At 71.4% G+C, this 45791-nt stretch carries 40 protein-coding genes and 1 pseudogene; 21 read left to right on the forward strand and 20 right to left on the reverse strand.

The genetic code is table 11. The annotated features are described in order from the left end of the window. Positions 1–1829 (reverse strand): condensation domain-containing protein (locus tag ABFX54_RS30125; RefSeq protein WP_346109942.1); only part of this gene is annotated, 1829 nt, incomplete at its 3' end. Between the two features lie 354 nt (positions 1830–2183). Here ABFX54_RS30125 and ABFX54_RS30130 point away from each other — a divergent pair. Continuing rightward, the gene (locus ABFX54_RS30130) at positions 2184–3347 is read left to right on the forward strand and encodes a cytochrome P450 (RefSeq protein WP_346109943.1); all 1164 of its coding nucleotides are present in this window, start codon (positions 2184–2186) and stop codon (positions 3345–3347) included. Between the two features lie 19 nt (positions 3348–3366). On the opposite strand, the gene ABFX54_RS30135 is transcribed toward ABFX54_RS30130, so the two are convergent. Next, entirely contained in the window at positions 3367–4335 is a 969-nt protein-coding gene (locus ABFX54_RS30135) for a TauD/TfdA family dioxygenase (RefSeq protein WP_346109944.1), read from the reverse strand. Between the two features lie 126 nt (positions 4336–4461). On the opposite strand from ABFX54_RS30135, the gene ABFX54_RS30140 reads away from it, so the two are divergent. Beyond that, positions 4462–5265 carry an alpha/beta fold hydrolase gene (locus ABFX54_RS30140; RefSeq protein WP_346109945.1) on the forward strand — a complete coding sequence of 268 codons (804 nt, stop codon included), beginning with the start codon at positions 4462–4464 and terminating at the stop codon, positions 5263–5265. Here the strand turns inward: ABFX54_RS30140 and ABFX54_RS30145 are convergent, their stop codons facing one another. From ABFX54_RS30145 to ABFX54_RS30155, 3 genes are all read right to left on the reverse strand, one after another. Further along, positions 5266–7674: an aminotransferase class I/II-fold pyridoxal phosphate-dependent enzyme gene (locus ABFX54_RS30145; RefSeq protein ID WP_346109946.1), complete on the reverse strand. Its 2409-nt coding sequence runs from the start codon at positions 7672–7674 to the stop codon at positions 5266–5268. Beyond that, the gene (gene hppD / locus ABFX54_RS30150) at positions 7671–8693 is read right to left on the reverse strand and encodes a 4-hydroxyphenylpyruvate dioxygenase (protein WP_346109947.1); all 1023 of its coding nucleotides are present in this window, start codon (positions 8691–8693) and stop codon (positions 7671–7673) included. The genes ABFX54_RS30145 and hppD overlap by 4 nt, the downstream gene beginning before the upstream one ends. Before the next feature lie 62 nt (positions 8694–8755). Beyond that, positions 8756–10339, reverse strand: coding sequence for an MBL fold metallo-hydrolase (locus ABFX54_RS30155; protein WP_346109948.1), 1584 nt, complete (start codon positions 10337–10339; stop codon positions 8756–8758). A gap of 440 nt (positions 10340–10779) precedes the next feature. Between ABFX54_RS30155 and ABFX54_RS30160 the strand changes: the two genes are divergently transcribed. From ABFX54_RS30160 to ABFX54_RS30185, 6 genes are all read left to right on the forward strand, one after another. Next, on the forward strand, positions 10780–11937 hold the full coding sequence (locus ABFX54_RS30160; RefSeq protein ID WP_346109949.1) for a hypothetical protein: 1158 nt from the start codon (positions 10780–10782) through the stop codon (positions 11935–11937). 33 nt (positions 11938–11970) lie between these two features. Next, on the forward strand, positions 11971–13680 hold the full coding sequence (locus ABFX54_RS30165) for a GH3 auxin-responsive promoter family protein (protein WP_346109950.1): 1710 nt from the start codon (positions 11971–11973) through the stop codon (positions 13678–13680). Then, the gene (locus ABFX54_RS30170) at positions 13677–16070 is read left to right on the forward strand and encodes a hypothetical protein (protein ID WP_346109951.1); all 2394 of its coding nucleotides are present in this window, start codon (positions 13677–13679) and stop codon (positions 16068–16070) included. The genes ABFX54_RS30165 and ABFX54_RS30170 overlap by 4 nt, the downstream gene beginning before the upstream one ends. Beyond that, positions 16067–16993: a hypothetical protein gene (locus ABFX54_RS30175; protein ID WP_346109952.1), complete on the forward strand. Its 927-nt coding sequence runs from the start codon at positions 16067–16069 to the stop codon at positions 16991–16993. The genes ABFX54_RS30170 and ABFX54_RS30175 overlap by 4 nt, the downstream gene beginning before the upstream one ends. Then, entirely contained in the window at positions 16990–17679 is a 690-nt protein-coding gene (locus tag ABFX54_RS30180; RefSeq protein ID WP_346109953.1) for a DUF6182 family protein, read from the forward strand. The genes ABFX54_RS30175 and ABFX54_RS30180 overlap by 4 nt, the downstream gene beginning before the upstream one ends. Before the next feature lie 85 nt (positions 17680–17764). After that, positions 17765–19549: a PA14 domain-containing protein gene (locus ABFX54_RS30185; RefSeq protein WP_346109954.1), complete on the forward strand. Its 1785-nt coding sequence runs from the start codon at positions 17765–17767 to the stop codon at positions 19547–19549. 182 nt (positions 19550–19731) lie between these two features. Here ABFX54_RS30185 and ABFX54_RS30190 read toward each other — a convergent pair whose 3' ends face one another. Together ABFX54_RS30190 and ABFX54_RS30195 are read right to left on the reverse strand one after the other, a co-directional pair. After that, positions 19732–19944, reverse strand: a complete 213-nt coding sequence (locus ABFX54_RS30190) for a hypothetical protein (RefSeq protein ID WP_346109955.1) — start codon at positions 19942–19944, stop codon at positions 19732–19734. Between the two features lie 298 nt (positions 19945–20242). After that, complete coding sequence (locus ABFX54_RS30195; protein ID WP_346109956.1) at positions 20243–20878, reverse strand: TetR/AcrR family transcriptional regulator C-terminal domain-containing protein; 636 nt, start codon at positions 20876–20878, stop codon at positions 20243–20245. Between the two features lie 69 nt (positions 20879–20947). On the opposite strand from ABFX54_RS30195, the gene ABFX54_RS30200 reads away from it, so the two are divergent. Both ABFX54_RS30200 and ABFX54_RS30205 read left to right on the forward strand, forming a co-directional pair. Then, positions 20948–21907, forward strand: coding sequence for a hypothetical protein (locus ABFX54_RS30200; protein ID WP_346109957.1), 960 nt, complete (start codon positions 20948–20950; stop codon positions 21905–21907). A 24-nt stretch (positions 21908–21931) separates the two neighbouring features. Next, positions 21932–23128, forward strand: coding sequence for an FAD-dependent monooxygenase (locus ABFX54_RS30205; protein ID WP_346109958.1), 1197 nt, complete (start codon positions 21932–21934; stop codon positions 23126–23128). Positions 23129–23160: 32 nt separating this feature from the next. Here ABFX54_RS30205 and ABFX54_RS30210 read toward each other — a convergent pair whose 3' ends face one another. Continuing rightward, positions 23161–23673 (reverse strand): GNAT family N-acetyltransferase, encoded by a 513-nt coding sequence (locus ABFX54_RS30210; RefSeq protein WP_346109959.1) that lies wholly within the window; start codon positions 23671–23673, stop codon positions 23161–23163. 215 nt (positions 23674–23888) lie between these two features. Here ABFX54_RS30210 and ABFX54_RS30215 point away from each other — a divergent pair, with 215 nt between their 5' ends. Beyond that, a complete protein-coding gene (locus tag ABFX54_RS30215; RefSeq protein ID WP_346109960.1) occupies positions 23889–24248 on the forward strand; it encodes a helix-turn-helix domain-containing protein in 360 nt (119 codons plus the stop codon). Positions 24249–24275: 27 nt separating this feature from the next. On the opposite strand, the gene ABFX54_RS30220 is transcribed toward ABFX54_RS30215, so the two are convergent. The 4 genes from ABFX54_RS30220 to ABFX54_RS30235 are packed head-to-tail and all read right to left on the reverse strand — an operon-like array spanning position 24276 to position 27451. Beyond that, positions 24276–24866, reverse strand: coding sequence for a ClpP family protease (locus ABFX54_RS30220; protein ID WP_346109961.1), 591 nt, complete (start codon positions 24864–24866; stop codon positions 24276–24278). Next, on the reverse strand, positions 24863–25489 hold the full coding sequence (locus tag ABFX54_RS30225) for a ClpP family protease (RefSeq protein WP_346109962.1): 627 nt from the start codon (positions 25487–25489) through the stop codon (positions 24863–24865). The genes ABFX54_RS30220 and ABFX54_RS30225 overlap by 4 nt, the downstream gene beginning before the upstream one ends. Positions 25490–25496: 7 nt before the next feature. Beyond that, positions 25497–26177: a hypothetical protein gene (locus ABFX54_RS30230; RefSeq protein ID WP_346109963.1), complete on the reverse strand. Its 681-nt coding sequence runs from the start codon at positions 26175–26177 to the stop codon at positions 25497–25499. Positions 26178–26179: 2 nt separating this feature from the next. Further along, complete coding sequence (locus ABFX54_RS30235; RefSeq protein WP_346109964.1) at positions 26180–27451, reverse strand: TRAFAC clade GTPase domain-containing protein; 1272 nt, start codon at positions 27449–27451, stop codon at positions 26180–26182. 205 nt (positions 27452–27656) lie between these two features. Here ABFX54_RS30235 and ABFX54_RS30240 point away from each other — a divergent pair, with 205 nt between their 5' ends. The 4 genes from ABFX54_RS30240 (at position 27657) to ABFX54_RS30255 (ending at position 32009) form a co-directional block, all read left to right on the forward strand. Beyond that, on the forward strand, positions 27657–29639 hold the full coding sequence (locus tag ABFX54_RS30240) for an ATP-binding protein (RefSeq protein WP_346109965.1): 1983 nt from the start codon (positions 27657–27659) through the stop codon (positions 29637–29639). After that, positions 29636–30292 carry a response regulator gene (locus ABFX54_RS30245; RefSeq protein WP_346109966.1) on the forward strand — a complete coding sequence of 219 codons (657 nt, stop codon included), beginning with the start codon at positions 29636–29638 and terminating at the stop codon, positions 30290–30292. Before ABFX54_RS30240 ends, ABFX54_RS30245 begins: the two co-directional genes overlap by 4 nt. A gap of 89 nt (positions 30293–30381) precedes the next feature. After that, positions 30382–31647, forward strand: coding sequence for a serine hydrolase domain-containing protein (locus ABFX54_RS30250; RefSeq protein ID WP_346109967.1), 1266 nt, complete (start codon positions 30382–30384; stop codon positions 31645–31647). 191 nt (positions 31648–31838) lie between these two features. Beyond that, a complete protein-coding gene (locus tag ABFX54_RS30255) occupies positions 31839–32009 on the forward strand; it encodes a hypothetical protein (RefSeq protein WP_428834592.1) in 171 nt (56 codons plus the stop codon). Here ABFX54_RS30255 and ABFX54_RS30260 read toward each other — a convergent pair whose 3' ends face one another. From ABFX54_RS30260 to ABFX54_RS30270, 3 genes and pseudogenes are all read right to left on the reverse strand, one after another. Further along, positions 32010–32606: a TetR/AcrR family transcriptional regulator gene (locus ABFX54_RS30260; RefSeq protein ID WP_346109968.1), complete on the reverse strand. Its 597-nt coding sequence runs from the start codon at positions 32604–32606 to the stop codon at positions 32010–32012. Beyond that, complete coding sequence (locus tag ABFX54_RS30265) at positions 32603–32881, reverse strand: hypothetical protein (protein WP_346110005.1); 279 nt, start codon at positions 32879–32881, stop codon at positions 32603–32605. Before ABFX54_RS30265 ends, ABFX54_RS30260 begins: the two co-directional genes overlap by 4 nt. A gap of 13 nt (positions 32882–32894) precedes the next feature. After that, positions 32895–33144: pseudogene (locus ABFX54_RS30270) on the reverse strand (BTAD domain-containing putative transcriptional regulator); the annotation flags it as partial. Between the two features lie 151 nt (positions 33145–33295). Here ABFX54_RS30270 and ABFX54_RS30275 point away from each other — a divergent pair. The 4 genes from ABFX54_RS30275 to ABFX54_RS30290 all read left to right on the forward strand — a co-directional run bounded on the left by ABFX54_RS30275 (position 33296) and on the right by ABFX54_RS30290 (position 37105). Further along, positions 33296–34396, forward strand: coding sequence for a hypothetical protein (locus ABFX54_RS30275; RefSeq protein WP_346109969.1), 1101 nt, complete (start codon positions 33296–33298; stop codon positions 34394–34396). 66 nt (positions 34397–34462) lie between these two features. Continuing rightward, positions 34463–35929 (forward strand): serine/threonine-protein kinase, encoded by a 1467-nt coding sequence (locus ABFX54_RS30280; protein ID WP_346109970.1) that lies wholly within the window; start codon positions 34463–34465, stop codon positions 35927–35929. A gap of 113 nt (positions 35930–36042) precedes the next feature. Next, positions 36043–36819, forward strand: a complete 777-nt coding sequence (locus ABFX54_RS30285; RefSeq protein WP_346109971.1) for a phosphotransferase — start codon at positions 36043–36045, stop codon at positions 36817–36819. Then, complete coding sequence (locus ABFX54_RS30290) at positions 36812–37105, forward strand: DUF4241 domain-containing protein (protein ID WP_346109972.1); 294 nt, start codon at positions 36812–36814, stop codon at positions 37103–37105. The genes ABFX54_RS30285 and ABFX54_RS30290 overlap by 8 nt, the downstream gene beginning before the upstream one ends. 27 nt (positions 37106–37132) lie before the next feature. On the opposite strand, the gene ABFX54_RS30295 is transcribed toward ABFX54_RS30290, so the two are convergent. From ABFX54_RS30295 to ABFX54_RS30315, 5 genes are all read right to left on the reverse strand, one after another. Next, the gene (locus ABFX54_RS30295) at positions 37133–40048 is read right to left on the reverse strand and encodes a golvesin C-terminal-like domain-containing protein (protein WP_346109973.1); all 2916 of its coding nucleotides are present in this window, start codon (positions 40046–40048) and stop codon (positions 37133–37135) included. A 223-nt stretch (positions 40049–40271) separates the two neighbouring features. Further along, positions 40272–41549, reverse strand: coding sequence for an ABC transporter substrate-binding protein (locus ABFX54_RS30300; protein WP_346109974.1), 1278 nt, complete (start codon positions 41547–41549; stop codon positions 40272–40274). Between the two features lie 7 nt (positions 41550–41556). After that, positions 41557–42435: a carbohydrate ABC transporter permease gene (locus ABFX54_RS30305; RefSeq protein ID WP_346109975.1), complete on the reverse strand. Its 879-nt coding sequence runs from the start codon at positions 42433–42435 to the stop codon at positions 41557–41559. Beyond that, positions 42432–43271: a carbohydrate ABC transporter permease gene (locus tag ABFX54_RS30310; protein ID WP_346109976.1), complete on the reverse strand. Its 840-nt coding sequence runs from the start codon at positions 43269–43271 to the stop codon at positions 42432–42434. The genes ABFX54_RS30305 and ABFX54_RS30310 overlap by 4 nt, the downstream gene beginning before the upstream one ends. Next, positions 43268–44062 (reverse strand): IclR family transcriptional regulator, encoded by a 795-nt coding sequence (locus ABFX54_RS30315; protein WP_346109977.1) that lies wholly within the window; start codon positions 44060–44062, stop codon positions 43268–43270. Before ABFX54_RS30315 ends, ABFX54_RS30310 begins: the two co-directional genes overlap by 4 nt. Positions 44063–44109: 47 nt before the next feature. Here ABFX54_RS30315 and ABFX54_RS30320 point away from each other — a divergent pair, with 47 nt between their 5' ends. Together ABFX54_RS30320 and ABFX54_RS30325 are read left to right on the forward strand one after the other, a co-directional pair. Continuing rightward, positions 44110–45246: a mandelate racemase/muconate lactonizing enzyme family protein gene (locus ABFX54_RS30320; RefSeq protein WP_346109978.1), complete on the forward strand. Its 1137-nt coding sequence runs from the start codon at positions 44110–44112 to the stop codon at positions 45244–45246. Further along, positions 45247–45791 (forward strand): dihydrodipicolinate synthase family protein (locus tag ABFX54_RS30325; RefSeq protein WP_346109979.1); only part of this gene is annotated, 545 nt, incomplete at its 3' end.

Raw genomic sequence — 45791 nt, forward strand, 5'->3', positions numbered from 1 at the left:
ACCACACCCTTCGGCCGCCCCGTCGAACCCGACGTGAACATCACATAAGCCGCGTCCAACCCCGAGACAGCCACCCCCAGCCGCTCACCCGACAGACCCACCGCGTCATCGAGCTCCACCACCTCAGCGCCGCCGAAGTCAGCCCCGGCCTCCGCCACCACCCAACACGCCCCGGCGTCCGCCACCATCAACGCCGCCCGATCCGCCGGCACCTCCGGATCCACCGGCAGATAGGCCGCTCCCGCCTTCAACACCCCCAGCAACGCGACGACCAGATCAACCCCACGCTCCAAACACACCCCCACCACCGACCCCACCCCGGCACCCCGACGAGCCAGCAGTCGAGCCACCCGGTTCGCCCGCGCGTCCAGCTCGGCGAACGACATCTCCACCCCGTCGCCCACCACCGCCACCGCCCCAGGCGACCGCGCGACCCGCGCCTCGAACAACCCTGCCAACGACTCCGCAGGCACCTCCGCAGCCGTGTCGTTCCACTCCTCGACCACCAGCCGCCGTTCCTCGGCGTCGAGGATCTCCAGCCCGCCGACGCCGTCCTCGCCGGTGGCCGTGGCCAGCCACCGCAGCACGCTCAGGTACCGGCGGGACACGTCACCGGCCGCGCTCAGGTCGTGCAGGTCCGGGTTCACGTCCACGTTGACCTGCAGCCCCGACCGCTCGTAGAGGTCGATCCGCACCCCGTTGACGCTGCCGGTGGACAGGTTGTGCGCGGTGACGGCGCGGTCGCCGAAGCGCAGGTCGTAGTCGAACGCCATGACGTTCACCAGCAACCCGCACAGCTCGCCCTCGGCGATCCGCAGGTCGGTGTGCAGGTCCTCGTAGCGGTAGCGCTGGTGCCGCAGTCCCTCCCTGATCGCCTGGGAGGTCTGGCGGAGCAGCCCGGCGATCGTGGTGGTGCCGGGGTCGACGGTGAGGCGCAGCGGCAGGATGTTGGAGGTCATGCCGGGGACCGTCATCTCGCGCTTGCCGGTACGGGCGCGTACGGGGATGCCGACGACGACGTCGCGTTCCCCGGTCATCCGGTGCTGATAGAGGGCGGCGGCGGCGATGGCCAGGCCGGCGAGGCTGGTGCGCAGGCGGCGCGCGGCGGCCTTGAGACCGGCGGCCTCCTCCTGGCCGACGGCGTCGGTGTGCCGGAGCGGGGCGTGCTGGGCGCGGCGGAGCCGGTTCGAGCCGCCGGCCGTCACGATCGGGAGGTCGGCGAGCCGGTCGAGCCAGTACCGGCGGTCCTGCTCCAGGTCGGCGGACTCGCGGTAGGCGCGGTCGGCGTCGAACAGCACGGACACCGGTGCGACGGCCCCGTCCTCGACGGAGCGTCCTTCGAGGAGCGCGGTGTAGAGCTCGGCGGCGCGGGCGGCGATGAGCATGCCGCCCTGGCCGTCCATGGCGCAGTGGTGCACCCACGTGTACCAGTAGGTCAGGTCGTCGGCGAGCTTGATGAGCGCGGTGCCGTACAGCGCGCCGCCGTCGAGGTCGACGGCCTGGCGCAGGTCGGCGCGCATCCAGGCGTCGGCGGCGGCGCGCGGGTCGGGTTCGGCGCTGACGTCCACGACGGGCACCGGGTAGTCGGCCGCGTCGTGCACGTACTGCAGGGGGACGCCGTCGACGACGCGGAAGCGCAGGCGGAACGTCTCGACCTCGTCGGCCCGGCGGCGGGCGGCGCGTTCCAGGAGTTCCAGGTCCACCTCGCCGTGGATCTCCATGTACTCGGCGACGCGGAAGCTCCAGTTGCCGGGCGCGAAGCGCTGGGCGTACCACATGGCGAGCTGGCCGGACATCAGTTCGTGGAGTTCGCCGTGAGCTGCAGCCATTCCCGAGCACCCCAATTCGTTCGACACGCCTGCTGGACGGGCGGCGCCGAGTCCAAACCTTCTCCGGCCGGAAATCCGGTCACGGGCGCGAGCGCAAAGCCGGCCTTCAATGCGATTGATGCGGGATTTACGCGCCGACCACTATGTCCCAGGGCCGAGTTCGGGATCAATGGTGGCGTTCAACTGCTCCGCCGCCGCAGTTGCACGCCCGCGAGCAGGGAGAAAGGCGCGCTTGACGGGCCGAGAAAGGCCCTGACACGGTAAGGCGTCCCGCGTTCCGCCGGGCGCGGGAAAGGATGAAGAATGTGAGGCACCGGCATGCCGGAAATGTCAGCGCCGCCGCATATCGACTTGGTGGATCCCGCACTTTACGCACACGGTGACCCGTTCGCGCAATGGCGTTGGCTGCGCGCGAACGCGCCGGTGCACTGGCAGCCGCCGGCCGAGTTGCCCGGATTCTGGTCGCTGACGCGCTACGACGACGTGCGCACGGCGTACCGGGACGCGGAGACGTTCAGCTCCGCGCAGGGCATCCTGCTGCGCCCGGCCGAGCACGGCGCCGACCCGGGAGGCGGGCGGACGCTGGCGCTGACCGATCCGCCGCGGCACCGCCGGCTGCGGGCGCTCGTGGACGAATGGTTCGCGGTCCGCTCGATCCGGGCGCTGGAGCCGGAGCTGCGCGAGATCACCCGCGGCGTGGTGGACCGGGCGCTCGACCGCGGGAACGTCGACTTCGTGGCCGACGTCGCGGCCCGGGTCCCGCTGTACGTGATCTGCCAGATGATGGGCGTCCCCGAGACGGACTGGGAGCGCCTGTACGAGCTGACCAGCCAGGCGTTCGGCGGCGGCGACCCGCTCACCCGCAGGTTCGCCCACCTGGAGATCCTCGGCTACTTCGAGACCCTGCACGCGGCGAAGGCCGCGGACCCCGGCGACGACCTGGTGAGCGTGCTGGCCACGGCGGAGGTGGACGGCGAGCGGCTCAGCCCGGACGACGTGATCCTCAACTGCGACAACCTGCTGGTGGGCGGCACCGAGAACACGCGGATCGCGGCGGCGGGCGGCATGCTGGCCTTCCTTGAGCGCCCCGGCCAGTGGCAGGCGCTCGCGGCGGACCGGGACCTGCTGCCCTCCGCGGTGGAGGAGGTGCTGCGGTGGACGTCCACCGCGACGCACATCATGCGCACCGCGGTCCGGCCGGTCGAGATCCACGGCCGGACCATCGAGGCCGGGGACAAGGTGGTGTTCTGGCTGCCGTCGGCCAACAGGGACGAGCGCGTCTTCGACGACCCGGACGTGTTCGACGTGCGGCGGCAGCCGAACCGGCACCTGGCGCTGGGCTTCGGCGAGCACTTCTGCCTCGGCAGCGTGCTGGCCAGAGTCGAGCTGCGACTGCTGTACGGCGAGCTGCTCGGCCGGGAGGTGCGCGTCGAGGCGGACGGCGAGCCCGAATTGCTGGACTCGATCGTGGTCAACGGGCCCGGGCGGCTCCCCGTGGCGCTCAAGCGGGCCGGCTGAAGCAGGCGGGTGGGATGGCTCAGTCCGACATGGCGACCAGGACGCGGCGGTCGCCCGTGTAGGGGCGGCGGCCGTGCCCGACGGCGACGTTGTCGATGACCATGAGGTCGCCCTGCTTCCAGTCGACGTCCACGGCCAGCTCCAGCCCCCGATCGTGCACGTGCAGGACGTACTCGTCCGGGATGGGGCTGCCGTCGGCGAGCGTCACCGACTGCGGCAGCTCCTCAGGCGGCAGGATCTGGGCCAGCTCGCGGGCGATGTCGTCGCCGAGCGCGGCCGGATGGAAGTGGTCGGCCTGGTTGAACCAGACCTCCTCGCCGGTGACCGGGTGCCTGATCCAGGCGGGCCGGACGGGGCTCACCATGCGCAGGCCACCGTCGGACGTCCAGTTCCAGGTGAATCGTCCCTCGTCGAGGAACGCCTCGACCTGCTTCCTGTCCTCGGTCTCGAACGTCTGCTTCCAGCTGCGGCCCAGGCCGAACCCGTCGTGCAGGTTCTGCGCGTAGCGGATGCCGCCGGCGAAGGCGTCCCGTACCTTCTCGTCGAGCGACGCGAGCCAGAGCGTGCCGTCCACGACGGGCGTGGCACCGCCGGAGCCCGGGGTGGTGGCGCAGTAGAACAGCAGCCGGCTGGGCCACTTGTGGCTGTAGGACAGCTCGTTGTGCATCGCGATGGTCTGCTCGCTCGGGTACTCGGTGGAGGTGTAGACGTTCCCCGCGGCCACCTTGGTCCGCGGCGACGTGCCGTGCGTGTACGCCAGCCGGTTCGGCAGCAGCAGGTCCATGACCTCGTCCAGCTCCTGCTCGCCCACCTGGAAGTCGCGGAAGACCACGACCTTGGCCCTGGTGAGCAGGTCACCGAAGTCCCCCGCCGCCGCCAGTGCGCGGCGCAGCCCCTCCGCGCCCCGCTCGGGGCCGTCGGGCCGGACCTCGGTCGGCTTCCAGTCGTTGTGCGCACTCATGAAGAAGACCTCATCTCCGCGGCTCATGGTCGGCCACATCCCGGGCGAGTATGCGGGTCGTGTCCCCGCCCGGGCGAGGTCGTTCAAGTGCGGCTGGGCGCCAGTTGGACGGGTGTTCGACGGGCCCGCGCGGCGCGTGCCATGGTGGGCGACATGCCGTTCGTGAGCACCAACGGGATCCAGCTCAGCTACCAGCGTTCGGGCAGCGGTGACCCGGTCCTGCTCATCATGGGCTCGAACGCCGCGGGCCACGTGTGGACCATGCACCAGACGCCGGCGCTGAACGCCGCCGGATACGAGACGATCGTGTTCGACAACCGGGGCATCGCGCCGTCGAGCGCGCCTCCCGGTGACTACACGCTGGCGGACCTGGTGGCCGACACCAAGGGGCTGATCCAGGCCCTGGACATCGGGCCGTGCCGCGTGGTCGGCACCTCGATGGGCGCCATGATCGCGCAGGAGCTGGCCCTGGAGTGCCCCGAACTGGTGCGCTCGGCGGTGCTGATCGCGACGCGGTCGCGCTCCGACGTGACCAGGCGGGCGCTGACGCGGGCCGACCGCGCGCTGCGGGAGAGCGGTGTCGAGCTTCCTCCCGGGTACGAGGCCATGCGCACGGTCCTGGAGATGTTGTCCCCCGTGACGCTGAACGACGACGCGGCCGCCTCCGGCTGGCTGGAGATCTTCGAGCTGACCACGGGCGCGGGGCGCGAGTCGGCGGGCCAGCTCGGCGTGGACACCGTCGGCGACCGGCGGGCCGCCCTGCGCGGCGTCACCGTGCCGTGCCGGGCCATCGCCTTCGCCGACGACCTGATCTGCCCGCCGCACCTGGTGGCCGAGGTGGCCGACGCCATCCCCGACTGCGACCTGGTGGAGCTGCCCGGCTGCGGTCACCTGGGCAATCTGGAACGCCCCGACGCGGTGAACGCCGCGATCATCGAGTTCCTGGACAAGAACTGATCATCCGGCCCCCTGGGCCCTGACGAAGCGGCTCAGGCGCGCGCAGCCCTCAGGGATGAGGGAGGCGGGCAGATAGCTGACGGACAGCCGGATGGCGTGGTCCCCGCCGCCCTGCGGGTAGAAGTACGACATCGGCGTCCAGATGACCCCGAACTCCTCCGCCGACCGGACCAGGGCCTCGTTGCCGGCCGCGAACGGGACCCGCAGCGTCAGGAAGAAGCCGCCCGTGGGCTCGTTCCAGCTCACGCCGAGCTCCTCCGCGTCGGGGAAGCAGGCGGCGAGCTCGCGCAGCGTGACCCGCATCGCCTCGCCGTAGTGGGCGGCCGGGCCGGTGTTGAGCTCCGACGTACGTCCCCGCGCGGCGAGCAGCATGCCGGCCACGACCGCCTGGCTCACGGCAGAGGTGTTCACCGTCACCATGCTCTTGATCTTGGACAGCTCGTCGGCCAGCAGCCCGCCGCCCTCGACCGGCTGGTCGGCCACGGCGTAGCCGACGCGCGCGCCGGGGAAGAGCGTCTTGGAGAACGATCCGAGCTGCACCACGCGGCGCTCGCGGTCGAGCGCCTTGAGCGTGGGCAACTGAGGGCCGGGGCTGACCATCCGGTACGGGCTGTCCTCCAGCAGCAGCACGTCGTGCCGGGCGCACACGCGCAGCAGTTCCTCGCGGGTGCCGAGCGGCATGGTGGCGCCGGACGGGTTGGAGTGGTCGGGCACCACGTAGAAGGCACGGGGACGGCGGCCGCGGGCCCGTTCGGCCAGGATGACCGCCTCCACGTCGGCGCAGCGCAGCCCCTCCGTCCCCTCCTCGACCACGGCCGTGGCCACGTCCAGCAGCCGGGCCGCGCCGGTGATGCCGACGTAGCAGGGGCTGGAGACCAGCAGCACGTCCTCGGGGCCCCTGATGAGGGCGCGGAGCGCGAGCAGCATCGCCTCCTGCGCGCCGACGGTCACGACGATGGACGCGGGCGGCACGTCGATGCCCTCGTCCGCGCGCAGCGAGGCCGCGACCAGCTCACGGATCTGGCCGTTGGTGGGGCCGTACTGGTAGAGGGCGGAGCGGACCTCGGCGGGCGTGGCGCCGCCCCGCTCCAGGTGCTCGACGTAGCGGCGCAGGTGGGTGAAGACGTCCTCGGTGTCGAAGAAGCCGTCGTGGGGGCGGCCGGGGGCGAACGAGAGCGCGTCCGGGTAGCGGTGCGTGATCTCGTTGAGGAAGTTCATGGTGTCGAGCAGCGGGTCGTTCAGGCTGCCGTGCAGGTCGCGCCTGCGCAGCGTGACACCGCCCGCCATTTGCTCGGGAGGCGCCGGCGCGGTCGTCGTCACGGCGGCCGGGAGCTCGGACGGCGCCGCGGCCGGGGACGCGGTGGTGAGCAGGGCCGGGCCGGCGTCGCGAGGGGCCGGGACGCCGGTGAGGAGCATGGCCTCCGTCAGCTCGTCCGTGACGATGCCGAGCACCCCGGCCACGCCGTCGCTCCCGCCCGCGGCCAGCCCGTGCAGCACGGGCCGCCCGAGCAGGACGGCGTCCGCGCCCAGGGCCAGGCAGGCCAGGACGTCGGCGCCACGGCGCACCCCGCCGTCGAGAAGCACGGCACAGCCTCCGCCGAGCGCCGCCGCGATCTCCGGCAGCACGTCGAACGTGGCCGGCGCGCGGTCGAGCTGGCGCCCGCCGTGGTTGGACACCACGACGCCGCCAGCCCCCGCCTCCCTGGCCAGGACCGCGTCCGAGGCGGTCAGCACCCCCTTGACCAGCACGGGAAGCGAGCTGATCGAGCGCAGCCAGGCGACGACCGACCAGTCCAGCGCGGCGTCGAACTCGGCCGCCGCGTGCCCGCCGGGCGAGGAGAAACCGGTGCCGGTCAGGTTCGCCGGCGCCACGCCGGACGGCAGCAGGAAGCCGTTGCGCAGGTCGCGGACCCGGCGCCCCAGCCGGGGCGCGTCGGCGGTCAGCACCAGCGCCTCGAAGCCGGCCGCCTCCGCCCGTTCGACCAGCCGCCGCGTCGTCGTACGGTCGCGGAAGCAGTACACCTGCAGCCACAGCGGCGCGGAGGCGGCCGCGGCGATGTCCTCGAACGTGCGCCCGGCGAAGGTGCTCACCACGAGCGGCGCCCCGGCGCGGGCCGTGGCGACCTCCCCCTCGGGGTGGGCGAGCGTGTGGTAGGCCATGGGCGCGATGCCGATCGGCGCGTCCCACACCCGGCCGAGGATCTCGGTCTTGGTGTGGGGCAGGCCGAGGCCGGTCAGGACGCGGGGGCGCAGCCGTACGTGCTCGAAGGCGGCGACGTTGGCGGCGAGGGTGCGCTCGGCGCCGGCGCCGCCCTCCACGAAGTCCCACACGGCCGGGCCGAGCCGCGCCCGCGCCAGCTCCGCGTAGTCGGCGAGGGTGAGCGGCCAAGCCTGGCCGTGGCCGGTCATCCCGCGCTCAGCCGGTCACGCTGGACGGCCTCGTACAGCGCGCGGATGTTGGAGCTGCCGAACCCCCGCGAGCCCAGCCGCTGGATGAGCTCGTAGAACAGCGTGTTGCGCTCGTAGGGCGAGCGGCTGAAGAGCTGCAGGAGCTGCCCCCACTCGTCGTGGTCGGCCAGCACGTGCGCCTGCCTGAGGTCGCCGAGCGTGAAGGGGCCCTCCTGGAGGCGGTCGGCGAGCGCGTCGTAGTAGGAGGCGGGCGTGGTCAGGAACTCCACGCCGCGCTCGCGGCAGTCGCGCACGGCCGTGATGATGTCGCGGACGAGGAAGGCCAGGTGCTGCACGCCGGGGCCGCCGTTGCGTTCGAGGAACGCGTCGAGCTGCCCGCCGTCCTTGCCCGGGTCCGGCGCGACCAGCGTGAACGTGACCCGCTCCGACGCGCTGCGCACGACGATGGAGTCCATCGCCTGGCCGCCAGTGTCGACGTACTCGGAGGAGTAGCGGGAGAAGCCGAAGGCGTCGCGGTAGTAGTCGGCGTACTCGCCGAGCCTGCCCCCCTCGACGCAGACGGCCACGTGGTCGAGCAGCTCGATGTGGCCTTCCGCGCCGGCGGGGCCGTCCGGGGTGGGCACCCAGTTGCGGCCGGGGGGCGGCACGGCCGAGGGCTCGTCCGCCTGCCTGTGCAGGGTGTGGGTGACGCCGCCGAAGCCGGGGACGACCGTGTTGCCGCGTACGGTCATGACGGGCCCGGCGCCGGCCGCGACCGCGGCGGCTTCGGTGGCGGCGACGTCGTCACAGGTCATGCCGATGTCGGCGATGCCGTCACCATAAGTGTCGAGGAACCTCCAGATCCCGCGGCCGGAGGTGACGACCAGTTGCACGCCGCCCTGCCGCAGCAGCACGGAGCTCCGGTCGACCTCCACGGAATCGGCGACCCGGGTGAAGCCCATGGCTGTGACGAAATAGTCGACGGCTGAGATCTTGTCCTGCGTGAACAGCTCGACGTACGAGATGTCTTGCACAGCCATGGCATACCTCCTGGAGAACCGATGGCCACGTCGTCAATGGGGGTGGGCCGGCAGCCTGCTGGCTACCAGCGCCATTCCTGCTGCTTGAACAGGTGGCCGGCCTTGATGCCACGGTCGGAGCACCATGCGAGGAACTCGTTGATCTGCTTGATCTGGTAGGTGTCCTCGTTGTACGTGGTGGCCATGACGTGGCCGAGCCAGGCCTCCTCGCCCATGGCGTAGATGTAGCCCTCCTTGGCCCCCAGCTCGGTCATGATCGCCCCGGCCTGCTCGGCGTTCGAGCCCGACAGCTTGCGCGAGTCGCTCATCTTCTTGGGGATCGGGATGGTCAGCAGCGCCTGGTAGAGCCAGGTCAGCGGGGCGCCGTCGCACTCCATGCCGAGGAAGGCGTAGTCGGCCGTGCCCAGGTGACCCTTGATGTAGCGGTACAGGGCGGGGTCGATGCCGGAGGAGTCGGCGCCGATGAAGACGTTCCTGCCCGCCAGCTCGGCCCAGTAGGTCGACTTGGCGCGAATGTCCAGGTCGCAGTGCTCGCCGAGGAACGGCGTGGCCGTCACCTTGCCGCCGGGGAAGGGGATCTCGTCGAAGTCGTCCACCTCAAGCACGGGGAAGCCCTGGTGGCTGAGCATCAGCGCCATCGACGGGTCGCACAGGTTGCCGCGCGAGGAGCGCGGGACGACCACGGCGCCGACCCGGCCGCGGAGCTGCAGCAGCGTCTCCAGGACGATGTGGTCCTGGTGGCCGTGCGTGATGAGCACGAGGTCGATGTAGTCGGGCAGGTCGTCCAGGGTGTAGCGGTCGCCGGCGGTGCTGTCCGCGCTGATGAACGGGTCCGTCACGATGGCGGCCTCGGGCGTCTGGAGCACCAGGCAGGCGTGGCCGAAGTAGCGGATCCGGCCGCCGGACTCGATGTGCCGGTCGGGCGACAGGCTGGGCCGGTCGCTGAGCATGCCGGCCAGCCGGGCCGCCTGGGCGTCGTCCAGCTCCAGCGCCTCGCGCAGGTGGCTCAGGGTCGTCGGCCGCACCCGGGCCTTGAACAGCTCCTCCAGGCCGGGGTGGCGGAAGGGGATGGCCAGTTCGAGGACGTCCGGGGACGGCAGTCGCGGGGTGCTGAGGATGAAGGGACGCTCGATGCCGGTCTCGAACGACAGCTGCACCGACTGGCGCGCCTCGGTGTAGGCGTCGCTCTTGTAGACGAGCGGCTCCATGAAGCGCAGTTGCGCCTGGTTGTCGGTGTCGTAGGCCAGCTCGACCAGGCCGGCGAGCTCGGCGGGCAGCTTCGGGTAGAGCGGGGTCAGGTCGAACCCGGTGGCGCTCGCGCGCAGGATCTCCTGCCCGGCCATGACGGCGTCGGCGAAGCGCAGCATGTCGGCGCGGTCGCGCTTGATGCTGTCGAGCAGGTCGCGTACCTCGTCGACGCGGCTCTCCGGGATGTTGATGAAGTAGCCGCCGCGCAGCTCGGGGTTGTTGCTGGCCGCCACGTGCACCTGCGGCGACTGCAGGTACGACTCCAGCAGCGGCACCTGGAGCCGGGCCAGGTTCAGCGCCGCCTGCACCGGCGCGATCGTGTGCGGCCAGGCGAAGAACCTGTCCACCAGCGGTTCGACAATGACCTTGGACTTCAGGAACAGCTGCTCTTCAGCCATCAACGCGCTCCCTCCGAGAGAACCGACATCGTGAACCGGCCCGGGGCGCACGGGTGTGCTGCGCATGTCTCGCGCATGACACAGCGGCGGACCGTGAGAATCGGACGAGTTACCGGGTGATCGGGGTCCCGCACTTCAGGCGCCGGCGATGAAAGAATGACGGGACGGCGCTTTCCGCGGCAAGGTGCGGGCTTGTTGAACACCTGCCCGCCGTTCAACTGAGGCGGCGCGGCAGTTGAACGGCGGAAAAGCATCACGGTAATGCGGTGGTTGAACACACGAAAAACGCGGGCGTATTGACAGAAACGTCATTACGTCCGGACCGCTGTTTTCGCAATGGGGCGCTCGCGCGGTGGCTCATGGCGGCGCCGAACGTCTATGGTCCGGGATCGACCGGGCGCTCCCGAAGCCCGCCGCGTCGTAGTCGTAGAGGAGCGCGCGTGCGTGGTCCTTCCCGGCGGCTGCTGCTCGCACCCGTCACCATCACCGCCACCAAGCCCCTGCTGCCCACGCACGTCAAGGGCTTCCTCTGGGTGGACACGCTCTTCCGGAGCACCCGGCTGGTCCGCGACCTCGAGTACTACTGGAACCCGCGCGCCGCGAACCTGACCGGCCAGACCATCCAGTTCTGGGACCATCTCGACCGCCGGCATCCGGACCTCGACCACGACACGCTGTCCGTCGAGGACCTAGGTCACCTCTACGTACGCTTCCACGCCTCGGGCGACGCCCGCCCGATGGACCGCCTGCGCCACTACACCGAGCGCGTCGAGCGGGAGGGCTGGGTGCACCCGTCCACACGCGCGGCCACCCGCGACTGGCAGCGGCAGCTCGGTCTGCTCGGCGTGCACGACCCCGGCCTGACCGCCGACCGGCCCGCCGCCGCCTCGATCGACGAGACGGTCGAGCTGCTGGTACGGCGGCACCTGTGCGTGGACCACCGCGGGCACGGCGGCCCCGCCTACCTGGACGGCACCCGCTGGGGCATGCCACTGCGCCCGGTGATCGGCGCCGACGGGCACGCCAACTACCTCCTGGTCATCCTGCGGGACCTGCTCCCCCGCCTGACCGAGGGTGACCAGGTGCTGCTCGTCTACGACGACGACCTGGCCCACGACTACGCGCTGCTCGCGCGGGTGCTGGGCGAGCTGGGGGCGCGGCCGTCACGGCTGCCGCTGGGACGGGTGCCGATCGGGCGCGCCGCCCGCTCCAGCCGGTACGGCGGATGGGACGGGCACTCCCTCGGCCAGTTGGCGGAGCTGTGCCTGCGGGAGTTCGACCCGGCCGGGTACCGCCTGGGGATGCGCCTGTACTTCATCGCGATGCTCAAACGCACCGCCACCGAGCCGTTCCGCGCCGACCTGCTGCGTCGCGCCATGAGACGGGCCGCCCGAATGCTGGACGAGACCGGCGGGGCCGGCGTGCCGGGCGGCGACGGCGAGGCGAGCGAGACCGACAAGGCGGGCGACGGGGACGATCTGCCGTCGTACCTGAGTGGATTCGCCGCTCCGGCGGGCTGGATCGACCCGTACCGCCTCACCGACGGCCTGTTCGCCCGGCGACCCTCATCAGCCCTGCTCAGGCAGGTCTACCTGTGACGCATCGACCGACCACCGACCACCGGGAGGGCCATGACCACCGAACGTTCCTTCGCCTCCACCGGGACCGCCACGGGGGACGCCGGAGCTGCGGCCGTGCGCGCGGAAGCGTACCGGCGGCGGGTCCTGCTGGAGAGCGGCAAGGCCCTGGCCTCGCTGGACGACCCGCGCGCCGCCCAGGCATCGGTGCTGGCCGAGCTGCTCGCCACGAACGGCGGCACCGCCTTCGGCCGCGAGCACGGCCTGCCCGCCGTGCGCGACACGGCCGGTTACCGGCGGGCGACGCCGATCCGCGGGCACGAGGAGTTCCGGCCGTGGCTGGAGCGCGTGCACGCCGGTGAGCGGCGGGTGCTGACCAGCGAGGAGCCCACGGCCTTCTTCGCCAGCAGCGGCACGACCGGCGGGGAGAAGAGCATCCCGGTGACGGCCGGGTTCCTGCGCCGCTGCTTCCTGCCGTTCTACTTCGCGGGCTTCGCGCAGCTCGTACGGCATCATCCGGATCTGCCCGCCCGCGACGACGCGGTGCTCAACCTGTGGCAGGACCCCCACTCGCCCACAGGCCGGACCAGCGACGGCCGCCCGCACCTCGGCCCGAGCCAGCTCGACTTCGCCAAGGCGGGCGAGGACCTCGCCGTCGGCCTCGGCAACCGGGCGCCCTGGAGCCGGCTCCCGGCCGAGCTGGGCGACGCCGGCCCGTGGGAACGCGCCTACCTGCGGTTGCGGATGGCGGCCGAGCACGACGTACGGGGGATCATCGCCGTCAACCCGGCCATCGCGGCGGCGCTCCCCCACCAGCTCCGCGAGTGGTGGCCCCGCATGGTCGAGGAGATCAGGAACGGAACGGTCGGCGGCATACCGCTGCGCCCGCCCGCGCCCGGCCGGGCGGCCGACCTCGAACGCGTCGCCGCCCGCCGCGGCACGCTGCGCCCCGCCGATCTCTGGCCCAGGCTGGAGCTCCTCCTGACCTGGAACACCTACGTGTCCCGGCTCTACCTGCCGGCGCTGCGCGAGGAGTACGGTGCGGGGCTGCGGATCCGTCCCGCGCCGATCGGCTCGTCGGAGGGACCGCTGGCCGTCCCCCTGGCCGGACGCCCGTCGGGCGGGGCGCTGATGGTCTCCGGTTGTTTGTACGAGTTCATCCCGGCCGGCGACCGGATCGAGCCGTGGAGCGACACCCTGGAGGCGCACGAGCTCCAGGAGGGCGAGGAGTACCACGTCGTGGTCTCGCACGTCGGCGGCCTGTACCGGTGCGCGGTGCGCGACATCGTGCGGGTGGTCGGGTTCGCCGGGGCGACGCCGATCGTCGAGTACTCCTGCCGCGACGGCCGGGTCTCCGAGGCGGGCGAGCGCGTCCGCGAGTCACACGTGCTGCGCGCGGTCGCGGCGGCCGGCGAGACGACCGGCCTGCCCGTCCACCAGGTGATGTACCGGGCGCACCCGAACGCCGGCCCGCCCCGGCACGAAGCGGCCGTGGCCTTCGCCGCCCCGCCGGCGGACCTCACTCCGTTCCGCGACGCCCTCGACCAGGCCCTGTGCCGTGAGGAGGCCGGCTACGCCACCGCCCGCCGCTCGGGAGCCCTGGCCGCGCCGCTGGTGCACGCGGTGCCGGTGGAGGCGTTCTGGCGGGAGTGGCGGCGCCGGGTCGAGGAGGGCGAAAGGCCCACCAGGGTCAAGGACCGGGTGTTCAGGGACGATCCGGCCGCGTGGCAGCGCGTGCTCTCGTTCGCGGGAGAACGGCGTTGACCGCCGAGCCCCAGGCCGGGCTGCTGCGCGAGACGCCGTACCCGACCCTGCCGGGGCGCGGCCAGTACACCGAACGCGCCCGCAGGGACCTGCTGGCCTGGTTACGAACCACCACGAAGGCCGCGCTGCCGGCCTTGGAGCACGCGACCATCGACCCGCGCACACTCCCGGGCAACCTGGAGAACTACGTCGGCGTGGTCGAGGTCCCCGTCGGCCTGGCGGGGCCGCTGCTGTTCACCGGCCGCCACGCCCAGGGCATGGTGACGGCGCCGCTGGCCACCACCGAGGGCGCCCTGGTCGCCTCGGTCGCGCGCGGCGCCAAGGCGATCACGCTGGCCGGCGGGGTGACCAGCCAGGTCATCTCCCAGCGGATGACCAGGGCGCCGGTGTTCGAGTTCGCCGGGCTGGGTGCGGCGGCCGAGTTCGCCCGCTGGATCGTCACCCGCAAGGCCGACCTGGACCGGCGGGTGGCCGAGGTGTCGGCCCACTCGCGGCTGACGGCGGTCGATCCCGTGCAGCTCGGCCGGGCCGTACACGTGCGCTTCGTGTACGAGACCGCCGACGCGGGCGGCCAGAACATGACCACGGCGGCCACCTGGCGGGCCTGCCAGTGGATCAACGACCGGCTGGCCGTCATGCCGGGGCTCGCGCCGACCTGGTTCGCGATCGAGGCGAACCTGAGCGGCGACAAGAAGTTCACCCATCTGAACATGATCTCAGGGCGCGGCACCCGGGTCGCCGCCGAGTGCGTACTGGACCGTGCGACCCTGCGGCGCGTGCTGAAGAGCACGCCGGAGGCGGTGGACCGGCTCTACCGGCACAGCGTGCTGGCCGGCCAGCAGGCCGGCATGGCGGGTCACGACATCGACGCGGCGAACGTCATCGCGGCCATCTTCGTCGCCACCGGCCAGGACATCGCCAGCGTGTACGAGTCCGGCACCGGCCTGTTCTCCGTGGACGTGTCGGAAGGCGACCTGCGCGCCACGCTCGTCCTGCCCAGCCTGGTCACCGGCGTGGTCGGGGGCGGCACCAGGCTCGTGCGCCAGAGCGACTACCTGGACGTGCTCGGCTGCCGCGGCGAAGGCCACGCCGGCCGGTTCGCGGAGATCATCTGCGGGTTCGCGCTCGCGCTCAACCTGTCCACGATGGCGGCGGTGGCCGGCGGCCAGTTCGCCGACGCGCACGAGCGGCTCGGCCGGAGCCGGCGGGTGAACTGGCTCGGCCGCGACGACCTCGGCGCCCCCATGCTGGGCCCGATGCTGGCCCACGCCCTGGAGGCGCCCGGCCTGGAGGTCACCGACGTCGTCTGGCTCGACCAGGACCCGGGATCGAGCCTCATCACGGAGCTCACCTCCCGATCGGAACGCCGCAAGGTCACGGGAATCCTCCCGGTCCGCGCGGCCTGGAAGTGGGACGGCGGCGACGGCGAGACCGACCTGGTGCTCAAGGTCAAGCCGCTCGACCAGGAGGTCGTCATCGAGGCCGCCAAGCTCGCCTCGCTGTGCGGGGGCCGGGTGGCCGACCTGTATCCGCGCTGGCGCGACTGGACCGGCTTCACCGGCCTGCACACGCGTGAGCTCGCCGTCTACCGTCATCCCGAGCCGGCGTTGCGGGCGGTGCTGCCGCGGGCGTACGGGGTGCACGAGGACGCCGGGCGCGAGGCGTACGTCATCGCCATGGAACGCCTCGGCCCTGACGTGCTGCACCTGGACAGCGCGGACCACCCCGAGCGCTGGCGACCCGCCGACCTCAAGGCGGCCGTACGCGGGATCGCCGCCGTGCACGCCGCCTTCCTCGGCCGCGACGACGAGCTGCGCTCCTGGCTTGCGCCGGTGCAGAGCGCCGAGCGCATGACGTCCATGCGTGAGCTGTGGTCGGCGCTGCTGGAGCACGCCGCGTCCGAACATCCCGAGCTCCTGCCCGCCGCCGCGGCGGACCGGCTCGGCCGGATCATCGAGGAGATCCCGCGGTGGTGGCGCCGGCTGGAGCAGTTGCCCCGCACCCTCGTCCACCACGACTTCAACCCCCGCAACCTGGCCCTGCGCCGCACGGGGTCGGCCCTCTCCCTGGTGGCCTACGACTGGGAGCTCGCCACGCTGCACGTGCCCCAGCGGGACCTGGCGGAGCTGCTGGCCTTCGTCCTTCCCCCCGACGCCGGCGAATCGCAGGTCACCGCCCTCCTCGACCTGCACCGCGAGGCCGTGGGCCACGGAGAGGAGCGTCGGGTCTGGCGCGAGGGTCATCGGCTCGCGCTGTGGGACTTCGCCGTGACCCGGCTGCTGCTGTACGCGATGGTGCACACGCAGCGGGAGCTGCCGTTCCTGCCCCGCGTCGCGGCCACGACCCTACGCCTGATCGCCATCGAGGACGCCGCCGCGGAGCATCCATGACCCCTGACCCTTCCCCAACGCGTACCGTCACCCCCACCCTGACGCCTGCCGCGGGCCCGGTCCGGGTCGCGCTGCTCGGCGTCGACGGCTCCGGCAAGAGCACCTGCGCCCGTCTGCTCGCCCAGCGCTCCTCAGCCGACGGCCCCCACGTCGTCCTGTCCTGCCTGCGCCCGCACGAGAATCCCGGCGGCCCGCTGCACGAGCTGTCCCGGCACCTCGACACCCTGTCCTCCGCCGCCGACCGCCTCGGCAGCCCCGACCTCAAGCTCGCCGTCCTCTACCTGCAGATGTGCACGTACGGAGTGGCCGAGCGCTTCTTCACCGCCCGCCCGGCAGCCGCGATCATCACCGAACGCCACCCCCTCATCGACACGCTCGTCTACCTCCCGCTCTACCGAAACGCCATCACCACGACAATCAAGCCGAATCCCCAGGCCCCCACCCCGAACGGCACGCCCGCCCGGCACGACCGGTCCCCCACCCCAGACCGCGCCGCCACCCTGCGCGAGCAACTCACCCGGCTGCCCGCCCCGGCCGTCCAGGCCGCCCTGGGCTGGTGCCGTACCCTCGCCCCGCGCCACCACGGCCGCGTCCCCCGCCTCGACACCCTGGCCACCGAACTGATCGCCCTCGTGGACCTGCCCCCAGCAGCTTTGATGACCGAACTCACCACCCGATACGCCGTGTCACCCCCCGACGTGGCGATCCTGCTCGACCTCGACCCCGCCGAGGCCGCCCGCCGCGTCAAGGCCCGCGACCGCCGCCCGGAACCCCACGAACGCGCGGACCTGCTCCCCCTCATCCGCGCCGGCTACGACGAGGCACTCAGGACGTTCACCTCGACCAGGATCCACCGCATCGTCGTCGGCCACCGCCCCGCCCACGAGGTGGCCGCCGAGATCGCCAGGACAGCCGGCCTATGACAGCGCCCGAACAGCACCTGCTGCGCACCCACCTGGACGCGAGACTCGCCCGCGTCCGCCACGCCAGATCCCTCCGCGCCACGCTCGACGACCATCCGGCCCCGGCCCAGGACACCGGCGTGATCGCGGTCCTGCGCGCGTTCGACCCCGCCACTTTCGTCACCTCCGCGCACGCCTTCGCCTCCGCCCTCCCCCGGCCGCGGAGCGCCCCTTGGTACGCCGCCTTCACCAGAACGATCTTCCTGGCCGGCGACCCGGCCAACCTGGCCACCCGCCACCCCTTCGACCACCTCTCCCCCGACGGCTCCATCGCCTGGTACGCCCCCGCTCCCCTCTCGTCCCGCGAAGGACTCCGCCGCCTGCTCCGCCCGTTCCGCGGCCCGCACGCCCTCCCCGCCCCGCGAACCCAGCAGATCCTCTTACCGAACCATCCCGCCACACCGACGACGGCCCACCTGGACGTCCCCGTGACGGCGCTCCCGATCGAGGCGTACCTGATCCACGTCAACCACCTGATCGCGGAGGCCACCCTGGACGGCCTCCTCGCCAAGGTCACCCACCTGCGCCTGAACCACGTACCCCACCCCCAGAACCCTGCCACCTCCCACACCCGCATCCGCGTCGCCCCGGACCCCACCGCACCGGACCACCTCCGCCCCCACGCCTACCTGACCATCCCCACCTGACCCCGCCGTCCACGCTCAGGTAACCGCCCCGTAACGATCTCTATGCCATGATCATCCAACAGCTCGGATCTGCGATGGGAGCACGATGATCGCTTTAGCCGGCCGCCTGCTGCGCGCCGTCCTCGCAAGCGGTTTGGCCGCCGCCGTCGCGACCTCCCCGGTCTACGCACAGGAGCGGGCCGCCGCACCCGCAGCCGTCTCGGTCGACTTCACCAAACCGATCCGTACCCTGTCCGCCACCGACTACGGCATCGGCATCACGGGGTACGGCAACCAGTCGTACATCACCAACGACGCCCGGCACCGCGAGCTCATCCGCAGGCTCGGCCCCGGCCGGATGCGCATCGAGCTGCACTACGAGGTGCCCGGCGACCACGACAGCCCGATCGTCTGCGGCGGCTTCTTCTGCGACACCAAGATCACCGGCGACGCCTGGATCACCGCCATCCGCGACCTGGGCGCCGAGCCGGTCATCATCCTGCCGGTGGACGCCCGCCAGAGCGCCGAGGTCAACCGGGACGACGCGGTCGCGCTCTACGAGCACTTCGCGGCCACGGGCAACCCGGTGCGCCGCTTCATCGTGGGGAACGAGACCGACTGCAGCTGCGTGCCGGGCAAGCCGGAGATCCCGGCCGCCGAGTACAGCAGGCGCTTCAACCTGATCGCCGACGCCCTGCGCGCGAAGGACCCGGGCGTGCGGCTCGGTGGCCCCGCCACGTCGTCGAACAAGCTCGACTACCTGCGTACGTTCCTCACCGCGTCGGGCGCCCGCGTCGACTTCCTCGACTACCACGACTACGGCAGCGGCGACGACGCCGTCACCGACGAGCAGCTGCTCGGCCCGGTCATCCGCCAGTACGAGACCGACCTGAAGGAGGTGGCCGCGCTCGCCAGGTCGATCCTCGGCCACGAGATCGACCTGCAGATCGGCGAGTTCAACTCCGACTGGCAGGACGACGACGGGCACCGTACGCTGACGCACTTCAACACGCTGTGGGGCGCCGCGGCGCTCGGCCAGATCCTGCACGCGGGGGCGGCCGCCTACCAGTACGGCGACAAGAACGGCCGGCTCGGCCTGACCAGCACCGACGGCGAGGGCGGAGTGCCGCGCAACGAGCCGCTGCCCATCTACCACGGCATCGGCATGTTCACCGGCGAAGAACTGTTCCGGCCGTTCGGCGCCACGATGGTGACCGCGACGTCCGACGACGACTCCCTGCACGTGTTCGCCTCCGACGGGGCCAAGAACATCGTTCTGGTCAACGTCGGCGACGAGCCGCTGCCCGCCACGCTGTCGTTCACCGGCCTGACCGCCGCCACGGCCGCGGTCTGGCGCAGCACTTCTGACGCGTGGGCCCCGCACCGCGCCGGCTCCGCCACCGTCGCGGGCGGCGCCACCACGCTCACCCTTCCGGCCGCCTCGGTCACGACCCTGGTCGTCGAGGAGGAGGGCCTGAACGCCACCTACTTCGACAACGCCGACCTGACCAACCCCAAGGTGACCCGCGTCGACCCCAACGTCGACTTCGACTGGGGCTCCGCCCCTCCTGACCCGGCCCTGGAGCCGGACACGTTCAGCGTGCGGTGGACGGGCAAGGTGATCGCCGACCGCGCCGAGACGTACACCTTCATCACCACCAGCGACGACGGCGTCCGCCTCTGGGTGGACGGGACGCTGCTCGTGGACAACTGGACCGACCACTCCAAACGGGAGGACACCGGGCAGATCGCCCTGACGGCCGGGGCGCACGACATCAGGATGGAGTTCTACGACGGCGGCTTCGACGCCATCGCCCAGCTCCACTGGTCGAGCCCCAGCATCGTGCGCCAGGTCGTCCCGAAGGAGAAGCTCCGCACCGGAGCGTCCTGACGATCCGGTACGTGAACGGGCCCCGGCGTGAGCTGTTCAGCCGCTCGCGCCGGGGTCACACTGTTGCCGATGACAGACCGCTCCCCCGAGACCACCACCTCGTCGCCGCTTTCGACTCAGCAAAATCCGTGCGGGCGTTCACCCCGAATCCCGCTCTCCTGAGCTCAGCCGCGCAGAGGCCATCAGAGGGAGTCGAGCCGCTTGCTGCCCTTGTCCGTCAGCGACGCCAGATGCACCGCCACGCCGAAGGTGGTGAACCCCTCCCTGGCCGCCCGCGTGAACTCCGTGATCACCGCGTCGGACGGGTATTGCTTGACCAGGACGTCGTAGGCGGCGAATCCGTTGTCGCGGATGGCGGCGAGGACCACGTCCGTGTTCAGCTCAGCGTGTGCCACGATCTCCTCCAGCAGGTCACCTTGCCTTTCACAGTCCCACCAACTCCGGCGGCTGTCACCACCGAGAATCTTCGGCCTTCCCGCGCCCGCAAGTGATCGTCAAGCGCTTCTTAATCCGGCCTCCCTATGGTGCGGACATGCCCAACATCGGTATCCCGGAACTGGTCTTCGCCTTCATCATCCCCGTGGCTGTGCTCTGGATCGTCATCTACACCGCCGTACGCGCGGCGCTCCGCCACAGCAAGTGACGCAAAGGCCGGGCCGTCACCACGGCCCGGCCACCAGTACGGACGAACCGTCAGGGCAGCCGGGCCGCCAGCCCGTCGAGGACGACGCCGAGTTGCCGTTCGAATCTCTGGTCCCCGTCGTCGCGCAGATGCCCCGCCGCCTTGACCAGCTCGGCGCCTTCCCCCAGCCACGCGTCCCGCTCGGCGAGCGAGTAGCGGTCCGGGTCGCCGCCGCCTGACTGGCCGCGTTCCTGCTCCTCGATCACGAAGCCGACCACGAACGCGGTGACCAGGTCGAGGGTGTCGTCCGCCTCGGCCAGCGAGAACCCGGCCCCCGTCAGTCGTTCGAGCCAGCGTTCCTTGGCCTTCACCACGTCGGGGTCGGAGAAGCGGGTGCCGCTGAAGATGCGCGCCCCGTCGCGGTGCCGCAGGTATTCGGAGCGCAGGACGCGGCCGTACGCGGCCACGTCGTCACGCCAGCCCGCGCTGGGCGCGATCTCGGAGAGGGCGTCGGTGACGCGGCGCATGACGAACGTGCTCATCTCGTCGAGCAGTTCCTGCTTGTTGCGGACGTGCCAGTAGAGCGCCGGGGCTCCCACGCCGAGCCGGGACGCGAGCGCGCGGACGGTGAGTGCGTCCATGCCCTTGTCGTTCAGCAGGTCGAGGGCCGCCGCCACGATCCGCTCCCGAGTGATGCCCTTCGCCACGGTTGACACCTTAACAAAGTTCAGGCACGGTTGGTGACGTCCGAATTGAACTTAGTTCAGGAGCGTGTCATGCGTGCTGCCGTCGTCAACTCCGCCGATGCGACCCCCGTCTGCGCGGACTTCCCCGCCCCGGAACCACAGCCGGGCCGCCCCCCGCTGAGCCTCGTGGGCGCGGGGCTGCACCACGTCGTCCGAGGCATGGCCACCGGCCGCCACTACCGCAGCGGCAAGAGATTCCCCCTGGTCCCCGGCGTGGACGCCGTGGCCAGGACCGAGGACGGGCGGCTGGTCTACACGGGGCTGGCCCGGTCGCCCTGGGGCACGATGGCCGAAACGATGGTCACCCCGTTCGAGGTGGACCTGCCCGCCGGCGCCGACCCGCTCGCGATCGCCGCCGGCATGAACCCCGCCTCGGCGGGCTGGATGCCGCTGGTCGCCCATCGCAGGGAAGCGGGCGAGCTCGGCACCGTGCTGGTGCTCGGCGCGACCGGCATGTCGGGCAGCCTGGCCGTACGGGCGGCACTGGCTCTCGGCGCGAAGCAGGTCGTCGCGGCCGGACGCGACCGCGAGGCGCTGGAACGACTGAGCGGCCTCGGCGCCGTCACCGTCCCGCTCGCGGATCCGGCGCCCGGCACCGCGACGACCGCCCTCACCGCCACCCTCGCCGAGGCGCAGCCCTCGCTCATCCTCGACTTCGTCTGGGGCCCCGTGGCCGAGGCCGTCTTCACCGCGCTGAGCAGTGTCCGCCCGGACGACGAGAGCGCGGCGACGTCGTACGTCCAGATCGGCTCACTCGCCGGGACCGAGGCGACGCTGCCCGCGGCCCTCCTGCGCAGCCGCCGGATCCGGATCACCGGCAGCGGGATGGGCTCGGTCTCCAAGGCCGAGATGATCGCCGAGTTCCCCGAGATGATCACGCGGTTCGCCGACGGCACCTTCGACGCGCCGTACACGACCTACCCGCTCAGCCGCGTCGGCGCGGCCTGGGCGCACCAGGGGCGTACCCGCGCCGTCGTCGTCCCCGGCTGACCACTGAAGAGAGGAACGAACATCATGCGGAAACGCGCGTTGGTGGTCGGGCTCGGCATCGCCGGCATGTCCGCGGCGATCGGGCTGCGGCAGGCCGGCTGGCAGCCGGTCATCGTGGAGAAGGCCCCGGAACGCCGGAGGGGCGGCTATTTCGTCGGTCTCATGCCCGAAGGCCGGCAGGCCGCCGCCGACCTCGGCATCCGCGACCACCTGCACACCCGCAACCCGCCCGACGGCGGAAAGGCGTGGTCGCTCAACCGGCGCGGGAACCTTGAGCCGGGCCTGGGATTCCTGCACCAGCCCGGCGACCCGGCGGCGGTGATCCGCGGCGACATCGAGGCCGCACTCTGGGAGGGCATCAGCGGAGCCGGAACGGACGACCCCATCCCGGTGCACTTCGCCACGAAACCCGTGGAGATCGACGACACCGGCGCCGACATCCGCGTCCTGCTCGAAGAAGCCGGCGTGTGGCGGCGCGAGAGCTTCGACCTCGTCGTCGGCGCCGACGGCATGCGGTCGAACGTGCGCCGCATGGTCTTCGGCCCGCCCGAGAACTACCTGACCGGATGGAACGCGATGATCTGCGCGTTCCAGCTCAGGGAACAGGTGCCGTCGTTCGAGGAGGCGGACAGCATCATCAGCGCCCGGGCGGGCCGTGGCGCGTGGGTGTTCGGGTTCGCCGACCGGCCCCCGACCGCCCTGCTGACCTACCGGACCGAGGACGTCGAAGAAGAGTTCACCGGATCCAGGATCGAACGGCTGCGCGCCGCGTTCTCCGACATGGACGACCCCGTGGTGCGGCACGCCCTGGACTCGCTGGAGGAGGCGCCCGACTTCCTGTTCGACTCGGTGCACCAGGTGAAGATGCCCAGGTGGAGCCGGGGAAGGGTGGTGCTCGTGGGCGACGCGGCGTGGTGTCTGAACCTCTACTCGGGCATGGGCGCCACGTTCGCCCTCCGCGGCGGCGCCGAGCTCGGCCGGGAGCTGCGGAAGAGCCCCGGCGACCTCGGCGCCGCGCTGACCGCCTGGGAGTCACGGCTGCGCCCGTCCGTCGTCAGGCACCAGCACCTCGCCCGGGTGAAGCAGCAACTGTTCGTGCCGTCGAACCGCCCCGCAGAAGCCGTCCGCTCGGTGGTCGTCCGCCTCGCCTGCACGGTACGGGAACGGCGGCTGGCCAAGACCCGTGCCGAGACCCCTACCGAGAAAGGAAGAGCGGCATGACAGTGACCGTCACCTGCGGCCCGAGGTCGTGGTCAGACGCCGAACGGGGTGGGATAGACGATGGAGCCGCCGATCGGCGCCGGGGCCGCCGGGTCCAGGGTGAGCGCCATCATCGCCTCGTCGGGGACCTCGAACGGGGGACGGATGCCGTAGGCGGAGGCGGGTGTGAAGCCGAACCGCGGATAGTACGCGGGGTGCCCGAGCACCAGGACCAGGTTCTCGCCCAGGTCGCGGGCGGCGGACAGCCCGGCGCGGATCGCGGCCGAGCCGGCGCCCTGCCGCTGGTGGCGGGGCAGCACGGCGCAGGGGGCCAGGGCGAGGGCGGGCGCGTCACCGACGTGGCAGCGGGTGAGCAGCGCGTATCCGGCCGGTCCTTCGGCGGTCGTGGCGACGATGGACAGGGACGGGATCCAGGCAGGATCCCTGCGCAGGGCTTCGACGAGGTCGGCCTCCAGAGCGGTGGGGAAGGCCGCCAGCAGGATCTCGCGGATCGCCGGGCCGTCCTGTTCGGTCTCCGCGCGAGTGCTCCAGACGATCTGAGACATGGTGTGCCGGGCCTTCTTTTAGCAACGTTTACGTATCTACATGACCATAGTGGGCGTCCAATAGACACGCAAACGTAGCTGATGCTGCGGGGATGCCGATCATCCGGCCGTACGGCGTCGGCGAGGAAGGTCGCGGCCGGGCGAAGGAGGCGGGGGGCGTTCCGCTCTACGCGAAGCAGGCGGTACGCGAACGCCCCGGCTGTCTATGGTGAATTATGGCCTCCACCATCCCGCCGCTGCGCCCAGCCATCGACAGGACCGTCCCCACGCCCTCGCCGGCCGGCGAGCCACTGTGGCGGCACGTGCTCGGTGAGTGCCTGCGCGGCCTCCGTCACGAGCGGGGAGAGAAGCTGAGCGAGACGGCGAGCCGCGCCGGCGTCTCGCCGCAATATCTCTCCGAGATGGAGCGAGGTCTCAAGGAGCCGTCGAGCGAGATGATCGCCGCGGTCGCCGGCGCGCTGGACGTGACCCTGATCGATCTGACCCTCGCCGTCGCCGACAACCTGCGCTCCACCCAGCACAGCACGGCGCGGGGCGCCACCTGCTCGGCCGCCGCGTACGCCCTGGCGGCGTGACGCGACCGGCCGGGGTGGCGCGCGGGCTTACGAGTGCTCCTCGATGATCTGGTCGAGGAGCCCGTACTCCATGGCCGCGGTCGCGGTGAACACCCGATCGTGGTCGGTGTCGGCGCGCAGGGTCTCGATGCTCTGGCCGGTGTGCCGTGACAGGATGCGCTCGATGTCGGCCCGTACGCGGACGACCTCATCGGCCTGCAGGATGAGATCGGGGATCGCACCCCGCCCCTGCGCGGCCGGCTGGTGCAGGATGACCCGCGCGTGCGGGAGCGCGGCCCGTTTCCCCTCCGCGCCCGCGGCGAGCAGCACGGCGCCCACCGCGACGGCCTGCCCGACGCACGTCGTGGAAACGCGCGGCCGGATGTGCCGCATGGTGTCGTAAATCGCGAGCATCGCGCTCGGATCCCCGCCTTCGCAGTTGATGTAGAACTGAATTTCCGCATCGGGGTTGTCCGACTCCAGGAAAATCAGCTGCGCGATGAGCGCATTCGCCACACCCGCGTCGATCGCGGTGCCCAGATAGACGATGCGCTCGGTGAGCAGGTGCGAATAAACATCCATCACACGCTCGCCGCGCGGATTCTGCGCGATGACGTTCGGGATCGTATAGGTGCTCACTGGCCGACTCCTTCGGTGACGCCGAATCCGGGACGTGGACGATGCTGCGGCGCTATTTCTTCGAAGGTCTGCACGATCGCGTCGATGAAGCCGTAGTCGAGCGCCTCCTGCGCCGTGTACCAGCGGTCGTGCAGCGAATCCTCGAAGATGCGCTCGACCGGCTGGCCCGTGTCCTCGGCGATCAGGCCGAGCACGGTGTCACGCGTATGCCGCAGGTCACCGGCCTGCAATTCGATGTCGACCGCGGTGCCACCGATGCCCGCCGACCCCTGGTGCATCAGGACGCGTGCGTGCGGCAGGGCGCGGCGCTTTCCCTTGGCCCCCGACGACAGCAGGAATTGCCCGGCGCTGTAGGCGATTCCCAGCACGAGGGTGGAAACGTCACAGGGAATGATGCGCATGACGTCGCGGATCGCCAGCATCGAGGGAACGGAACCGCCCGGGGAATGAATCCACAAAGCGATGTCGGCCGACGTGTCATGCGTGGCGAGCGCCATCATCTGCGTGGCCAGCAGGGTCCCGTTGTCGTCGTCGAGCGGGCCGTCGAGAACGAGAACTCGCTGTTCGTACAGTTCGCGTCGCACCCGTGCGTTGAACAGGGGAAGTTTTGATTCTTCGCTCATGCGTCCATCATGTGAGGCGCTCAGGCCCGAAGTCGACGCGATCTGCCTGGGGCGGATCTGCTCTCAGCGGATGGAAATTCGGAGCGGCCGGTTCAGCATCTCTGGTCGCACACGGTCCGGTCGGCGGCGTCATGGTAGGGACGGGGCGGGGTGGTGCGGGCTCGTCCGGGAGGCTGACCCACCACAGGGCCGCGAGCAGCACGACGAGCAGGGCAACCGCGACCGGCGCCGTGATCCGGCGAGGCTGTGGCATTTGGAGGGTGGATCGCAGGGGGAACGGCTTCGCTGCTTGGGTGGCGAAGCCGTTTTCGTTGTCGAGGAATGTCTGGTAGGTGGCGAGTGCGGTGGTCAGTGCCGTGCGGAGGTCGGCTTCATCGGGGGTGACGGCGCGAGGGCAGACGAATCCGTAGAGGAGGTGCAGGGGGCGGCCGTGCTCGTCTCTGGGCGCCGTGGTGTGGCCGAGGTCGGCGCCCGAGACCGGGTGAGTGGTGTGGACGACGGTGATCCGGCGTCCGGTGGGGGTGGTGAGGTCGGTGACGGCGAGCCGGCCGGGTACGGCGGCGGGTTCGAGGTGGTCGGCGAGTACGGTGTGGTCGCCGTCCGCCAGGAGCGGCGCGGGTGCGAGGAGGGTGCGGTAGCCGGCGTGGTGTCCGCGGGCGATCAGGAACGGCCATCCGTGGGCGGGCATGGTCAGCTCTCCTGCGACAGGCGGGAGCTGGGCAGGCGGCCTTCGAGCATGGCGGGTTTGCCGCGCATGTCCTGCAGCACCTGCTTCCGGACGCGGACGAACTCACCGACCCGCCGCTGCGCCTCGTCCACCTGCGGGCCGGCGGGGTCGGGCCCGACGGCCGGGGCGCGGGAGTCGAGGAACATCGCTATGAGGACGTCTCCGGCGATGGCGGCGGGGGCCGAGCCGAGGGCGTGGAGCAGGGCGCGTCCTGAGCTCTGGAGGGTGAGCATGGCGGTGGAGTGGACGCGTTCCAGGGGGGCGCGCCAGAGGTGGCGGCGGGCCTCTTCGTGCAGTGCCGCGCGCAGGGTGGTGGGCAGGTGTAGTTCGGCCTGGTCGAACAGGTCGGGGACCACGGTGGACAGAGGGACGTCGACGTAGGTGGGCCGGGCTTGAGCGCTGCGGGTCTTGATCACGTGGCCGGTGGCGTCGAGGGAGGCGAAGCCGGGGCCGACGGCGCTGACCGGGATGAGCCGGGTGACGCGGCGGGTGCTGTGCAGGCGGGCCAGGGTGCGGAAGTGGGTGTTGGACATCAGCAGGTCGCGGACGAGGCTCAGCCGGGTGTTCTCGTCTTCGTGCAGGTGGGTGAGCAGGTCCCATTTGGTGATGACGAAGGTGACCGGGCAGCCGGCCTCGATCAGGTGCGGGACGAGGATGTTGAGGGTGCGGTGCAGTTCGGTCCAGCCTTGGGGGTCGCCGTCGAGGTGCTGGCGGATGCGGGCGCCGTCGATGATGGCGAGCAGGGCGTGGGCCGAGCGGACCTGTTCGAACAGTTCCTGACGCCGGTCGGAGTGGGCCTCGGCGTCGGTGAGCAGTTCGCCGGCGTATTCGAGCAGGTCCAGGCGGAGCACTTCGTGCACGGTCTCTCCGGAGCGGGCTTTGACGCCGAAGGTGAAGCGGCGGGTCTCGCTGGTGAAGGTGCCGCGGGGCCATTGGTCGGTGCGGGAGGTGTCGGCCATCTGGGCGAACCAGCCGGTCAGCCGGGCCACGTCGTCATCGCCCGCCGACAGGTAGTAGCACTGCCGCGACGGCGTCTGGAGCTCGTTGAACATGCTGGCCAGCAGCAGCGTCTTGCCCGATCCCGGCAGGCCCAGCGCCACCACCCGGAAGGTGGGGATGGCCGCCTGGATCGCCGCCTCACCCGGCGGCGGACCACCAGGCCGGCGCGGGCGCAGAAACGCCGTCAGGGCCACCACGATCCCGGCCACCACGAAGATCCCGAGAACAACGTCCATGATGCGTCACCGCTTTCGATTCGGAGGGATGGCGACTGTCCGGCTTCAGTGTGGGGAGCCGCCCCCTTTCGCACAGCGGCCGTGGGGCGGGTTCGCTCCTGCCGCCGCCCGGGTGAAGACAGGCCCGCGTTCCGCCCCACGGGGGAACGAGGACTGCCCCCGCAGGGCTGATCCCACGCGAGCGGCTCGGCCGTACGCTGCTGATGTGAGCGATTTCGCAGCCGGTGGAGCGGCGACGCGCACGTGGCGCCCGAGCGAGGGGCTGGTCGACGCGATCATGGCCGCGGCGCTGGGGGTGCTCGTGACGATCAGCGTGGCGGCACCCGAGCCGATCTTCACGCACGCCTATCGCCGGCCCGACGGCTGGGCGGTCCTCCTCGCTCTGGCCGCGAGCCTGCCGCTGGCCGCCCGGCGCCGCCGCCCGCTCACCGTCTCGCTGACGGTCACCGGAGCGATCCTGCTGCTGACGGCGCTGCGCTGGGCGCCCGGCGCCACCCCGTTCTGCCAGATGGCGGCGCTGTACGCGGTCGCCGCCTGGCGTGAGAGGCGCGTGGCGGCCGCCGGACTGGCGGCGGCGTACGTGTCGGTGCCGATCCTGATGGTGCTCGGCGCCCCGGGATTCGACCATCCGCTGATCCTGGTCGACGTGTTCGCTCAGACCGTCGCCTGGGGAATGGGCCGGGTGATGCGGCGGCGGCGCCGGACCACGGAGGTCGCCCAGGCGAACGCCGTGGCCGCCGAGCGGGCCAGGGCCGTCGCCGCCGAACGAGCGGTGTTCGCCGAACGGCTGCGCATCGCGCGTGAGCTGCACGACGTCGTCTCGCACACGCTCTCGGTCATCGCGGTGCAGTCGGGCGTGGCCCGTTACCAGAGGGAAGGCGTCGCCGACCCGGTGGCGCCGGCCCTCGGAGTCATCGAGCGGGCGAGCCGGTCGGCGCTGGACGACCTGCGCCGCATGCTCGGGCTGTTACGCGCTCGACCCGGCCAGGACCCGGATCCGGCACTCGCGGCGACCGCCGCCCCGGCACCGGCGTGGATGCGCGAGTGGGTGCTCGACCTCGCCATCGCGGTCGTGCTGGCCGTGCTGGGACTCGTCATGGTCTTCTTCACCTATCCCGCCGCCACCCAGAAGTACACCGAGCCGACCTGGTGGTCGGTGCTGTTGCTGCTGGCGGCGACGCTCTCGCTGGCGGTGCGGCGGCGGTGGCCGGTCACGGTGCAGGTGGTGACGCTGGCCGCGGGCATCCTGACCTCCCTTGGCGGCTGGGATTCCGACATGCCGTTCCTGTGCTCGTACGTCGCCGTGTACTCGGTGGCCGCCTGGCGGCCTCTGCCGGTCGCGCTGGGATCGCTGGGCCTGCATCTCGCCGTCGAGGTGGCGGGCGCGCTCGTGGACACGGCACACTACGACCCGAGCGTGGACCCCACCGTGGCCGGCGTCCTGATCCCCTTCGGCCTGGGGCTGATCGTCCGCCGATGGCGGCGGCAACAGGACTCGGCCATGCGCCGCACCATCGAGGCGGAACGCGGTACCGCCCGCGCCGCCGAGCAGGCCGTCATCGCCGAGCGGCTGCGGATCGCCGAAGAGATGCACGACGTCATCGCGCACACCCTTTCGGCCATCAGTGTGCAGGCGGGCGTGGCCCGGCACGGTCTGGCCGGCCCGGACAACCCGGCCGGACCGGCTCTGGCCGCCATCGAGACGGCCAGCCGCTCCGCGCTCACGGACCTGCGCCGGATGCTCGGCGCGCTGCACGCGCAGCGCCCCGGCGAAGCGGCCAGCCTGGCGCCCAGCCCGGGGCTCGACGAGATCCGGCTGCTCGCCTCGGCCCACCGCGCCGCTTGCGGCCCGATCGAGCTCACCGTCGATCCGGGCGTCGAGACGGCGCCGGAGAGCCTGCGCATGACCGCGTACCGCCTGGTCCAGGAGGCTCTGACGAACGTGCGCAAGCACGCCGCGGGGTCGGCGGCGATGGTGCGGATCGTCCTGGACGGCCCCGACGTGGTCATCCAGGTGGACAACGAGCCGCCGGCAGGGACGCCCACGCCGGGCACGTCCTCCGGATTCGGGCTGGCCGGGATGCGGGAGCGGGTGGCCATGTTCGGCGGCACGCTCGATGCCGGAGCCGATGAGCAGGGTGGATTCAGCGTACGCGCGGTGCTGCGAGCGGAAGGGGCGCCGGCATGAACGAGCCGGTACGGGTCGTCGTCGTCGACGATCAGGAACTGGTGCTGGCCGGGTTCGCGGCGCTGCTGTCCGGTGCCCCGGACATGACGGTGGTCGGCCAGGCCCGCCAGGGTGAGGAGGCGCTGCGCCTGGTCCGCGCGACCCGGCCGGACGTCGTCCTGATGGACGTGCGGATGCCGGTGCTCGACGGCATCGAGGCCACCCGCCGGATCAGGGCCGATCCCAGGCTGTCGGATACGCGCGTCATCATCCTGACGACGTTCGGGCTGGACGAGTACGTCTTCGGCGCGCTGCGCGCGGGCGCCGTCGGCTTCCTGCTCAAGGACACGCCGCCGGAGGAGCTGCTGCGTTCGGTACGCGTCGTCATGGCGGGAGAGTCGCTGCTGTCACCGTCGATCACCAGACGCCTGGTCGAGGTGTTCGCCGCCGCGCCGGCCCCCGCACCGGCCCGGACCATGCCCGAGCTGACCGACCGCGAGACCGACGTCCTCGCGCTGGTCGCTCAGGGCTTGTCGAACGCCGACATCGCCGCCCGGCTGCAGATCGGCCCGGCCACGGTGAAGACGTACGTGAGCCGCCTGCTGACCAAGCTCGGCGGCACGGCCCGCGTCCACCTGGTGATCGCCGCCTACGAGTCCGGCCTGGCCTCGTAGCCCGCCGGTCGCGGGCGCCGTGGAAACGCCCGGGAAACAAGCGCCGTGATTGTCTCCCTGTCGCATCCGTTCTCGTGACAGGAGATTCCATGGCACCACCTCGCTCCTCGCCCCGCCACGGCCTCTCGCGCCGGAGCACCCTCGGAGGGCTGCTGGGCGCGCTGCCGCTGGCGGCGGCCGCGCCGGGGGTCGCCGCGGCGAACACGTCGGTCCCGGCGCGACCTGGCCAGGTCCCGCCGGGCCTGCGCCCTGGAGGGGCCTTCGACCGGTACGTCAAGGAACTGGCCGACAAGGAGGAGTTCTCCGGCACCGTGCTGATCGCCCACCGGGGCCGTCCGGTCCTGGCCCGCGCCTACGGCTGGGCGGACAGGGAGAACCAGGTCCGCAACAGGATCGACGGCATCTACGCCCTGGCCTCCACGGCCAAGCTGTTCACCGGTCTGGCCGTCGTCCAACTGGCCCAGCGGGGCAAGCTGGCGTTCCACGACCTGGTGAGCAAACACCTGGACGGCCTGCCGGCGCCGATGGCCGAGCGCATCACCGTGCACCATCTCCTGACGCACACCAGCGGGCTGGGCGACGCCCGGCGGCCTGGCGAGAAGCCGCCGCCGGAGAAGATCTACGACGGCTACGAAGCGCAGATGGCCGACTTCTGGGCGAACCTGCGGACCTTCGAGCTGGAATTCGCCCCCGGCACGAAGAAGGCGTACAGCAGCATGGGTTACATCCTGCTCGGCGAGCTCGTGGCACGGGTCTCCGGCATGTCGTTCCAGGAGTACGTCCGCCGGCACATCTTCCTGCCGGCCGGCATGAAGGACTCCGCCTACTACACGCGCCGCCAGTGGCTGAGCGACCGGCGCATCGCGCATCCGTACATGTATCAGGCGGACGGCACGCGGGTGGACGCCGTCCGCAACCTCGACAAGGGCTCCGTGTACGGCGACGCCGGCCAGGGCAGCAACTCCGCCAGGGGCTGGATGGGCACAGGCGGCGGCAACGGCTTCGCCAGCGCCCCCGATCTGGTCCGGTTCGCGACCGCGCTGCAGGCCGGGAAACTCGCCTCCCGGCCGTACACCGAGCTGTACGTGAACGGGAAGATCTCCGCCAAACCCATGAAAGAGGACCCATCCGGGGGTTCCCTGCGCGGGGAGACCTTCCAGGCGTACGGGCCCATCGCCCCCACCTTCAACGGTCAACGCGTCATCACCCACGGAGGCGGCGCCGGGGGCATCTCGACGAGCTGGTCCCTCTACCTCGACCTGGACTGGACGGCCGTCATCCTGAGCAACTACGACCTGCGGAGCATCGAGCCGGTCATCGACCTGGAACGCCGCCTGATCACCGGGGCACAGTGACTCCGAGAGCTCAACTTATTGGGTACGTTGACGTATCTATATGACATCATCTTCTGCCACATAGAAACGATATCGAATCTATAGCAAGACATGCGACCATGACGAATCCCTGCCCACCGCCCGCGCCGCGCTCTCCCACCCCGCTTCAGCGCCCCGCGGCCACGAGACGACCGCGAACATGCTGCCACGGCGTGCACCAGTGCATCAGCCAGCAGCTCGCCCGCATCGAGCCGCGCATCGCCTGCACGGCCCTGTTCGAACGCTTCCCCGCGCTGCGCCTCGCCGTCCCGGCAGCGGAGGCGCCCATGCGCACCGACATGACCGTGTACGGCGTGCACCGGCTCCCCGCGACCTGGGGATGATCACGCACGCGCGTACGTCACCAGGGGCATGATCGCCTGGTCGAGGAACTCCTGGATGCGTTCCTCACCGGGCGGCGTGCCCGTGTAGATGTAGTGCTGCAGCATCAGGCTGCTCGCCACCTCGATCGGGATGGACGTGACGGCCTCCCGGGAGATCTGCCCCCGCTCGGCGGCCCGTTCCAGCGCCGCCAGGAACAACCGCCGTCGAGGGCGGACGATCTCGTCCACCACCGCCTCCGCGATCTCGGGATGACGCCGGCGTTCGCCGGCCACCGTCAGCAGCACCTGGCCGGTCAGTCCGTCGAGCGAGGCGGACATGCGGCGGAGCATCACCAGGAAGTCCTCACGCACGTGACCGGTGTCCGCCGGCTGGTCGGGGACCGGCAGGGCGTGCCTGAGAGCGTCGACGACCAGGTCCTCCTTGGTGCCCCAGTGGCGGTAGACGGAGGTCTTCGCGGCTCCGGCGCGGGCCGCCACGCCCTCGATCGAGACCTCGCCGTAGCCGCGCTCCACGAGTTCGTCCAGCGTCGCCTGGCGTACCGCCTGGAGCAGCACTTCGCGGCCGCGCCGCCTGGGACGAGCGGAGGTGTCGGTCACCCGCCCATCTTAGCGACGCAACAGTAGCTAAGAGAGCTTCCGGGACGCGGGCAGCGGCCGCCGATCGGCCGCCGCCCGCGTCGTGCTCCAGGCTCACGCCCCGGCAGGTAGCCGATCAGGGGCGCGTGGTCGGAGTACCCGTTCGGCGGGCCGCTGTCCGGCTCGTTCTCGGTGCGGTCCATGAGCGACTGGTCGGCGTCGCACTGCTTGCTCTGCCCGGTGGGATCGGGCGGCAGCGTCTGCGTGACCGTGGTGCCTTTGATCTGCGCCTTCACCGCGATCGCGCAGCGGATGCTCCTGCGCGAGATCGCGCAGCTCGGCGACCAGTCGCCGGTGGAGCCCCGCCGCGAGCTCGAACTCCATGCACTGCTCGTGGGCGAGCAGGCGCCGCTCGTCCAGGCCGAAGGCGGCCCCCCGGGACGAGATCGCTGTCGACGTCGGACAGCGCGGGGCCCCGCCAGAGGGCCGGCGCCTCACGCAAGGTCCTGACCGCTCGGGCTCCCCCTGCTGCGCCCTGCGGGTCAGCTCGTCGAAGCAGGCGGCGTCGAACCGCGCCGGCTCCGTCCTGATCAGATAACCGGGCGGCCCGGTGAGGAGGAGCCTGAAGGGCTGAGCGTCATTCCGCCCCAACATTTCCGCTTTTTTCGAATAGATCCTGACGCATCGCCTGATCCCGCTTCGATGCGCGTATGAGATCTCTCCGACAGGACGCCTCACTGGCCGCGGCCACGGTCATGACGGCCGTGGTCACTCCCGTGGCGGCGACGGCCGCGCCGGTCTCGTGCGAGGCGCCGGCTCGCGGCAGCGCCGGTTACAACGACTTCGTGCTCTCGTACAAGTCCGAATGCGCCACGAAGAAGAACTACGACCGGACGTTCCCGGACGTCACGGTGTCCACCCCGGTCGACGAGCGCAACAAGCTGTCGGTCACGACGTCCACGGCGCTGGCCGGCTCGATCGCGTCGGTCAAGGTGAACGACAAGGAGTTCATCTCCAGCGGCGGCCACGGCGCGGCCTTCCAGTACGCCTTCCACGCCTGGCAGCAGGGCGAGTCGCCGAGCGAGTGCTACAACCCCACGCAGGCCGGCGCCCGCAAGGACGACGACCGCCAGGCGCCGCCGTACCACGGCCCGAGCACCAGCGCGCTCTACACCATGGCCAAGTCCGGCGCCTCCATCCGCACGGCGGGCAGGCCCGCGTTCTTCGTCACCCTCGACGACCCGAAGCCGGGCTGGGGTGACTGCCGCGCCGCCGACCTCCAGCCCAAGAAGGTCCCGTTCAGCATGGGCCTGTCGCCGTACTGGCTGCAGACCTCGATCGAGCTCGCGCCCGACCACGACGTGCCCAAGCTGGAGAACGTCTTCCGCACCTCCGCCACGCTCACCTCGGAGGACGAACGGCACGACCACTTCGACGGCGTCTTCGTCGCCTACCTGCAGCCGGACTTCACCAAGGTCTTCTCCTACAGCCTGGCCACCGGCCGCCTGTCGGCCAGACCCGCCGACTCCCACACGAGCAAGGACCCCATGGTCCGCTGCACCGAGGACGGCGACTACTGCCTCGGCATGTACGTCCGGCCCGACGTGCTCGGCGGCAAGGCGTACTACTACACGATGTCCCGCCCGCCGATGGACTACAACGGCCACTTCGGCGAGAACACCATCCAGGTCACCAGCCCGAGCGGGGCCATGGACAAGGGCGAGAAGGCCAGTTACGAGACGTACATCGTGGTCGGCGACAAGAGCCGCGTCCAGAGCACGATGACCCAGCTCCACCGCGCCCTGCGCTAGGCGCCTCCCTTCCCTCTTCGCCGGAAGGGTTGCATGAGCATCCGGTGATCGGGTAGGCCGGACGCTATGTCGGTTTCGCGGTGTGAAGGCTGGCTCCTGGCCGGACGCTACCGGCTCCAGGCCGAGTTGGGGCGCGGCGGCATGGGCCGCGTCTGGCGCGGCTATGACGAGGTGCTGGACCGCCCGGTCGCGGTCAAGGAGGTCACCCTCGACGAACGGCCGCAGGCCGAACGCGAACTGTTGCTCAGCCGCACCATGACCGAGGCCCGGCTGGCCGCCCGGCTCTCCCACCCGAACATCGCCACCGTCTACGACGTGGTCGAGGCCGACGAGCGTCCGTGGATTGTGCTCCAACTGGTCTCGGCTCCCACCCTGGCCAGGGTGCTGGCCAAGCGGGGGCCGCTGGCGCCCGTGGTGGTGGCCCGGATCGGGCTGCAGGTGCTGGACGCCTTACAGGCCGCGCACGCCGCCGGGGTCGTGCACCGCGACGTCAAACCCGCCAACATCCTGCTGGACGCCGGCGAGAGCCACGCCGTGCTCACCGACTTCGGCCTGGCCACCAGCGTGGAGCGGCCGGTCGACCTCACCGGGGTGGGCATCGTGGTCGGCACGCCCGCCTTCATCGCTCCGGAACGCGCCCGCGGCGGCCCGCCGACCCCGCAGACCGACCTGTGGTCACTGGGCGTGACCATGTACACGGCGGTGGAGGGACGCTGCCCCTTCGGACAAGGCGGTGTGCTGGCCACGATCAGCGCCGTGCTGACCGCCGAGCCGGCTCCGTTCGAGCGCGCCGGGCCGCTGGCTCCCCTGCTCACGAGCCTGCTGGCCAAGGATCCTGAGCAGCGCATCGGCACGCGTGCGACTCGGCGGCAGCTCGAGGAGATCTGCGCCCCGCCGACCGACTTCCTGCCGCAGACCGGGGACGTGGTGCCACCCGCCGCACCTCCGGCCACACCCGGCCCCGTCCCTTCGCCTTCAGCCGCACCCGACGCCACGCCCACCGCCTGGCCCGCGCTTCCGGCCGTACCCGCCGCCTGGCCCGCGCCTCCAGCCGAATCCGACGCCATCCCCGCCGCCATGCCTTCAGCCGGCCCCGGCGCCACGCCTTCAGCGGAACCCGGCACGCAGCGACGCGCCCAGATCCGGCACGTGGTCGTGGCGGCCGCGCTGACCGTCGGGGCGCTGGCCGCCAGCTTCTGGCCGGAGACCCCACCCGAGTCGCCCCCAGCCACACCCCAACCCACCGACCGGCTCCAGGCCGCACCCACCACCACGGCCACCACGCCCGCCCCGACACCGACGCGGCCCTCGCAACGGTCGTCACCTGAGCCCACCCCAACGGCGACGACATCTCCCCCCAAAGTGCCCCAAGATCAGCAGCTCCCGACACAGCGCCGCTCCACCACCGCCGCGCGCGCAACCTCCTCGGCCGACGTCTGGATCCCACCGGGCCAGGTCAAGAAGGCGACCAACATCCCACCCGGCCACAGCGCCGGCCACCCCGGCAAAGGCAAGGGCAGAGGACGCCGCTGACACGAGGCCGCCCCCGTAGACAGCCTCCCCCGCCCGATCCCGGCCTGCCGCAAGCCCCCGACACCCGGAAAACCCGGTGCCATGACCGGCGGCCCAGGCGTACAAACGGTGTCATGGACGAGCAGCCCCTGACAGGCGGCAGGCATGTCGGCGCGGTACGCATCGGTGAGACCGTCCACCGGGCCGCCAACCCGTGGACGCGCAGCGTTCACACCGTGCTGGCGCATCTGGAGAAGGTCGGGTTCGAGGGGGCGCCGAGGGTGCTCGGGTTCGACGAGCAGGGCCGCGAGGTGCTGACGTACCTGCACGGGGAGACGATCGGCGAGCAGCGTCCCTGGCCCGCGTGGCCGTGGACGGACCGCGCGCTCCAGCAGGTCGGGGCCTGGCTGAGGCGGCTGCACGACGCGACGGCGTCGTTCGTGCCGGAGCCCGACGCGGTCTGGTTCGTCGCCCGGCCGTGGCAGCCGGGGCTGGTCATCACGCACAACGACGCCTCGCCCTACAACGCGGTGTGGCAGGGCGACGACCTGGTCGGGTTCGTCGACTGGGACACCGCGGGCCCGTTCCCACGGGAGCGCGATCTGGCCTACTGCGCGTTGACCTGGGTTCCGCTGCACGCCCGGCACGTCGTCACCGCCCAGGGATTCACCGCGTTCGACGACCGGCACCGGCGCCTGCACCTCCTGCTCGACGCCTACGGCTACGAGGAGGACCGCTCGACGTTCGGCGACGAGGTGGCCGACCGGGCGCTCAAGAACGCCGAGGTCATCCGCCGGCTCGCCGCCGGCGGCGAGCCGGCCCACCAGGCGCTCCTCCCGTTCGCCGCCAACCTCGAACAGGCCGTGACCGAACTCGAAGAACTACCGGCCTCCTTCTGGGTACGTGGCTGAGCGCCGTCCCCGGCCAAGTCACTCATGGGAGCTCGCGTCGCTGCCGGGGCAGGACGGCCGGTTGCTCGGGGACGGCGAGTTCTACGGGTTCGGCGTGGACACGGGGATGGGCTGCTTCCTCGACGCCTCCGGCCGCGACGCCGGCGGAGACGTCACCGCGTTCGTGGCGGATCTGCTCGTCCTGCACGACGCCGACGCTCTGCCGCCCACGGCGCCGTCGACGGTCGTCTGCCTGCCGTCGTTCATCCCGGTGGCAGACGACCGTCGCGAAACACCTCTCACCTGAAAGGGCTTCTGGGGTGGGTGGATGGGGTCATTGCGGGATGGGGGTGAAGCGGACCGCGTCGGCGCGGTGGTTGCCGGCGGCGTTGACGGCGAGGGTCACCGAGGCGAGGCCGTCGAAGGGCCACGTCCCGAGGGAGTGCCACGCGCCTCCCGACACGGTCTGGTCCACGACCACGTCCTGGCCGCCGACCTGGTACGTCGCCTGCTTGGTGCTGGCCGTGTGCGCCGGGAACCAGACGGCCACCTCGTACGAGCCGGCCGGCAGCCGGGCCGACCACGTGGCGGTCGAGCCCTCGGTCGAGCTGAACCGGGTGCCGGAGCCGTCGAAGCCCTTCAGGCTGCTCGACGACCAGGTCCCCGTCTCCCGGTACGGCTGCGTGTCCGAGCAGGTGGCCGGGCCGCCCTCGTTGGTCACGACGACCGGGTCGGTGGAGACGGGCGCCGGCACGGTGTGGGGCTCGGAGAGGGGGCCGGTGCCGGCCGCGTTCGTCGCCGCGACCCGGTACTCGCCGGGAGCCACGGCGAGGCTGGTCGCCCCCGTCGTGCTGCCGACCACGGACGAGGCGCAGCCGCCGGTGACGACGTACCCGCGGGCGCCCTTGACCGGCGACCACGACAGCGTCATGCCCTCGTGCGACAGCCCGGTCGGCGCCGCCGCCGGGACGTCGGTCTCGATCGGGAACGGGTGCGCCGCCTTGCCGCCGCCCGACAGCACGTACTGGTGTCCCTTGGTCACGGGGAAGCGGATCGCGCCGGTCTTGGCGTCCACGGTGAAGGAGACGCGGCGGCCGGTCCTGGTGTCGGTGACGACCAGCTTGGCGGGGTCCCAGCCGGTGTTCGCGTTGACGATCCTGGTGCCCTGGGAGTCGAAGGACGAGCCGCGCGCGATCGGGTACACCTCCGCGCCCTCGCGCGTGATCAGCACGCCCTTGCCGCCCACGAACACGGGCAGCCGGTCCATCCCGATCGCGTGGTCCTTCAGGGTGCGCGGCCCCTGGTAGACGGCGCCGGTGTCGTAGTCGATCCACTTGCCCGCGGGCAGGTAGACGTCGCGCGTCTGCGCGGTGTCGAAGTCCCGGCCGAAGAGCGGCGCGGCCAGCAGCGACTCGCCGAACATCCACTCGTGGCCGGCGGAGCCGGGGTCGGCGTCGGGGTAGGCGATGGGCAGCGGCGTCATCGCGTACGGGAAGCCGGACTCGTAGCCGTCGAGCACCGCGTCGTAGATGTACGGGTGGAGCGCGTCGTGCCAGAGCGACATCCGCTTCACCGACGCCGCCAGGTCGGGGTCCTCCAGCTCCCACGGCCCCTTGCCGAAGGTCATGACCGGCGTCAGCGCGGCGAACTGCGCGTTGCGCCAGAAGTAGCGCCGGTAGGACGGGTCGGTCAGCGAGGCCTTGGGCGTGCCGCCGACGATGTCGGGCGAGACGTTGCCGGGGCCGGAGGCGGCGATGTTGAGCATGTTCACCGGGATCCGGTCGGGGTCCTCGTGGAAGACCCCGCCGCGGCCGTAGATCGTGTCGTTGATGCGGACGAAGTCGCCGGGCACCGAGTAGGCGGCGTTGCGGACGACGACGAGGTCACCGTCGTCGTGCAGCGCCTTCTGCAGGGCGTTCCAGTTGCCGTCGCGGTTGAGGTTGGGCGCGTACAGCATGGTGTCCTCCTTGACACCGTCCACGCCCCACTTGCGGGTCTGTTCCACGTACCACCGCACGGCCTTGGGGTTCGAGGCGTCCAGCACGTACGTCTCACCCTGCGGGAACTGCGACTTGGTCACCTTGACCGGCAGGAAGTAGCCCTTGGCCAGGGCCTCGGCGGTGAACGGGCCGTCGTTGGCGTTGGGCGCCACCTTGAAGTTGTTGCGCGCGCCGAGCAGCAGGACCATGCCGTTGTCGGCGAAGAGCTTCTTCAGCGCGTCCGGGTCGGGGTAGCGCGGGTTGGGCAGGCCGTCGTCGCGGCCGGGCTCGGGTTTCGAGTCCCACATGCCGAAGCTGTTCGTCGTCCCCTCGGAGGCGTCGCCGCGCGGGCCCGGCCAGAAGCCGGAGCCGACCACGCCCCACTGGAGCGGGTAGCCGTGCTCCTTGAACGCCTTGACGGTCTCGGTCACCGACGACTGGTAGGTGTTCCAGGCCAGCGCCCCGTACGCCTCCCAGCCCAGCCCGAACATCTCCGGCCGGGGCCGGACGTCGGCGTAGCCGTGCCGGTCGCGTACGTCGCGATAGTCGGCGTAGATCCGCTTGAGGTCGGGATCGGCGAAGTAGTAGAGGCCCTGCGCGGGATCGACGCTGCCCAGCCGGTTCTCGGTGGTGGTCAGGCCGACCCGCTTCTGCCCCTCGTCGAAGAGCACCTCGGCGAAGCGCTGCTTGGGGAAGACCACGAAGGTGGAGATGAACCGCTTGCAGCTGCCCTCGTTGGTGAGGTTGTCGAGGACGATGCCGGTCAGCTCGGTCGTCCGGCGCGCCTCGACCTGGCCGCTGCACGGGGTGTCCTGGTCGGGCTGGCCGTCGGCGTGCGCGCCGTAGTCGCCGAGTCCGTACGCGGGCGCCACGGGCCCGGTACGGAAGTCCGCGCCCCGATCGGCGGTGATCTTCACGTGGCGGGCGGACGGCTGCACCTTGACCCGCACCTTCGCGCCGGTCTCCAAGGTGACGTCGAGCACGGCCGTGCCGCCCGCCCGGCCGGCGAGTTTCGTGGTGGCGGCGTCGGCGTCGCCGACGCGCAGGCCGGACTCGGCGTGGGCGGGGGCGATCACGGTGCCGTCGCGCCGGGCGAAGGAGTACCGGAAGCCGGTCTTCTGAATGGTCATGCGGTAGCTGTCGCCGGCGATGACGACGGTGTCGCGGGTGTCGGTGATCGGGCTGGAGGCCGCCTGGGCCGGTACGGCCGGCGCTACGGCGGCGACTGTGGCGAACAGGACAAGAGGGATGAGTGAGGGGAAGCGACGCATGAGTCGTCCTCGGGGGGTCGGTTCGGGCATGTGCGCGGCTGGTGCGGACCGCGCGGGATCGCGCCGAAGGCGTCCACGCCCGCAGCCCGCCGGAGGGCGGGAGCATGCGAGCATGGACCGTGCACCACTGTCGTGACGGGCAGGGGGTGCCAGGGGGCCGCCCGGTGCCGGCGGGACCGCGGAAATGCCGTTCCACGGAACACGCCCGCCCCCGGGCGGTCTTCTACTTCTGCAGACCCTTGGCGGTCTCGGCGGCCTTCGCCAATGCCTCCTTCGCGGACGAGTCGCCGACGAGCACGGCCTGCACCTGTTCGGCGATGGCCGTCTCGATCTGGGCATATCCGGCGTACCGCCAGAAGGGGTTGGCGGTCGCGGTCTTGGTGATCTTCTCGGTCCACTCGGTGGTGAACGCGTCGCCGGACACCTTGGGGTCGGCCAGGCCGGCGGTCGTCGTCGGCGGCAGCTTCACCTTCTCGAAGAAGGTGGCGACGGTGGCGGTGTCGGAGGTGGCGTGCGCGGCGAACTCCACGGCGGCGTCGGCGCCCTCGCCCTCGACCACCGCGATCACGTGCCCCCACAGCAGGGCCTGCGGCGAGTCGCCGGCCTTGAGCACGGGCCGGGAAAGCGGCGCCATCTTCTCGGTCAGCGACTTGTCCGGCGCCTGGCTCTCCACCACGCCGCGCGCGATGATCGCGTCGTCGTAGAAGGCCGCCTTGCCCTGGGCGAACAGGGCGCGGGCGTCGAAGCGGTCGACGTCAGGGGCGATCAGCTTGGCGTCGTAGAGCTTCTTGTACCACTCCACGGCCGCCACCGACTGCTCGTCGCCGACGGCGATCGTGTCACCGTCCAGCAGCGGGCTGCCGAACGTGCGCATCCACGGCAGGATGTCCTTGAGCTGGGCCGCCTTGGTGGCGGCGGCGTACGGGATGACGCCGTCGAGCGCGGCCACCTTCTTCAGCGCCGCCTCGAACTCCTCGACGGTGGCGGGCACGCCGTCCACCCCGGCCTTCTCCAGCAGCGCGGTGTTGGCGATGAGGCCGATCGAGCCGGTCGTCCAGGGCAGCCCGAGCTGCTTGCCGCCGCTCTGGCCGCTGGACAGCGCCACGTCCGTGTAGCCGCCCTTGGCCGCCGGCGCGGCGAGGTCGCGCAGCTTGCCCATCGCGGCCAGGGCGCCCAGCCACGCCACGTCGAGCTGGATCGCCCCTGTGAGCTGCCCTCCGCGCAGCTTCAGCGTCACCTGGTTGAGGTATTCGTTGTACGGGAACGACGCCGTGGTGATCTTGACGCCCTTGCTGCCGGCGTAACCGTCCACGATGGCTTGCACCGCGGCCTTCTGCGCCTCCTCGTTCAGTGACCAGGAGGTGAAGCCGAAGGCTTTGGCGGCGGTGTCGCCCTGAGGGGCGCCGCCTGAGGCGTCGGGGGCACAGGCCGCCAGCGCGGTCACCCCGAGGGTCGACAGGCCGAGCAGCCGCAGGGCGTCCCGGCGGTTGAGCGTGTTCATGGATCTCCTATCCCTTGACCGCGCCGGCCGTCAGCCCGCCCACCAGGTATCGCTGCAGGAACATGAACGCGGCGATGACAGGAAGCGAGACGACGAACGACGCGGCCATGAGGTCTGGCCAGGCGGTTTGGAACTCCCCGAGGTATGTGTGCACCAGCCCCGGCGGCAGGGTCTGCCGCTCGGGGTCGGCGAGGGTGAGGGCGAAGATGAAGTCGTTCCAGGCGCGGACGAACGCGAACAGGCCCGCGGCGATCAGCCCCGGCGCGGCGAGCGGCAGCGCGATCGTGTGCAGCGTCCGCCAGCGCGAGGCGCCGTCGATCGCCGCCGCCTCCATCAGCGTGGACGGCACCGTGTCGAAGATGCCCTTCAGCATCCACACGCACAGCGGCAGGGTGAACGTGGTGAACGACAGGATCAACGCGGTGTAGCTGCCGAGCAGGCCGGTGGCGCTGAAGACGGCGTACAGGGTGACCAGGAGCAGCGCCTGCGGGAAGAGCTGCGAGGCGAGCACGAGGTGCATGAGCGACTTGCGGCCGCGGTAACGGAACTTGGAGAAGGCGTAGGCCATGTACGCCGACACGATCACGCTGAGGATCGCGGTGATCACCGACACGATCACGCTGTTCGCCAGATACCGGAAAAGCTGCTGGTTCTCCGCCAGCCGGGCGAAGTGCTCGAAGGTGATCTCGGTCGGGATCAGCGACGGCGGGAAGCTGAAGGCCCGCTCGTCGGGGGTGAGCGCCGTGACCACCAGCCAGTAGATCGGCGCCAGGCCGAACAGGCCGATGACGACGACGGCGATCCAGGCCGCCACGCGGGAGCGGTTGACCGGCCTTCTCCGGCCGGCCCTGGTCGCGGGCACGGACGCACTCAGTGTCACCGTCATGACGCCTCCTTGCGCAGGTAGAACACCATGAGCACGAGCAGCAGCACCATCCACAGCCCGCCCAGGGCGGTGGCGTGGCCAAGGTCGAAGCCCTTGAACGCCGTGTCGTAGACGGCCACCGCGAACGTCTTGGTGGCACCGGCCGGGCCGCCGCCGGTGAGCACGTAGATGGTGTCGAAGTGCTGGAAGTTCCAGATGAACTCCAGCAGGAAGACGATCCCGGCGATGCCCTTCATGTGCGGCACCGTGACCGACCTGAACCGGCGGATCGTGCCCGCGCCGTCCACGGAGGCGGCCTCGTGCAGCTCCTTCGGCATCGTCTGCAGGCCCGCGAGCAGCATGACCATCATCCAGGGGAAGCTGGCCCACGTCTTGGTGACGATCACCGCGGCCATCGCCGTGCCGGGCTGTCCCAGCCAGCTGATCTCGGCGCCCAGCAGCCCGTTCAGCACCCCGTAGTTCGCGTTGAAGATCCAGAGCCAGAGGAACGACACGACCACGGCCGGGATCACCCAGGGGAACAGGAACACGCCGCGCAGCCAGCCGGGCAGCCCGGAGTTGAGCGCCAGCGCCAGGATGTAGCCGAGCACGAACGGGATCACGCTCGCGCCGATGGTGAAGACCAGCGTGTTGCGCAGCACCGGCCAGAAGTCCCCGCCGAGCAGGTCGGCGAAGTTGGCCAGACCGACGAACGTACGCCCGGGACGCACCAGGCTCTGCTCGAAGAAGCCGGTGACCAGCGCGGACAGCAGGGGGTAGGCGATGATCGCGAGGAACAGCGCCACGCCCGGCGCCATCAGCAACCAGGCGAACTGCCCGTTGGTCAGCTTCCTCATGTCCGGCTGCCCAGCAGGTGGGCGGGGCCGACGTACCCCAGGCCGATGCTGACGGAGTCGGCGGTCTCGATGATCGTCCTGGCCAGCTCGGCCTCGCGGGCCGCCAGGTCGATCGCCGACAGCGGCCCGGAGATGGAGATCGCCGCCACGACCGCGCCGGACCGGTCGCGGATCGGCGCGGCCACGCACGCGCGGCCGAAGGCCAGCTCCTCGACCTCGGTCGCGTAGCCGCGGCCGAGCACGGTGGCCAGCTCCTCGTCCAGGCGGTCGTGGGCGATGATCGTGCTCGGGGTGAACGGCGGCATCTCGGGCAGCAACGCGCGGCGTTCGTCCGCCGTCAGGCCGAGCAGCAGGCACTTGCCGATGCCCGTGGCGTACAGCGGCTTGCGCTGGCCGGTCAGGACGAAGGAGCGCGGGGCCAGCCTGCCCTCGAAGTTGGCCAGGTAGAACATCGAGTCGTCCCGCCTGATCGCCACGTTCACGCCCAGGCCGAGGGCCGCGGCGAGGTCCTGCGCGATCTGCCGCGCCTCGCGGTGGACCGGGTGCTGGTTGAGCGCCACCCCGCCGAGCGTGATCGGCGCGGTGCCGAGCCGGTAGAGGCCGCTCACCTCGTCGCGCTCGACGAACTCCAGCGTCTCCAGCGTGGCGAGCAGCCGCGACGCGGTGGACGTGCCGAGCCCGGTGGCCTTCGCGACGTCCGACACGCGCAGCTCGGGGCGACCGGTCAAGAACGCCCGGAGCACGGAGATCGCCCTCTCTACGCTCTGATTATTGCCCTGATCGGATGCCATCCTGTCTCCATTGCAATCGCCGTGCACTATGTGGGATCGTGGCGCACATGTCGCAAATCCGTCAAGTGCGCTGCTTCCCGGTGAAGATCCGGCACGAGGCCGCCTACTTGGGCACCCCGCCACAGGAGGAGGGCTACTTCCTGCGCCCGCCGTGGCGCAGCCTCTACTCCGCCAGGTTCGAGACGCTGCTCGTCTCGATCACCTGCGACGACGGCACCACAGGCTGGGGTGAGGCCCTGGCACCCGTCGCGCCCGAGGTGCCGGCGGCCATCGTCGACAGGCTGCTCGCCCCCACGCTGATCGGCCAGGACCCCACCCGGGTCCGGCCGCTGTGGGAGCGGCTGACCGGCCTGATGCGCGAACGCGGTCACCTGACCGGGCACCAGGCCGACGCGCTCGCCGCCGTCGACATCGCCTTGTGGGACCTGGCCGGCAAGCTCACCGGGCTGAGCGTCGCGTCCCTGCTCGGCGGCGCGTTCCGGGAGAACGTCCCCGTGTACGTGAGCGGCCTGCCCCGCCCGACCGACGACGAACGAGCCGCTCTGGCCAAGGAGTGGGCCGCCAAGGGCGCCACCTCGGTCAAGCTCCACCTCGGCCACGGCGTCGAGGAGGACCTGGCCACCGTGGACGCGGTCGCCGCGTCGGGCCTGCGGGTGGCCGTGGACGCCCACTGGGTCTACGACGTGCCTGCTGCGGTACGGCTGGCGCGCGGCCTGGCCGAGCGCGGGGCCCTGTTCCTGGAGGCCCCGCTCGCGCCCGAGGACGTCGAGGGGCACCGGGAGCTGGTGCGGCGGGCCGAGCTGCCGATCGCCGTGGGCGAGACGCTGCGCAATCGTTACGAGTTCGCGCACTGGCTGTCGCGGCGCGCGCTGGGCCTGGCCCAGCCGGACGTGGGGCGTACCGGGATCACCGAGCTGATGTCCATCGCCGAGCTGGCCGCGGCGCACCACGTGCCGGTGGCGCCGCACCACTCGACCGGGCTGGGCGTCGCCCTCGCGGCGGGACTGCACGTCAGCGCGGCCCTGGCGAACCTTTCCCTCTTCGAGTACCAGCCCACCACGTGCGAGGTGGCCGGCGCGATCCTCACCGCGCCGGTGCCCGGCGGTCCGGGCGGCTTTCCCCTTCCCTCCGGTCCCGGGCTGGGCGTGGAGGTCGACATCACCACCCTGAAAGAGGAGTCGTAAGTGCCCATTTCCGGACTTATCCCGATTCTGGCTACGCCGTTCACCGCGGCCGGCGAGCTGGACGTGCCCAGCCTGCGCCGGCTGACCGAGTGGCAGTTCGCCGCCGGCGCCGACGGCGTCGCGGTGTTCGGCATGGCCAGCGAGGGCTTCGCGCTCACCACCCCCGAGCGCGCCCGGATCCTGGCCGAGGTGCGCCAGGCGGCCGGATCCCGCCCGGTGGTCGCCGGAGTCGGCTCGACCAGCACGGCGACCGCGGTGGAGCAGGCCCTGACCGCGGCGGAAGGGGGCGCGGATGCCCTGATGGTGCTGCCGCCGTACCTCGTTAAGCCGTCGGGGGCGCAGCTCGTCGACTTCTACGGCGTCGTGGCCGAGCGGGCGGGCATCGACGTGATGGTCCAGGACGCGCCCGGCGCCACCGGCGTGTCCATGCCCGAGTCTCTGATCGTGGAGCTGAGCAAGCTCGACGGCGTCACCTCGGTCAAGATCGAGGCCCCGCCGACCGCGCCCAAGGTCGGCGCCGTTGCCCCCCAGCGGGGGGGGGGGTT

Source organism: Nonomuraea maheshkhaliensis (genome assembly GCF_039529435.1).
Taxonomy (GTDB): Bacteria; Actinomycetota; Actinomycetes; order Streptosporangiales; family Streptosporangiaceae; genus Nonomuraea; species Nonomuraea maheshkhaliensis.

Excerpts from the sequence above, each read along its gene's own strand:
- ABFX54_RS30135 (WP_346109944.1), bottom strand. The coding sequence starts at position 4,335 with ATGAGCCGCGGAGATGAGGTCTTCTTCATGAGTGCGCACAACGACTGG.
- ABFX54_RS30140 (WP_346109945.1), top strand. The coding sequence starts at position 4,462 with ATGCCGTTCGTGAGCACCAACGGGATCCAGCTCAGCTACCAGCGTTCG.
- ABFX54_RS30145 (WP_346109946.1), bottom strand. The coding sequence starts at position 7,674 with ATGACCGGCCACGGCCAGGCTTGGCCGCTCACCCTCGCCGACTACGCG.
- hppD (WP_346109947.1), bottom strand. The coding sequence starts at position 8,693 with ATGGCTGTGCAAGACATCTCGTACGTCGAGCTGTTCACGCAGGACAAG.
- ABFX54_RS30155 (WP_346109948.1), bottom strand. The coding sequence starts at position 10,339 with ATGGCTGAAGAGCAGCTGTTCCTGAAGTCCAAGGTCATTGTCGAACCG.
- ABFX54_RS30165 (WP_346109950.1), top strand. The coding sequence starts at position 11,971 with ATGACCACCGAACGTTCCTTCGCCTCCACCGGGACCGCCACGGGGGAC.
- ABFX54_RS30175 (WP_346109952.1), top strand. The coding sequence starts at position 16,067 with ATGACCCCTGACCCTTCCCCAACGCGTACCGTCACCCCCACCCTGACG.
- ABFX54_RS30180 (WP_346109953.1), top strand. The coding sequence starts at position 16,990 with ATGACAGCGCCCGAACAGCACCTGCTGCGCACCCACCTGGACGCGAGA.
- ABFX54_RS30185 (WP_346109954.1), top strand. The coding sequence starts at position 17,765 with ATGATCGCTTTAGCCGGCCGCCTGCTGCGCGCCGTCCTCGCAAGCGGT.
- ABFX54_RS30200 (WP_346109957.1), top strand. The coding sequence starts at position 20,948 with ATGCGTGCTGCCGTCGTCAACTCCGCCGATGCGACCCCCGTCTGCGCG.
- ABFX54_RS30205 (WP_346109958.1), top strand. The coding sequence starts at position 21,932 with ATGCGGAAACGCGCGTTGGTGGTCGGGCTCGGCATCGCCGGCATGTCC.
- ABFX54_RS30210 (WP_346109959.1), bottom strand. The coding sequence starts at position 23,673 with ATGTCTCAGATCGTCTGGAGCACTCGCGCGGAGACCGAACAGGACGGC.
- ABFX54_RS30215 (WP_346109960.1), top strand. The coding sequence starts at position 23,889 with ATGGCCTCCACCATCCCGCCGCTGCGCCCAGCCATCGACAGGACCGTC.
- ABFX54_RS30225 (WP_346109962.1), bottom strand. The coding sequence starts at position 25,489 with ATGAGCGAAGAATCAAAACTTCCCCTGTTCAACGCACGGGTGCGACGC.
- ABFX54_RS30230 (WP_346109963.1), bottom strand. The coding sequence starts at position 26,177 with ATGCCCGCCCACGGATGGCCGTTCCTGATCGCCCGCGGACACCACGCC.
- ABFX54_RS30235 (WP_346109964.1), bottom strand. The coding sequence starts at position 27,451 with ATGGACGTTGTTCTCGGGATCTTCGTGGTGGCCGGGATCGTGGTGGCC.
- ABFX54_RS30245 (WP_346109966.1), top strand. The coding sequence starts at position 29,636 with ATGAACGAGCCGGTACGGGTCGTCGTCGTCGACGATCAGGAACTGGTG.
- ABFX54_RS30250 (WP_346109967.1), top strand. The coding sequence starts at position 30,382 with ATGGCACCACCTCGCTCCTCGCCCCGCCACGGCCTCTCGCGCCGGAGC.
- ABFX54_RS30275 (WP_346109969.1), top strand. The coding sequence starts at position 33,296 with ATGAGATCTCTCCGACAGGACGCCTCACTGGCCGCGGCCACGGTCATG.
- ABFX54_RS30280 (WP_346109970.1), top strand. The coding sequence starts at position 34,463 with ATGTCGGTTTCGCGGTGTGAAGGCTGGCTCCTGGCCGGACGCTACCGG.
- ABFX54_RS30285 (WP_346109971.1), top strand. The coding sequence starts at position 36,043 with ATGGACGAGCAGCCCCTGACAGGCGGCAGGCATGTCGGCGCGGTACGC.
- ABFX54_RS30295 (WP_346109973.1), bottom strand. The coding sequence starts at position 40,048 with ATGCGTCGCTTCCCCTCACTCATCCCTCTTGTCCTGTTCGCCACAGTC.
- ABFX54_RS30300 (WP_346109974.1), bottom strand. The coding sequence starts at position 41,549 with ATGAACACGCTCAACCGCCGGGACGCCCTGCGGCTGCTCGGCCTGTCG.
- ABFX54_RS30305 (WP_346109975.1), bottom strand. The coding sequence starts at position 42,435 with ATGACGGTGACACTGAGTGCGTCCGTGCCCGCGACCAGGGCCGGCCGG.
- ABFX54_RS30310 (WP_346109976.1), bottom strand. The coding sequence starts at position 43,271 with ATGAGGAAGCTGACCAACGGGCAGTTCGCCTGGTTGCTGATGGCGCCG.
- ABFX54_RS30315 (WP_346109977.1), bottom strand. The coding sequence starts at position 44,062 with ATGGCATCCGATCAGGGCAATAATCAGAGCGTAGAGAGGGCGATCTCC.
- ABFX54_RS30320 (WP_346109978.1), top strand. The coding sequence starts at position 44,110 with ATGTCGCAAATCCGTCAAGTGCGCTGCTTCCCGGTGAAGATCCGGCAC.